Below are 57,671 nucleotides of genomic sequence, written 5' to 3'. Positions count from 1 at the left end.
GATATAAAAAAATAATTATTTCCTATATGTAAATCTTTTAAAAAGTACAATTATACTTCCGTAAAAAAAACTTAGGAACAAGTTGGGTAAAACTGTAATTCTATTACCGAATTATAGATGGCGGTGCATTTAACGGATTAGAGGAAGTAAGCAAATTACACACTGCATATTAATAAACTGAGAAAACAATAGTATAATTGTAAGTACAAGAAATAGTATTTTCATGTATTAATTTTGTGTAGATTAAAAAAAGATTGTTAATCTTATTTATTACAAATCAAACCCTAAATTTAATTGTAGCATCAGTGGGAAAAAACCATGGCGTTCATTTATATCAAAATAGTAAATTGGTCCCATATCAAATAACAAATGAAAGTTTTTACCGTACTTTCGTTGAATTCCCCAAGTAGGGCCTATCGCAACATCTAAACCATCGGTTCCGTTAGAATTTCCAAACAACGATTCTCCCCTGGTTAAAACCCTTGCTGAGATAAAATTCCCTGAGTTATTTGTGATATTTAACCCTTTGCTCTTACGCTTTTCAAAATTATAAAACCATTTGTGTTGGATGTCTAAAAATGGATTGAATGAGGTAATCAATCCAGAACTTCCACCTACACTGGTATGTGGGTAACTTCCACTATAACCGATACCTGTACCTATAGATAAAGTTGATGTATTTCCAGTTGGCATTTCGTATTCTACTCCTGGATTTAAAAAATTAAGCCTCCAAACACTTTCGGTTTGTTCTTCTTGAGAAAGTAGTGTAATCGTACTAAAAATAAGAAATAGAACTGCTATTTTTTTCATAGTTATTGTATTAATTTATACGTTGACTGCTACTATTAATAACAATAAGAACTTGTATTACCCTACTTTTATTTTACTTATTTTAATTAAAATGAATGACTCTACTATTTTTTATTTTTAACCCCCCTTTTTCTTATGATAAAGTTATATGAAAGGAAATTATTGAGAAGTGGCATTATAGTTCTCGATAGCTCTGTTGTGCCTAGCCGAAGTAGTGTTTTTAATTCATTATCGCTCTTAAAAATCAATCGAACTGACAGTACATGGAAATAGTATTCGCAAAAAAGAAAACACCCGAAGCTTTGAGTCAATTATTAAAAAAACTACTTAGAATGATTGATTTTTGTACTAAAAAGAAAATATCAGATAAGAAACTGTCTTACCTGATATTTATATTATTTCTAATCCTGTTAAAACTGTATTAGTTTTTTGGAACAGGTTATTTCAATTGAACTACTGTTGTACTTTAAACGCTTTTTTTTGCGGATAATAAGCTACATCAGCCAATTCTTCTTCAATACGTAACAATTGATTGTATTTTGCCATACGATCAGAACGTGAAGCAGAACCTGTTTTAATTTGTCCGCAGTTTAATGCTACAGCCAAATCAGCAATGGTATTATCTTCCGTTTCTCCAGAACGGTGACTCATTACTGAGGTATATCCAGCATTTTGAGCCATGTTAACGGCTGCAATGGTTTCTGTTAACGTACCTATTTGGTTTACTTTAATTAAAATTGAGTTGGCAATACCATTTTCAATTCCTCTTGATAAGCGTTCAACATTGGTTACGAATAAATCGTCTCCTACTAATTGAACTTTATCTCCAACTTTATCGGTTAATAATTTCCATCCATCCCAATCATTCTCATCCATTCCATCTTCGATAGAGATAATAGGATATTTTTCGCATAACTCTGCTAGGTAAGTTGCTTGCTCTTCAGAAGTTCTCACAGCTCCTTTGTCTCCTTCAAACTTGGCATAGTCGTACTTTCCGTCTACATAAAACTCTGCCGAAGCACAATCTAACGCTATCATTACCTCTTCTCCAAAAGTATACCCTGCATTTTTGGTTGCTAATGCAATGGTTTCAATAGCATCTTCTGTTCCTTCTAAAGTAGGTGCAAATCCACCTTCATCACCTACAGCAGTAGATAAATTACGGTCGTGTAACACCTTCTTTAAGTTGTGAAAAATTTCAGAACCTATTTGCATTGCTTCTGTAAAGTTCTTTGCCTTTACTGGCATTATCATAAATTCTTGAAATGCAATAGGTGCATCAGAGTGAGAACCACCGTTGATAATGTTCATCATAGGAACTGGCAGTGTGTTTGCTGAAACTCCTCCTACATAACGGTATAATGGTAATCCTAGTTCATTTGCAGCTGCCTTTGCTACTGCCAAAGAAACTCCTAAAATTGCATTGGCTCCTAATTTAGATTTGTTAGGTGTTCCATCTAAATCAATCATTAGTTGGTCTATTGCATTTTGTTCAAAAACCGATACTCCTAATAATTCTTGTGCAATTAATGTATTTACATTTTCTATGGCTTTTAATACTCCTTTACCCATGTAGTCATTACCACCATCGCGTAACTCAACTGCTTCATGCTCTCCTGTAGAAGCTCCTGAGGGTACCGCAGCTCTTCCTAAAATACCATTTTCGGTAATTACATCTACCTCTACTGTAGGGTTTCCTCTTGAATCAAAAATTTGACGTGCGTGAATGTTAATTATAATACTCATAGTTGTTTATTTTTAATATATAAATCCGTGGATGATACGCCCACGAGAATCAAATTATTTTCTTTGCTAAATTACTTATTTGTCTTGTTTTTTAGTGATTAAAACAGAATAAGTTACGAAAACGTTTACGCTTCAACCTTCGCTTTTTTAATGTTTTCTATGAATTGATCAAATAGGTATTCTGCATCGTGTGGTCCTGGACTTGCTTCGGGATGATACTGTACAGAAAATACATTTTTAGATTTCATTCTAATACCTGCAACCGTATTATCGTTCAAATGCACGTGTGTAATTTCAACATCTGGATGCGCTTCTGTTTCCTCTCTGTTAATAGCAAATCCATGGTTTTGAGAAGTGATTTCTCCTTTTCCTGTCAATAAGTTTTTTACAGGGTGGTTAATTCCACGATGTCCGTTATGCATTTTATAGGTAGAAATACCATTTGCCAAGGCTATTACCTGATGTCCTAGACAAATTCCGAATAACGGTAAGTTTCTTTTAATAATTTCTTTTGCTGTATTTTGGGCTTCTTCTAGAGGTTCTGGATCTCCAGGTCCGTTAGAAATAAAATATCCGTCTGGATTGAAATCGCTCATTTGCTCAAAACTTGCATTGTATGGGTACACTTTTATATAAGCACCTCTCTTTACTAAATTTCGCAAGATATTTTTCTTGATTCCTATATCTAAAGCTGATATTTTGATTGGGGCATTTTCATCACCCACAAAATAAGGTTCTTTTGTCGATACTTTTGAAGCCAACTCTAAACCTTCCATATTTGGTATATCGGCTAGCTGTTTTTTTAAATCTTCTATCTTATCTACTTCAGTAGAAATAATGGCGTTCATGGCTCCATTATCTCTAATATACGATACTAGAGCACGGGTATCGACATCAGAAATGGCCACCAAATTGTGCTCTTTAAACCAATCGAATAAATTCCCATCAGAGTCTACACGAGAATGTGTAAAGCTAAAGTTACGACAGATTAATCCTGAAATTTTTATTCCGTCTGATTCTACTTCTTCGTCATTTACCCCATAGTTACCAATATGTGCATTGGTGGTTACCATTAACTGACCAAAGTATGATGGGTCGGTAAAAATTTCTTGGTATCCTGTCATACCTGTATTAAAACAAATTTCTCCTGTTGCGGTTCCTTCTATTCCAATTGATTTACCATAGAAAATAGTTCCGTCTGCTAATAGAACTAATGCTTTTTTACGCGTTTGATATTTCATGTGCTTGTTGTATATTGCTTTAAAGCGGTCACATGTAACCTTAGATATTTAAAATAATTGTATTAATGTTATTTGATATGTATTTTAAATATGTCGGTTTCATTTAGTGTGTTGTGTTATTTGTTTGCAAAAATATATAAAAAAAGGGATAAACATTAAATGTTCATCCCTTTGATATAATTTATAAAAATTTTCATTTTTATTCTTCTTCTTGTGAAGTTTGAGTTTCAACAGCTGCTGCTTCAGTTTTCTTCGCTCCACCACGACGGCTACGGCGAGTACTCTTTTTAGCTTTGTTTCCTTTCGGATTGTATAACTCGTTGTAATCAACTAATTCTACCATTGCCATTGGAGCGTTGTCTCCTTGACGGTTTCCTAATTTGATGATACGTACATATCCTCCTGGTCTGTCTGCTACTTTTACAGAAATCTCTTTAAATAATTCTGTAACAGCTTCTTTGCTACGTAAGTAACTAAATACTACACGACGGTTGTGGGTTGTATCGTCTTTAGATTTTGTAATTAAAGGCTCTACAAACTTACGCAAAGCTTTCGCTTTAGCCTCAGTAGTATTAATTCGCTTGTGCTCGATTAAAGAACAAGCCATGTTAGATAACATCGCTTTTCTGTGCGCTGTTTTTCTCCCTAAATGATTAAATTTTTTTCCGTGTCTCATGACATTTGGTTTTAGCTCTCATCTTGCTACTACCCTAGTTTAGGGGAGCAAAATATGAAAGGTTAATCTTTATCTAATTTGTATTTACTTAAATCCATTCCAAAACTTAGTCCTTTGTTAGCCACTAACTCATCTAATTCAGTTAATGATTTTTTACCAAAGTTTCTAAACTTCATTAAATCGCTTTTGTTAAATGATACTAAGTCTCCTAAAGTATCTACTTCTGCAGCTTTTAAACAGTTTAAAGCACGAACTGATAAATCCATATCAACTAATTTCGTCTTTAATAACTGACGCATGTGTAATGATTCTTCATCGTATGTTTCAGTTTGTGCGATTTCATCTGCTTCTAAAGTGATACGCTCGTCAGAGAATAACATAAAGTGGTGGATTAAAATCTTAGCTGCTTCTGTTAAGGCATCTTTTGGGTTGATAGAACCGTCAGTATCGATATCGAAAACTAATTTTTCGTAATCGGTCTTTTGCTCTACACGGAAATTTTCAACAGCGTATTTTACATTCTTTATAGGAGTGTAAATAGAATCTGTAAAAATGGTTCCTAAAGGTGCACCAGCTCTTTTATTTTCTTCTGCTGGTACAAAACCTCTACCTTTTTCAATGGTAATTTCAGCATTCAACTTTACTGATTTATCCATGTTACAAATTACTAAATCTGGATTTAGCACTTGAAAACCTGAGATAAACTTTTGCAAGTCACCAGCTGTTAATTGCTCTTGTCCTGATACTGCTATAGAAACTGTTTCTCTATCAGATTCTTCTATTTGTTTCTTAAAACGTACTTGTTTTAAGTTTAAGATGATTTCTGTTACATCTTCTACAACACCCTCGATTGTTGAAAATTCATGATCAACCCCGTCGATACGTAATGATGTAATTGCAAATCCTTCTAAAGAAGATAATAATACTCTTCGTAAGGCGTTCCCTACGGTTAATCCAAAACCTGGTTCAAGAGGTCTGAATTCGAATCTTCCTGAAAAATCAGTAGATTCAATCATTATTACTTTATCAGGCTTTTGAAAATTTAAAATTGCCATATATTTTTCTTCGTTTTAATTGTTATTCAGTTGCGCGGTTTATAAGTGTGAAGAAATACGAATGAACCCTTTGGCTGAATACCAATATGATTAATTTATTATTTAGAGTATAATTCTACGATTAACTGCTCTTTAATATTCTCAGGAATTTGTAATCTTTCTGGTACTTTTATAAAAGTTCCTGATTTCTGATCTGAATTCCAAGTTAACCACTCGTATACACTGCTGTTTGCAGCTAATGCATTTTCAATAGCTTCTAACGACTTCGACTTTTCTCTTACTGCTACTACATCTCCTTCTCTTAAACTATAAGATGGAATATTTACGATATCTCCATTCACAGTGATGTGACGGTGAGATACTAACTGACGTGCAGCTCTACGTGAATTCGCAATACCTAAACGGTATACTACGTTATCTAAACGAGATTCACATAATTGTAATAAGATTTCACCTGTTACTCCTTGAGAAGCTGATGCTTTTTTGAAAAGGTTACGGAACTGACGCTCTAAAATACCATAAGTGTATTTTGCTTTTTGCTTTTCCATTAACTGAACTGCGTATTCAGATTTTTTACCTCTTCTCTTACCTACTCCGTGTTGTCCTGGAGGGTAATTTCTTTTTTCGAAGTTCTTGTCGTCTCCGAAGATTGCTTCGCCAAACTTACGAGCAATTTTAGTTTTTGGTCCTGTATATCTTGCCATTTCTAATTAAAATTAGTAGGGATTATGAATTAAGGCGTACTCCTTCGATAATCTTTGAATCCTACTGTGTTAAAATACTTATTTTTTTTGCGCACAAAAGTACGCTAAAATAAAGTATAAGTTGAAAATGAATTCAACTTATACTCTTCTTCTTTTAGGTGGACGACATCCGTTGTGAGGAATAGGAGTAACATCAATGATTTCTGTTACCTCAATACCTGAATTGTGGATAGATCTGATTGCAGATTCTCTACCGTTCCCTGGTCCTTTAACATACACTTTTACTTTACGTAAACCTGCTTCTTTAGCAACGTTTGCACAATCTTCTGCTGCTAATTGAGCTGCGTAAGGAGTGTTCTTTTTAGAACCTCTAAAGCCCATTTTTCCTGCAGATGACCAAGAAATTACGTCACCTTTTTTGTTTGTTAAAGAAATAATAATATTGTTGAAAGAGGCAGTTACGTGAGCTTCACCAACTGATTCTATTACAACTTTACGTTTTTTTGTTACTTTAGACTTTGCCATAATTCTTTACTATTAGTAAAAAATAATCAATGATTATTTTTTCTTGTTAGCTACAGTTTTTCTCTTACCTTTTCTTGTACGAGAGTTATTCTTTGTTCTTTGTCCACGTAATGGTAAACCAAGTCTGTGACGAATACCTCTTTGACATCCGATGTCCATTAAACGTTTAATGCTTAATTGAACTTCAGAACGCAACTCACCTTCAATTTTGTAAGTTCCAACTTGCTCACGAATTGCTGCAATTTGATCATCGGTCCAATCTTGAACTTTGATGCTTTCATCTATGTTAGCAGCTTCTAAAATCTCTTTAGCTCTGCTTCTTCCTATACCAAAGATATATGTTAAAGCGATAACACCTCTTTTATTCTTTGGAATATCTATACCTGCGATTCTTGCCATATAATTTAGTTTTTAGCTGTTAGCTTTTAGTTGTTAGAATCCTAAACATTGCTATTTCAGACAGATTCATCTAACTACTAATTACTAATGACTAGTGTCTTTTTATTATCCTTGTCGTTGTTTAAATCTAGGATTTTTCTTATTTATTACGTATAATCTGCCTTTTCTGCGTACTATTTTGCACTCGGCACTTCTTTTCTTAATTGATGCTCTTACTTTCATCTTTTTTAGTTTAAAAGTTTAAAAGTTTAAAGATTAAAAGGAAACTCATTTACAACTTTCTTCTCTATAACTTTACAACTTAGTGTGTTAGTATCTGTAAGTAATTCTTGCCTTTGATAAATCATACGGACTCATTTCTAACTTTACCTTATCTCCTGGTAATAGTTTGATGTAATGCATACGCATTTTTCCTGAAATGTGAGCCGTAACAATATGTCCGTTCTCTAATTCTACTCGAAACATTGCATTTGATAATGCTTCTGTTATAGTTCCGTCTTGTTGAATTGCTGGTTGTTTAGCCATATTATTTTAATGATTTTCTATTACTGTTACCTGTTTTCATCAAACCGTCGTAACGACTATTTAATAAGTACGAATTAATTTGCTGAATGGTATCTATAGCAACTCCTACCATAATAATCAATGATGTTCCTCCATAAAACATTGCCCAGTTTTGAGTTACCCCAAACTTTACAATAATAGCTGGTAAAATAGATAACGCTGCTAAAAATATAGATCCTGGTAGTGTAATTTTTGACAATACTGAATCTAAATAATTGGCTGTTTCTTCACCTGGCTTATATCCTGGAACAAAACCATTACTTCTTTTTAAGTCCTCAGCCATTTTATTCGTTGGAATCGTAATCGCTGTGTAGAAGTAACTAAATACAATGATTAGTAACGCAAATATTACATTGTACCATAAACCGTTCATATCAGTTAAACTATTAAATGCTGGATATTTTTGCCCTAATGCTATTGGTAAAAACATAATAGCTTGTGCAAAGATAATTGGCATTACACCTGCTGCATTCAATTTTAATGGAATGTACTGGCGTGCACCATCAACATCTTTAATGTTTGTAACGGCTGTACGACGTGCATATTGAACAGCAACTTTACGTACTGCGGTAACTAATAATACGGTTAACAAGATTACTACAAACCAAACTATTAATTCGATTAAAATCATCATAATTCCTCCAGCACCAGCAGTTTGCTTAGAAACTAATTCTTGAATAAATGCTGCTGGAAAGTTTGCAATAATACCAACAGTAATTAATAATGATATTCCATTACCAACTCCTTTATCAGTAATACGCTCTCCTAACCACATGGCAAAAATTGTTCCTGCACTTAAAAGAATGATAGATGATATCCAAAATGTTGCTCCTGTTACTAAGAATGCTTCTTGCGGTAAACCCATTTGATTTTGAATTACTCCAATATAGGTTGGTGCTTGAAACAAGGTTATAGCAATCGTAAGCCATCTTGTTATTTGCGTAATCTTCTTACGTCCACTTTCTCCATCTTTTTGTAATTTTTGCAAATAAGGTACCGCAATACCCATTAATTGAACTACAATTGATGCAGAAATATAAGGCATTATACCAAGTGCCATTACCGACGCTCTAGCAAATGCCCCACCTGTAAATGCGTTTAATAAACCTAAAAGCCCACCGTCAGTACTGTCTTTTAATGCCGATAACTGTGTAGGGTCAATTCCTGGTAAAGGAACTGCAGCCATAAAGCGGTATACAGCGATTAAACCTAGGGTTAAAAGTAATTTTTCTTTTAACTCTTCAATCTTCCAAATGTCTTTTAAAGTATTTATAAAATTCATCATTTACAATTCTTATAATGTTACTGCTTCACCTCCAGCTGCTTCAATAGCTGCTTTTGCTGATGCTGTAAATTTGTGTACAGTTATATTTAATTTAGCTTTTAACTCTCCACCACCTAATATTTTTACTAGGTCGTTTTTACGAGCCAATCTGTTTTCTACTAAAACATCTAAATTAACTGTATCTGTTATTTTTCCGTTATCTACTAATGCTTGTAACTTATCTAAATTCACGCCAACATATTCTTTACGATTAATGTTAGTGAAACCGAATTTAGGTACACGTCTTTGAAGTGGCATTTGTCCTCCTTCAAATCCTATTTTACGAGAATAACCAGAACGAGATTTAGCTCCCTTGTGTCCTCTTGTAGAGGTACCTCCGTGACCAGAACCTTCTCCACGAGCGATTCTTTTACCGCTTTTTGTAGATCCTGCTGCTGGTTTTAAGTTATGTAAACTCATCTTTATATTGTCTTATTTAATTTCTTCTACAGAAACTAAGTGTGAAACTTTACTTACCATACCCAAAATTGTAGCTGATGCTTCATGTTCTACAGTTTGGTTCATCTTACGTAAACCTAACGCCTCTAACGTTCTTTTTTGATTTTTAAGGCGACCGATTTGACTTTTTACTTGTGTAACTCTAATTTTACTCATCGTCTTAAATTTTAACCGTTAAAAACTTTCTCTAAAGATATACCTCTTTGCTTAGCAATAGTTGCTGCACTACGTAATTGTAATAACGCATCAAAAGTTGCTTTTACTACGTTGTGAGGATTTGATGATCCTTGAGATTTTGATAATACGTCTTTAATACCAACAGCTTCTAATACTAAACGTACAGCACCCCCGGCAATAACCCCGGTACCGTGTGAAGCTGGCTTGATGAATACTTTCGCTCCACCAAATTTACCTTTTTGTTCGTGTGGTAATGTTCCTTCTAAGATTGGAATACGTACTAAATTTTTCTTTGCGTCTTCTACTGCTTTTGCAATTGCTGAAGAAACATCTTTAGACTTTCCTAATCCGTGACCTACAACACCGTTACCATCTCCAACTACTACGATTGCAGAGAAACCGAATGCTCTACCCCCTTTAGTTACTTTGGTAACACGTTGTACACCTACTAATTTATCTACAAGCTCTAATCCGCTTGGTTTTACTCTTTCTACGTTTTTATATCCTAACATAATATAATTTCTTAAAATTTTAAACCAGCTTCTCTTGCAGCGTCTGCCAATACTTTCACTCTACCGTGGTATAAATACCCGTTACGATCGAAAGCAACAGTATCTACACCTGCTTTAGCTGCTTTTTCAGCAATTGCTTTTCCTACTGCTGTAGCTGCTTCTGCTTTAGAACTTGATGTAATTTCTTTATCTCTTGATGATGCAGCTGCTAATGTTACACCAGCAACGTCATCAATTAACTGAGCATAGATTTCTTTGTTACTTCTAAAAACTGATAATCTTGGTTTTTCAGCTGTACCTGTAACTATTTTTCTAATTCTATGCTTAATTCGTTGTCTTCTTTCAAGCTTTGATAATGCCATAATAATTTCTCTTATTTATTATGCAGATTTACCTGCTTTTCTTCTTAATACTTCTCCTACAAACTTAATTCCTTTTCCTTTGTAAGGTTCTGGCTTACGGAATGAACGAATTTTTGCTGCAACTTGACCTACTAATTGTTTGTCAAATGAAGTTAACTTTACGATTGGATTCTTACCTTTTTCAGATACGGTTTCAACCTTAACTTCTGGAGCTAAATCTAAAATAATGTTATGAGAGAAACCTAAGGCTAAATCTAATTTTTGTCCTTGGTTAGATGCTCTATAACCAACACCTACTAACTCTAACTCTTTAGTAAAACCTTTACTTACACCTTCAACCATGTTATTGATTAAAGCACGATACAAACCGTGTGCAGCTCTATGATCTTTACTTTCTGATGGTCTTTCTAAAGTGATCGTACCATCTTCAACTTTTACAGTAATTCCAGATTTAATTTCTTGAGTTAACTCTCCTAATTTACCTTTTACTGTAACCACATTGTCGTTTACTTTTACTTCAACACCTTGTGGCAATGCGATTGGATTTTTTCCTATTCTACTCATCTTACAAAATGTTTTTAGTAAACGTAACACAATACTTCTCCACCAACGTTCTCTTGTCTTGCTTTTTTGTTTGTCATTACACCTTTCGATGTAGAAACAATTGCAATACCTAATCCGTTTAATACTCTTGGCATTTCTTTAGCGCCAACGTATCTACGTAAACCTGGTGTTGAAATTCTTTGAATTTTTCTGATTACTGATTCTTTCGTATCACGATCGTATTTTAACGCTATCTTAATAGTTCCTTGAACTTTATCTTCATTGAACTGATAACTTAAAATGTAACCTTGATCGAACAAAATCTTCGTCATTTCCTTCTTCAATTTTGAAGCAGGAACTTCAACTACTCTGTGATTTGCTGCAATAGCATTTCTCACTCGAGTAAGAAAATCCGCGATTGGATCTGTATACATAGTTAATTAAATTGCGGTTTTGGTTTTTAGTAATTTCTGTTGTACCTACGGCGAATCCGTAATTACTAAACCTGAAACCAGTTAATACTTATTTTTCTTGTTTTTTACCTGATTATCTTACCCTTACAAATTGGCAGCAAACTTTTTAGCTTTTTACCATTATTTTTTGGGCGTAATTACCCCATAAAAAACAGAGTGCAAATATACATAAACTTTTTAAAAATCAAACGTTTTTAGTGATTATCCTTTTTAGTATCAAAATATTACGTTTTGTTAAGCTTATTTTTGTCTAAAAAAGTGTGTCTATTCACTAATTAACGTTTTTTTGAACAAAAAAAGGCGTATAACTTTGTTTTGTTACACACCTTTGTTTTTGTATTTAAAGAGCTATTTTACCAGCTTGCTTTCTTTACTCCTGGAATTAATCCTTGGTTAGCCATTTCACGGAAAGTAACACGTGAAATTCCGAACTGACGCATATATCCTTTTGGACGTCCAGTTAATTTACAACGATTGTGTAATCTAACTGGTGATGCGTTTTTTGGTAACTTTTGTAATGCTTCATAGTCTCCAGCTTCTTTTAAAGCTTTTCTCTTTTCAGCGTACTTAGCAACCGTTTTAGCTCTTTTGCGCTCACGCGCTTTCATTGATTCTTTAGCCATCTTATTAATTCTTTTTAAATGGTAATCCTAATTCTCCTAATAATGACTTTGCTTCTTTATCAGTGCTAGCAGATGTTACAAATGTAATATCCATACCACTAATTTTTTTCACTTGGTCAATATTAATCTCTGGGTAGATGATTTGTTCGGTAATACCTAAGTTGTAATTACCTCTACCATCAAAACCATTTGCTTTGATTCCGTTAAAGTCTCTTACACGTGGCAAAGAGGCAGTTACCAATCTATCTAAAAATTCGTACATTTTATCTCCTCTTAACGTAACTTTTGCTCCGATTGGCATTCCTTTACGTAATTTGAAGTTTGCAACGTCTTTTTTAGAAATGGTAGATACTGCTTTTTGACCTGTAATTGTTGTTAACTCATCAATTGCATATTCTATTAACTTCTTATCTGCTATAGCTGCGCCTACCCCTTTGCTTACAACGATTTTTTGTAATTTAGGTACTTGCATTACATTGCTATAACCAAACTCATCAGTAAGAGCTTTGATAACTCTGCTCTTGTACTCTTCTTTTAATCTTGGTACGTAACTCATTGTTATATTGCTTTATCTGATTTTTTTGACACTCTTACTTTTTTATCTCCTTCCATTTTATATCCAACTCTTACTGCTTCTCCATTTTCGGTTAAAGCTACGTTTGATATGTGTAATGGTGCTTCTTTCTTTACAATTCCTCCTTGTGGATTTGTAGCGCTTGGTTTAGTGTGTTTAGACACCATGTTTACACCTTCTACTACTACTCTATCCTTATCTTTAAGAATTTGTAACACTTTTCCTTCAGATCCTTTGTGATCTCCTGCTATAACTTTAACAGTATCTCCTGATTTAATTTTAAATTTTTTCATTTTAAAATTTGATTTTATAACACCTCAGGTGCTAATGATACTATTTTCATAAATTGTTTCTCACGTAATTCACGAGCCACAGGTCCGAATACACGAGTTCCTCTCATTTCCTCTGCAGGATTTAAAAGTACACAAGCATTATCATCAAATCTGATATACGATCCGTCTTTACGTCTAACTTCTTTCTTAGTACGAACAACAACTGCACGAGATACTTGACCTTTCTTTACAGTTCCGTTTGGAGTTGCAGATTTTACCGATACTACGATTTTATCTCCAACGCTAGCGTAACGCTTTTTTGTTCCTCCTAAAACTCTTATCACTAAAACTTCTTTTGCTCCAGTGTTATCTGCGACTTTTAATCTTGATTCTGTCTGTAACATATTATTTAGCTCTTTCTAGGATTTCTACTAATCTCCAACGTTTAGATTTACTCATAGGACGCGTTTCCATGATCCTTACAGTATCACCTTCGTTGCAATCGTTATTCTCGTCATGTGCAACGTACTTCTTCGTTTTTAATACGAACTTTCCGTACATTGGGTGTTTTACTCTTTTTACCTCGCTAACTACGATAGATTTCTCCATTTTGTTGCTAGATACTACACCGATTCTCTCTTTTCTAAGATTTCTTTTTTCCATCTTTAAAACTGACTAGAATTATTGTAATTCTCTTTTAGTTAACTCTGTAGCAATTCTTGCCACAGTTTTTCTTAAGCTACGTAACTCTAATGGGTTTTCCAATGGAGTTATGGCGTGAGCCATCTTAAGATCAGTATAATTTTTCTTCAACGCCCCTAGCTTTTCTTGTAAGTCAGCTGTTGATAATTCTTTAATTTCTGATTGTTTCATGATCTAATTAGAATTAAGCGTTATAATCAAAATCTCTTGCTATTACAAACTTCGTTTTTACAGGAAGTTTTTGCGCTGCTAAACGTAGTGCTTCTTTTGCTATGTGCATTGGCACTCCACCAACTTCAAACAAAATTCTACCTGGTTTCACAACAGCAACAAAATGATCGGGTGCCCCTTTACCTTTACCCATACGTACCTCTAATGGTTTCTTAGTGATAGGTTTGTCTGGGAAAATTTTAATCCAAAGTTGCCCTTCTCTTTTCATATAACGAGTTGCCGCAATACGAGCTGCCTCAATTTGACGAGAGGTAAGTAAGTTCTGGTCTAATGATTTGATACCAAACATTCCGTTAGAAAGTTGAGTACCTCTACCAGAATTACCATTCATATTTCCTTTCGCCTTCTGTACCTTACGGTATTTTACTCTTTTTGGCTGTAACATTTTTAATTTCTTTTAAAAATTATTTTCTTCTGCGAGGTTGACGTTTACCATTACCACCACCTTTGTTTCCACTACCTTTTTGCTTCGATAGTCCAACTAATGGAGATAATTCACGTTTTCCATAAACCTCACCTTTCATAATCCATACTTTCACACCGATTCTTCCGTATGTAGTATGTGCTTCAACAAGTGCATAATCGATATCTGCTCTGAAGGTAGAAAGAGGAATTCTTCCTTCTTTGTAATGCTCAGAACGTGCCATTTCAGCTCCGTTTAAACGACCTGATAATTGCACTTTTATTCCTTCTGCATTCATTCTCATTGCAGCAGCGATTGCCATTTTAGTAGCTCGCTTGTAAGAAATTCTGTTTTCGATTTGACGTGCAATACTTGATGCAACTAATCTTGCATCTAATTCTGGACGTTTAATTTCGAAAATATTAATTTGAACTTCTTTACCAGTAATTTTCTTAAGCTCTTCTTTTAACTTGTCTACCTCTTGACCTCCTTTACCAATAATGATACCTGGACGTGCTGTAGTGATAGTAACGGTTACAAGTTTTAAAGTACGCTCAATAATAATTCTTGATACACTTGCCTTTGATAATCTAGCATATAAATACTTTCTTATCTTATCATCTTCAGCAATCTTATCTCCGTAGTCATTTCCACCGTACCAGTTAGATTCCCATCCTCTGATAATTCCTAAACGATTTCCTATTGGATTTGTCTTTTGTCCCATTTCTACTTTGATTAATTACTGTTGTTTTTAGTTCCTAACTCTAAAGTTACGTGATTAGAACGCTTACGAATTCTGTGTGCACGCCCTTGCGGAGCTGGTCTTAACCTTTTTAACATACCTGCGCTATCAACACAAATTGATTTTATGTATAATCCAGCATCTTCGATACTTGCATCTTCATTTTTAGCTTGCCAGTTAGCAATTGCTGATAATAATAACTTTTCTAAGTTACGTGATGCTTCTTTTGGACTGAATTTTAAGATTTGTAAAGCTTTTTCAACTTCTACTCCTCTTACTAAATCTGCTACCAAGCGCATTTTTCTTGGTGATGTAGGACAATTAGTTAATTTAGCGAAAGCTCTCGACTTTCTAGCTTCTTTTAACTGTGTTGCCATGTTATGTTTACGACTTCCCATAATTTCCTACTATTTTTTACCTTTATTTTTTGCACCTGCGTGCCCTCTAAACGAGCGTGTTGGTGAAAATTCGCCTAATTTATGACCTACCATGTTTTCAGTAACGTAAACTGGTACAAACTGACGTCCGTTATGAACTGCAATTGTTTGTCCTACGAAATCAGGAGTAATCATACTTGCTCTAGACCAAGTTTTGATAACTGACTTACTACCTGCTTCTACGTTAGCTAACACTTTTTTCTCTAACTTATAGTGAACGTAAGGTCCTTTTTTTAATGATCTTGCCATGGTTTATTATTTCTTTCTACGTTCTACGATATACTTATTACTAGCTTTGGTCTTTGATCTAGTCTTATATCCTTTCGCAGGAATACCGTTTCTAGATCTTGGATGCCCTCCAGAAGAACGTCCTTCACCACCTCCCATTGGGTGATCAACTGGGTTCATTCTTACTGCATTTGTTCTTGGTCTTCTTCCTAACCATCTACTTCTACCTGCTTTACCTGAAACTAATAATTGGTGGTCTGAGTTAGACACTACTCCAATAGTAGCCATACAAGTTAATAAGATCAATCTTGTTTCTCCAGAAGGTAATTTAACTGTTGCATATTTACCTTCTTTTGCAACTAACTGAGCAAAAGCTCCAGCAGAACGAGCCATCACAGCTCCTTGACCTGGGTGTAATTCAATACAAGAAATTGTAGTACCTAAAGGAATTTGACTTAAGCTCATTGCATTTCCAACTTCTGGACTTGCTTCCTTTCCTGAAATGATTGTTTGCCCTACTTTTAATCCGTTTTGTGCTATCACATAACGCTTTTCACCATCAGCATAACTAACTAAAGCAATAAATGCAGTACGATTTGGATCGTACTCGATAGTTTTTACTGTTGCAGGAACACCTTGCTTATCTCTTTTAAAATCGATAATACGGTATTTTTGTTTATGACCTCCACCAATGTTACGTGTAGTCATTCTACCCTGGTTGTTTCGACCTCCAGATCGTTTTTTCGAAGCTAATAAAGATTTCTCCGGCTTATCAGTAGTAATGGTGTCGAACCCATTTACAACTCTAAAACGCTGACCTGGTGTTATTGGTTTTAATTTTCTAACTGACATTCTGTCTTTTCTTAAAGATTGTTATAAAAATCAATAGTTTCTCCTTCAGCTAACTGAACGATCGCTTTCTTGTATCCACTTGTTAATCCAGTTACTAAACCTTTTTTGGTGTATTTAGTTTTTCTTTGTGCTGGATAATTCATTGTTTTTACAGATTCAATCGCTACACCGTAAGCAGCTTCAACAGCTCCTTTGATCTCTAATTTGTTAGCTTTTTTGTTTACAACAAATGCATAACGGTTGTTTAACTCGCTATCATTTGTAGCTTTTTCTGTAATAATAGGTTTAATTAAAATACTCATCTTGTTCCCTATTTACTTAAATTAGACTCAATTCCTTCTAGAGAGCTTTCAGAAATAACTACTTTGTTAGCATTTAAAACGCTGTATGTGTTAATTCCTGAAGCATCTACTACTTTAGAACCTTTTAAGTTACGAGATGATAAGTAAACATTTTTACTTTCTTCACCTAATACGAATAAAGACTTTTTAGTGTCTAATTCTAAAGCTTTTAATACATTGATAAATTCTTTAGTTTTTGGTGCTTCAAAATTAAAGTCTTCTACCACTACTAAATTATTATCTTTTGCTTGCATACTTAAAGCCGACTTACGTGCTAAACGCTTTAAGTTTTTATTTAACTTAAAAGAATAGTTTCTTGGTCTTGGACCGAACATACGTCCTCCACCTCTAAAAACACCAGACTTGATACTACCTGCACGTGCAGTACCTGTTCCTTTTTGTTTTTTTATCTTTCTTGTACTACCAGCAATCTCAGCTCTTTCTTTCGATTTATGAGTACCTTGTCTTTGATTTGCCAAATACTGCTTTACATCTAAATAAATTGCGTGATCATTTGGCTCAATTCCGAATACCTCGCTAGAAAGTTCAACTTTTCTACCAGTATCTTTTCCTGTAATATCTAATACTGCTACTTTCATTATTTCTCGATAGTTACATAAGAGTTTTTGTGACCAGGAATTGCTCCTTTTACAACGATAAGATTCTTATCGGCAACCACTTTTAAAACTCTTAAATTTTGAACTTTTACTTTGTCTCCACCCATACGACCTGCCATGCGCATTCCTTTGAATACTCTTGCAGGGTATGATGCTGCACCAATTGAACCAGGAGCTCTTAAACGGTTATGTTGACCGTGAGTTGCTTGTCCAACCCCACCAAAACCGTGGCGTTTTACAACACCTTGAAATCCTTTACCTTTAGAAACACCCGATACATCAACGAATTCTCCTTCAGTAAATAATTCAACAGTAATAGAGTCCCCTAATTGGTACTCTCCTTCAAATTCTTGAAATTCAACGACCTTTCTTTTAGCAGAGGTACCAGCTTTTTTAAAGTGACCATCTAAAGCTTTGTTAGAGCTTTTTGCTTTTTTGTCATCGAAACCAAGTTGTAACGCGTTATAGCCGTCAACCTCTTCGGTTCTGACTTGGGTAACAACGCAAGGACCCGCTTCGATTACAGTACAAGGAATGTTCTTCCCGTTCTCATCGAATAAGCTGGTCATTCCTACTTTTCTTCCTATTAACCCAGACATATTTGTTAATTTTCAGACGAATAGATATTTTTTTATCCAGCGCGTCTATTAATAAAATAATTATTTGAAACAAATGTTTCTTAATTCCCTTTAAGTTTCTCAAAAAAAAAGAGCGAAAACGCCTTCACTCTCTGAATTTGTTTTTACCGTTTTTCCTTCGCGAAACCCTCAGGACATGTGATTTCTGAATACTTTTCAGAAATTTCAACACTCCGAAACTAAAATTTCGGTGTGCAAAAGTATAAAAAACTTTCGGCTTAACAAAATTAAACCGAAAGTTATTGATTTACTTATACTTTAATCTCAACTTCAACTCCACTTGGTAACTCCAACTTCATTAAAGCATCAATAGTTTTTGAAGAAGAACTATAGATATCTAATAATCTTTTGTAAGCAGATAATTGAAATTGCTCTCTTGATTTTTTGTTTACGTGTGGTGAACGTAAAACGGTAAAAATCTTTTTATTTGTTGGTAAAGGAATTGGTCCGTTTACTACAGCACCAGTACTCTTTACTGTCTTTACGATTTTCTCAGCAGACTTGTCTACTAAATTATAATCATAAGACTTTAACTTTATTCTAATTTTTTGACTCATCTTAATTAACCTTTAGCGTTTGCGATTACTTCTTCAGCAATGTTACTTGGAGTTTCTGCATAGTGAGAAAATTCCATTGTAGAAGTTGCTCTACCTGAAGACAATGTTCTTAATGCTGTAACATATCCGAACATTTCTGATAATGGAACGATTGCTTTTACTACTTTAGATCCAGCACGGTCGCTCATATCGTTTACTTGACCACGTCTTCTGTTTAAATCTCCAACGATGTCTCCCATATTTTCTTCTGGAGTTAACACCTCTAATTTCATCATTGGTTCCATGATTACAGCTCTTGCAGCTTTTGCAGCAGCTTTGTAACCCATTTTAGCAGCCAATTCGAATGATAACTGATCAGAATCTACAGGGTGGAATGAACCATCCTTTAAAGTAACCTTCATCGCATCCATTTCGTATCCTGCTAATGGGCCATTTTTCATGGCTTCCTTGAATCCTTTTTCTACAGAAGGAACAAATTCCTTAGGAATGTTACCACCTTTAATAATAGACTCAAACTGTAATCCTGTTACACCTTCATCAGCTGGTTCCATAGTAAATACAATGTCAGCAAACTTACCACGTCCACCAGATTGTTTCTTGTAAACCTCTCTGTGATCTGCAGCAGCAGTAATAGCTTCTTTGTACTCTACTTGTGGTTGTCCTTGATTTACTTCAACCTTAAACTCACGCTTTAAACGGTCTACAATAATATCTAAGTGTAACTCACCCATTCCTGAAATTACCGTTTGACCTGAAGCTTCGTCTGTTTTTACAGTAAATGTTGGATCTTCTTCAGCTAATTTTGCTAAAGCCATACCTAACTTATCTACATCGGCCTTCGTTTTAGGCTCTACAGCAATACCGATTACTGGATCTGGGAAATCCATAGATTCTAAAACGATTGGATGCTTTTCATCAGATAAAGTATCTCCTGTTTTAATATCTTTAAATCCTACGGCAGCCCCGATATCACCTGCTTCGATAAAATCAATTGCATTTTGCTTGTTAGAGTGCATTTGGTAGATACGTGAAATACGCTCTTTTTTTCCAGAACGGTTGTTCAACACATAAGAACCTGCATCTAAACGACCAGAATACGCACGGAAGAATGCTAAACGACCTACGAAAGGATCGGTAGCAATTTTAAACGCTAAAGCAGAAAATGGTGCTTTTGCATCTGGCTTACGAGTTTCTTCTTCACCTGTATCAGGATTCGTACCTACGATATTTTCTCTATCCACAGGAGAAGGTAAATAACGACATACAGCATCTAATAAGAACTGTACTCCTTTATTCTTAAATGAAGAACCACATATCATTGGAATGATAGACATATCCATTACAGCAGCTCTTAGCGCAGCATGCACTTCTTCTTCTGTAATTGAATCTTCATCTTCCATATATTTCTCTAATAAGTTTTCGTCATAAGCAGCAACCTCCTCGATTAACTTACCACGTAACTCATGAGCTTCTTCTTTTAATTCTTCTGGAATATCTACAATATCAAATGTTGATCCGTAGTTATCATCATGCCATACAATAGCACGGTTTTTAACTAAATCAACAATTCCTTTAAAGTCTGCTTCCTCACCAATATTGATAACGATTGGCACTGCGTTAGACTTTAACATATCTTTTACTTGCTGACAAACTGCTAAAAAGTTCGCTCCTTGACGGTCCATTTTGTTAACAAAACCGATACGAGGCACTTTATAGTTATCAGCTAAACGCCAGTTAGTTTCAGATTGCGGCTCCACTCCATCAACCGCAGAGAATAAGAACACCAATCCGTCTAATACACGTAACGAACGGTTTACCTCTACAGTAAAGTCAACGTGCCCTGGAGTATCAATAATATTAAAGTGGTACCCTTTCGCATCAGCAGTAGGTTGTCCGTTTTCTGTTGGGAATTGCCATGTACAAGTAGTTGCTGCTGAAGTAATAGTAATACCTCTTTCTGCTTCTTGCTCCATCCAGTCCATTGTAGACGCTCCATCGTGAACTTCTCCAATTTTATGAGATACTCCTGTATAGAAAAGAATACGCTCTGTTGTTGTTGTTTTACCAGCATCAATATGAGCAGCAATACCAATATTTCTTGTATATTTTAAATCTCTTGCCATTTCTTATTAAAATCTAAAGTGTGAGAATGCTTTGTTTGCTTCAGCCATCTTATGAGTATCAACTCTCTTTTTAACAGCAGCTCCTTCTTCTTTAGCAGCAGCTAAAATCTCAGCGGCTAAACGCTGTGCCATTGTCTTTTCATTACGCTTTCGCGCATAAGAAATCATCCATTTAATCGCCATAGACACCTTACGGTCTGGACGAATTTGCATTGGAATTTGGAATGTTGCTCCACCCACACGGCGAGAACGTACTTCTACGTGAGGCATCACGTTAGATAAACCATCTTTCCACACTTCTAAAGCTGACTTTTCTTCGTCAGTTTTCTTTTCATTTACGATATCCATTGCATCGTAAAACACTTTGAACGCTACAGATTTCTTACCGTCCCACATTAAGTTATTCACAAAACGTGTAACTAATTGATCGTTGAATCTTGGATCCGGTAACAAAACTCTTTTTTTAGCTCTTCTTTTCCTCATGTCTTTACATTAAAAAAGTTACTAATTATTTTTTACTTTTTGTCTTTAGGGCGTTTTGCACCGTACTTAGACCTGCGTTGGGTTCTACCCTCAACACCTGCAGTATCTAATGCTCCACGTACCACGTGATATTTAACACCTGGTAAATCTTTTACCCTTCCACCTCTAACTAATACTATCGAGTGCTCTTGCAAGTTGTGCCCCTCACCTGGGATATACGCGTTGATTTCGTTACCATTTGTTAAACGCACCCTTGCTACCTTACGCATTGCTGAGTTAGGTTTTTTAGGTGTAGTGGTATACACACGCGTACAAACACCACGTCTTTGTGGACATGCTTGTAAAGCAGCCGATTTACTCTTCTTAGTTATTTTGGTTCTTCCTTTACGAACTAATTGTTGAATAGTTGGCATACTAAATTATTACTTGTTTTTAATTTGTACTTAAATCTCTAATTTTTAAGAGGCTGCAAATGTACGATAATTTTCCTATTATTCAAATATCAAGGAATTATTTTATAAAACATTCTTCACGCAGCGTTGTGCAAATTTAAACCAATCAACATTTACAGCTAGTGTTCTAATAAGTATTATTAAAACACTACCATAAAACAGATAAAGTATAATTTACTTCTGAGCTTTTTAGAATATTTTAACAAATACCTTGTTTTTTTAAGTTTTATTTATGACTTTTGACTCAATTAATTCAAATAATCACATGATGAAAACAAAGTTTAATGGAATTTTAACGCTATTCCTAGCGTTGATTGTGCAAATATCCTTTGCGCAAGAAAAAACGATTTCAGGTACGGTTTCTGACGAAACAGGACCTTTACCTGGAGTTAATGTATTAAAAAAAGGAACAAATACAGGTACAGAATCAGATTTTGATGGAAAATTTTCTATCAATGCAAAGGCTGGAGATGTTCTTATTTTTAGTTTTGTTGGGATGAAAACCCAAGAAAAAATAGTTGGTGCTTCTAACACAATGAACATCACTATGACTAACGACAACGTTCTTGACGAAGTTGTTGTAACAGCTCTTGGTATTAAGAGAGAGAAAAAGAGTTTAGGTTTTGCTCAACAATCTGTAGACAGCGAACAGCTGACTCAAACGAGAGAAGTTGACATTAACAACTCTATTGCAGGTAGAGTTGCTGGGGTACAATTAATAGGTGCTCCTTCTTCTGGTTTTGGTAATGCCTTGATTCGTTTGAGAGGTGAACAAGATCTACTATATGTTGTTGACGGTATTAAAGTAGAAAGTTCTGCTGACATCAATACCGATGACATAGAAGATTTAAGTGTACTTAAAGGTAGTGCTGCAACAGCATTATATGGTCCTATTGGTAAAAACGGTGTTGTTATTATTACAACTAAGAAAGCTAAGAGCGGAAAAACATCCGTAGTTTTAGACCAATCTGTACAGGTATCTAATGTATACATTCTTCCAGATTACCAAAATCAATACGGTGGTGGATATACACAACAATTTGGTGTTTTAAATGGTCAAAACATTCCTAACTATGCTGCTGATGAGTCTTGGGGACCAAGATTAGATGGTACTTTAGTTAGACACTGGGATAGTTGGATACCAGGATCTTCTGAATATGGAAAGTTAAGACCATGGTCTCCTAGTGAAAATGATGTTGAAGATTTTTTCAACACTGGTCTTTCTACAAATACCTCTTTAACCTTTTCTAAAGGTGGCGAAGACTACAATATTAAAGCTTCTTTAAGAAACTTTGACGTTGATGGTGTTATGCCAAACTCAAGTAGAGATTTAAGACAGGTTGGTTTGAGTGCTAGTTTTGATATTAGTGATAAGTTCGAAGTGTATGCTAATGCGAACTACCAGTACAGAACTACTGTGAACGATCCTATTGGAGGTTATGGAAGTGTAGCATCTAACTTCAACCAATGGTGGCAAAGACAATTAGATTTTAAGCGTTTAAGAAACAGCTACAATCAAAATGGTCAGTTCTATACTTGGAACATAAGAAGTACCAGTAACATTAATCCTCTATATTGGGATTCTCCTTATTTTGAAACAGATCAAAATCTTAAAAATCAAACAAAAAATGCCACTTTTGGTAATATTGGATTAAACTTCGACGCTACTGATGATTTAAAGTTTAACGTTGAATTAAGAAGAACTGTGAATTCATACAGAAGCGATTCGAGAGTTGCTTTTGGCGGTTTAAATCAAACGTCTTATACTGAAAGAGACGAAACCATAAGCACTACAGAGTTTTTTGCCGCTGCTACTTACCAAAAAGATTTAAGTGAAAGTCTTGATTTAACCGCTACTGCAGGTACTGAATTAAGACAATGGCAAAGAAGATATATTGAAGGAGCTACTGTAGGTGGTTTAACGATACCTGGCATTTACACTGTTGCCTCTTCTAAAGACAGACCTGAATATACGAACAGAGAGTGGAACGAGAAAAACAGAGGACTTTTTGCTACGGCATCTCTTGGGTTTAACGATATGTTATACTTAGACGGTTCTGTGAGAAGTGACTGGAACTCTAAAGCTAATCGCGATAATAATAGAAAAATTACGTATGGAGGTTCTGCGAGTTTCCTATTCCATAAGTTAATTGATAGTGAAGCTTTTTCTTTTGGTAAAGTAAGAGTAGGATATGCAGAAGCTCCAGATTTCCCTGGATTAAACAGATTAGATCAAACGTATATTACAGGAGCTTCTTACAACGGAACTGTACCTTTTTACTCTACAGCTAACCAAGCAAATCCATTGATTGAAGGAGGTAAAAGAACAGAACTTGAGGTTGGTACTGAATTACAGTTTTTTGCTAATCGCTTGCGTTTAGATTTCACATACTTTGACAGAAAGGATGAGCAAATACCTATTGATATTCCATTGTCTCCTGCTACAGGTTATACTTCATCAGCAATTAACTCTGGAAAGTTTACTTCTACAGGTTTTGAAGTATCTCTTGGTGCTACCCCTGTTAAGAACGAAAATTTCACATGGGATGTAGGAATTAACTTTGCTACTTTAAAGAGAGTAGTAGACGAATTGTATATTGACCCAGTAACTGGAGAAGAAATTACTTCTCAAACCTTAGCTAACTCATGGAGAGGTTTACAATTACAAGCTAGAAAAGGTGAAGAGTGGGGTGCTTTTTATGGTAGAAAAATTACTAGAGATGACAATGGCAATATGTTATTAGATAGTCAAGGTAGAATTCAGTTCGAACAAAACCAATATTTGGGTAATTTGTTACCTGACTTCACCGGTGGTTTTAACAACTCATTTTCTTACAAGGGCATCAATCTATCTTTCAACATTGATTTCCAAAAAGGAGGTAAATTCTTCTCTGTAACACAAATGTTTGGTCACTACTCAGGATTGTTAACTCCTACTGTTGGAGACAACGCTTTAGGAAACCCCGTTAGAGATGATGTAAGCGGAGTTAATGTTCCTGCTCCTACCCCAGACGATCCAAACGCTACTAACCCTAATGTGATTTATGGAGACAGTACAGCCAATGCAAATACTGGAGGGGTGTTAGTAGAAGGAGTTGATTCAACTAGTGGACAGCCAATTTCATATTATGTAGAATCTCAAACTTATTGGAACAGATTATTCGCACTTCACGAAAGATGGATTTACGATGCTTCTTACGTTAAGTTAAGACAAATTTCACTAGGCTATGACTTACCTGCTAAAATTTTCACAAATACTTTTGTTGAAGGTATTTCTGTAAACGCTTTTGCAAACAATGTTTGGCTAATTTACTCTGACGTAGAGGGTGTTGATCCTTCAGAGATAGAAAACACTAATGGTGGATCTGGTATTGGTCAAGGATATAGATGGGCTGAAGGTGGACAATTACCTAGTAGTAGAACATTTGGTATGAATATCAAGGTTAAATTTTAATTAAAATAGCATTTTAACAATGAAAAAATTAATATTAAAGGGATTTGCAGTTACAGCAATTATTGCGTCGTTAGTCAGCTGTGAATCATATGATTTCGGGTCAACAAGTGATAACTTGAATAACCCTTCAGATCCTTTACCACCATCTTTATTAACTGGTGCACAAGGGTCATTAAGCGGAGCTTTGAGCTTAAATTCGACAGCTACACCTTCTTTATATGTACAACATTTATCGCAAACACAATATACAGAAGAATCGAGATATCAAACAATTAACTTTAATTGGAATATTACTGGAAGTGGTGCTGACCCAACAAAACCTGAAGCCACAGTGAGTTTATATAACAAACCCTTACAGGCATTAAAAACTATTATTGACATCAACTCAGACCCTACTACTAAAGAAGCTATGGCTGCTTATGGTTCTAACAATAACCAAATAGCGGTTGCTAAAATAATGTGGGCTTATTATTTTCAATGGATGACAGATCGTTGGGGTATGTTACCTTACACAGAAGCTTTCGGTGGGGTTCAACAACCTTATCCTAAGTATGATAGTCAGGAATCTATTTACAAAGACTTATTTGATAAAATTGATGAAGCGGTAGCTCAAATGGACGGCGGTAGTGGTCCTGATGGTGATATTATTTTTAACGGAAACATGTCTCAATGGAAAAAGTTTGCCAATACTTTAAAAATGAACATGGCTATTCGTTTAGCAAAAGTGTATCCTAGCCCAACTGGTTATGCAGCAACAAAGTTTAATGAAGCCATGGGTGGTGCAATCTCATCTGTGAGTGAAAATATTATGTATCCATGTATCGATAACGATTCTTTTGACAACCCTTATCAAGACGATTACGTTGATGCAGGTAGAACAGATGAATGCTTAAGTGATGTTCTAGTTGATAAAATGTTAGCTACTAACGACCCACGTCTACCTATGTTTGGTGAACCAGCAGAATCTTCAGGTACTTTTGTAGGTTTGCAATACGGTTGGGCAGATGCCGGTTCTATACCTAACGCCGATGTTTCTTTTATGAATAATGATTTGATTCTTGAAAGTACTACTTCATTACCAATGTTTACCTATGCTCAAATTGCTTTCAATAAAGCTGAAGCTGTTTTGTTAGGATGGATTCCTGGTAATGCTCAAACTTATTACGAAGAAGCTATTCTAGCTTCTATGGAACAATGGGAAGTAGAACCTATCAGAATAGATGAAATTCCTCAACCTGATGGAACGATTCTGGAGGTGGAAGTAGATGTATATGATGAATATTTAAACCGTCCAGAAGTTACCTTCGACGCAGCTAATGCAATGAATCAAATTGCTGAACAAAAGTGGTTAGCTTTGTTTTATCAACCCTACGAAGCATGGGCTGAGTGGAGAAGGTTAGACTATCCTGTTTTAACACCTGCGGTAGATGCATTAACTGGTAATAGCATACCTGTAAGACATGCCTATCCTAGTAATGAACCTACTCAAAACAAAGTAGGTTATGATGCAGCCGTTGCTGCACAAGGTACAGACGACCTTTTCACTAAATTATGGTGGGACAAATAATATAATTAAATTTAGAAAATAACTATCTAAAAGCCTCATGGATTTAAACCCATGAGGCTTTTTTATGTTAAAAAATTGTTTATTTAAGATTTATTTAAGATTTTAGCGGTTAATTAATTCAAATAATTACATAATGAGAACAAAGTTTAATGGAATTTTAACGCTATTCCTAGCGTTGGTTGTGCAAATATCCTTTGCGCAAGAAAAAACGATTTCAGGTACTGTTTCAGATCAATCTGGTCCATTACCGGGGGTTACCATACTAAAAAAAGGTACTACTCAGGGTACTGAAACCGATTTTGATGGAAATTACACTATTCAAGCAAAAACTGGAGATGTCTTAGTTTTTAGTTTTGTTGGAATGAAATCGACTGAAAGAACTGTCGGGTCTTCTAATCAAATGAATGTTGTTTTAGAGACAGATAACTTACTAGAAGAAGTCGTTGTTGTAGGTTATGGTACAACGACTAAAAAGGCTTATGCTGGTACAGCATCTGTGGTTAAAGCTGAAAACATTGAAGCTAAATCATTTTCAAATGTATCTCAAGCTTTAATTGGTGAGGTAGCGGGTGTAAATGTAATAAACACTTCTGGGCAACCTGGTACCGTTGGTACAGTGCGTATTCGTGGTTATGGTTCTGTAAACGGTAACCGTAATCCTTTATATGTTGTAGATGGGGTACCCTATGGTAACAGTTTGAACTCTATCAATCCAGCAGATATTGAGAGTACAACTATCTTAAAAGATGCAACAGCAACTGCTATTTATGGTTCACGTGGAGCCAACGGTGTTGTTTTAATTACAACTAAAAAAGGTAGTAAAAGCAATTCTTACATTGAAGTTGATGTAAAAACTGGGGTTAATGATCAATTAATTCCTCGATATGATGTAATCACTTCTCCAGAAGAGTATATTGGTTATGTTTGGGAAGGTATAAAAAATAAAGCTGCAATTGATGGTAGACCTGACCCTATTGGTTTTGCTAATGACAATCTTTTTACAGGTAACTATGTTGCTCCTGGTTATAACATGTGGAACGTTACTAGTGGTGCAGATTTAATAGACCCACAAACTAGTGAAGTATTACCTGGAGTTACAAGAAAATACACACCTAAAAGATATGCTGACTTAGCTTTTAATCCTGCTATTAGAACTGAGGCTAATGCTCGTTTTGGTGGAGGTAGCGAAAACACTACTTACTTTGCCTCTTTTGGTTATTTAGATGACAATGGTTATGCTCTCAATACAGGTTTTCAAAGATACTCTACACGTTTAAACCTTACTACAGATATTAAACCTTGGTTAAAAGTGAGTTCTAATATTGGTTATAATTTCTCTGAAAGATTAGCAAACGGACAAATTGTAGGTTCAGAAAATGTTTTTGAATTTGCTGATAAAATGGCTCCTATCTTCCCTGTCTTTTTAAGAGATGATAACGGACAGTTAGTTCCAGATCCTTTTTACGGAGGTTATCAGTACGATTATGGTTCTCTTTCAGGATTTAGAGATAGACCAAATGCAAATGGACTAAACCCAATTGGTTCTGCTAATTACGATGTAAACAGAAGAAATGCTCATGCAATCGATGGTAATTTTTCTTTTGAAATTAAATTTACAGATTACTTAAAAGCAGAAGTTAGGTACGGTGCTCAATACACTACAAGACAAAACAAAAACTACACTAATAAGTTTTATGGAGGTGGTCAGTCTACTGGAGGTGACTTATTTGTTACAGATGAAACTTTCTTAACTCAAAATTTTTTACAGCTATTAAGGTTCAATAAAAACTGGAGTAATCATTCATTAGAGGTGTTGGCTGCACATGAATCTACTGAGTACACAGCAACCGATGCTACTCAATGGAAAGGTTTACAAGTTAGTCCTTTTAATTTAGATTTAAACAACTTTCAGAGTGAACTAGCGCTTCCTACTGGTTTTAGAGAAGGATATACTATCGAATCGTACTTTGCACAAGCTAATTATAACTATATGCAAAAATACTTTTTAACTGGTTCTGTAAGAACTGATGGTTCTTCTCGTTTCTTAAAAGATAAGTGGGGAGTATTTGGTTCTGTTGGTGCTGCTTGGATTTTAAGTAACGAAAACTTCTTAAGTAATAATAATTTATTCCGTTTCTTAAAACTTAAAGCTTCCTATGGTGTTACTGGTGATCAAGCTGGTGTTGGGTTTTACTCTGGCGCAGATGACTTTATTTTAGGTAACCTTTCTGGTAATATTTCAATTTCTCCTGATGGTAATGGTAATGCTGATTTGACTTGGGAAACTTCAAGACAATTTCAGGTAGGTACTGAATTTACCTTAGGTAACTTCTTAGATGGTACTGTTGACTATTATCAAAAGAGAACTGATAACTTGATTTTTGATAGAAGGGTTGGTCCTTCGCAAGGTATTGCTATCATCACAGTAAATGATGGAGAACTGCTAAACGCTGGTTTAGAATTTCAATTAACAGGACACTTAATCAAAAAAGAAAGATTTGCACTAGATTTATCTGTTAACGGTGAGGTTGCAAGTAATGAAATCACAAGAATGCCTGTTGACCCTGCCACAGGAGCAGAAAAGTATTTAGATAATTCAAATGGAAATTACGGATATTCTGTTGGTAGGTCTATCTATGATTTTTACATGAGAGAGTGGGCTGGGGTTGACCCTGCCGATGGTGCTCCAATGTGGTATCAATATTATGATGACAAAAATGACAATGGAGTTTTAGATGCTGGAGAGGCTGGTTTTGCTATTCCTGATGATAACGGTAACAACACAAATCAAACAGGTTCAATAGTAGAATATGAGCAAAGAGTACCAGATGCTAATATCAAAAAAGCCGTTACTAAAACATATTCAAACGCAACTGAGGTATACGCTAACAAATCATTAATTCCAGATGTTAGAGGTGCCTTTAGATTAGCTGCTAGATTAGGAGATTTCAACTTATCTTCTCAGTTTACGTATAGTTTAGGTGGTTATGCTTATGATGGACAGTATGCTGAATTAATGGCTGACCGTTTTGGTGCAGTTGGTAATAATTTTCACAAAGACATAGTTAATAGATGGAGAAACCCTGGGGATATTACTGATGTGCCTAGATTGGCTGATGGTACAGACCAAAATTCAACTTCTGGTTCTACAAGATTTTTAACTAGTACAGATTATCTTGCTTTAAATAATATCAGTTTAGGATACACCATTCCTGCTCGATTTATCGAAAACTCAGGTGTTGACATGGTGAATATCTCACTTACTGGAGATAATTTATACATGAATACTGCTCGTGAAGGTTTCTTGCCCAACACAAGAGAATCAGGAAACTCAGGAAGAAGATTATATGCACCTATGTCTACCCTTACTTTAGGTGTTAGAGTTAAATTTTAAAACAATATTTACAATGAGAAATAATATAATAAAATTAAGTTTACTATCTTCCTTACTTTTTTTAGGGTATGGTTGTGGTGATGATTTTTTAGATGATCCTATAAAAGAAGGAACTGAAACTTTATCTTCAGTTCAGCTGGAAGAAGCTATAGCTATTGACCCTGAAGTAACTAATGCTTTGATGACGGGTGTTTATTCTTTAACATTCCAGACAGAAACTGGGGGTACTGGTGGACATGATGATTTTGGTCAAAAAGCATATGATATTTTTGGAGACATGCTATCTGGTGATATGGCTTTGAGTCAAAGTGTATACGGATGGTATAGAGCCAGCATTACTGAATTTCAAGGACCTAGTGATTTCACTTTTCTTGACAATTATCAAGTTTGGAGATACTACTACAGAATAATAAGAGCTTGTAATCAGGTTATCGATGGTTTAGGTGGAATGGACGTTATTCCTGAGAGTGATGAAAATAAATACATCATGGGTCAAGCAAAAACATTGAGAGCTCACTCTTATTTTTACTTAACCCAATTCTTTCAGAAAGAATACAATCCTTCTGAGTTGATATTGCCTATCTATAGAAATTCAACAGAAAAGAATGGTCCAAAAGTAAGTGCTGAAGAAATCTATACTTTAATCGAAGGTGATTTGAAAGATGCTATTACTTTACTTGAAGGTTTTAATAGATCAAACAAAACAGAAATAAATCAAGATATTGCTCACGCTGTATACGCCTATGTGTTGGCAGCTAAAGGAGAATATGGTGATGCATACACACATGCTGCTGCTGTTGTAAATGGAGGAGCCTATACTTTAATGCAAGGTGGAGAATTAACAGGAGGTTTTAATAACTTAGCCACATCAGGGTGGATGTGGGGTGTTGATTTGAATACTGAAATTGGATTAGGTTTAATATCATGGTGGGGACAAATGGACTATTATAGTTATAGCTATCCAGCCTTTGGTGATTTTAAATCTATTGATCAGTCTTTATTTGATGCCATACCTGCTGATGATGTTAGAAAAGGTCAGTTTTTTAATAATACTTCTTTTGGTGAACACTTAATGCCATTGTTTAAGTTTTATGATGAAAACAGACAGAGATATGGAGCTTCACAAACTGTACAAGCAGACTATGTTTACATGCGTGTAGCTGAAATGCACTTATTGGCTGCCGAAGCTGCTGCAAAATCTGGCGCTGAGGGTACTGCTAAAACTATGTTGAAAAACTTTGTAGCAACAAGAGTTCCTGATGCTTCTTATATAGATGCACTGGGTGGTCAGTCTTTATTAGATGAAATTTACTTACAAACTCGTATAGAATTATGGGGAGAAGGTAAGAGCTACTTAGCTATGAAGCGTAATAAAGCTACAATTACCAGAGGTTCTAATCACCTTTCTTTTGTAGGTGTACCGATACAGTATAATGATGAGAGATTGACTTTTGAAATTCCAGAATCTGAAATTCAAAACAATCCTTTTGTCTCAGATCAAAACCAATAAAGATATTAGAAACACTATTTCTAATTATCAGAAATAGTGTTTTTTCTACTTTGATTAATAACTAACATAAAGTTAATAATTATGAAAAATATAAAATTATTATTTCTAGCTATCGTTGCTAGTTTTTCTTTAAGTAGCTGTGATGATGAAGTTGAACCTTTAAATACAAATTATGTAACGTTCGGTAAGCCATCTTACTCTACTAGTGTAGATGTTGGTGCTACTACTACCTATGATATTACTGTATATACGGCAAACATTACAAGTTCTGATAGAACTTTTGGAGTTTCTGTAGATATGGATGCAACTAATGCCGATGCTGGTTCCTATAGTGTACCTAGCTCTGTAACAATTCCTGCAAATCAAAATGAAGGAACTTTGTCTGTTCAGCTATCTGATGTTAATTTAGGCATTAGTGTAAACAAATTAGTTTTAAATTTTGATGGTGAAGAGGGACTTTCTAATGGTGGATCTACCACTATTGGTTATATTCAAAATTGTAATGAAGTATCAGGAACATTAGATATTGTTTTTGATGGATATGGTAGTGAAACTAGCTGGGAAATATTAGACTCTGAAGGTGGTGTTGTAGCCTCTGCTGATGTAGAAACCTATAGCGATGGTCAGGCTACTGCTTCTGTACCTATAACTTTGTGTGCTGGTAGAACATTTACCTTTACCATTAAAGATAGTTATGGAGACGGTTTAAGTTATCCTGCAAACGGAACTTACACTCTTACTATTGGCGGTTCAGTTAAAGCTTCTGGAGGAGGAGACTTTGGCTCTTCAGAATCAACAGATTTTGACACAAATTAATACTAAAATTGTTTAAAAGTAAAACTTATACCACCTCTTCACGAGGTGGTTTTTTTATCTCATAAAATCAACTACATTTGCAGCATGGAACAAAACACAAACATTTTTGGTATTAGAGCAATTATTGAAGCTATAGAAAGTGGTGCATCAATTAACAAAGTATATCTTCAAAAAGGCTTACGAGGAGAGCTGTTTTTTCAATTGGATAAACTTCTTAAGAAAAATAAAATATCAACCAGTGTCGTTCCTACTGAGAAATTAGATCGCTTGTCTAAACATAACAACCATCAAGGTGCTGTTGCTAAGATCTCTCCTATTGAGTTTTATGATTTAGAAAGCTTAATTGAAGAAGCATTAGAATCAGACAGTACTCCTTTATTCCTATTACTTGATCAAATATCAGACGTAAGAAACTTTGGTGCTATTATACGAACTGCCGAATGTACAGGTGTAAATGGAATTATCATTCAAAAAAGTGGTAGTGCTCCTGTAAATGCTGAAACGATTAAAACATCTGCTGGTGCTGCCTTTAAAGTACCTATTTGCAAAGTAGACCATATTAAAGATGCTATTTTTCAACTGAAAGCTGCTGACATTAAATTAGCTGCGGCTACTGAAAAAACCGAAGATTCTGTTTTCGATGTTGATTTTAATCAACCTATTGCTATTGTAATGGGTTCTGAACACAAAGGAGTAAGTAACTCAGTACTAAAAATGGCAGATTACAAAGCTAAACTGCCATTGTTAGGTGAAATTGAATCACTGAATGTTTCTGTAGCTTGCGGTGCATTTTTGTATGAAACTGTTAGACAACGTTTACTGTAGAAAGCAAAAAACTTTTTATTCTTCTTCTTTATAAATGTAATTGTATTTGATTTCTTGTAACTCGATCTCTTCTTCTAATACAGGTGGAATATAGTTTCCTTCGTCATCAAACATAGTGTCGAACGCTGTTTGAGAGAACTCAAACTTTTCTTGTACGATTCCTTTTTTTCGATAAAAGAGTGCTAAAGCAAAACCCGTTAGTAATCCAGACAAATGCCCTTCCCATGACATGCCTTCTTTAATTGGAAATACATACCATATCATACTTCCATATAAAAAAATAGTGATAAAAGAAACTGCCACCAATCGGTAATTTTTCTTTATAATTCCACTAAAAAGTACAAAGCTAAAAAGTAAATACACAATTCCGCTTGCACCGATATGATAGGATTCACGAGCAATTATCCAAGTTAATAATCCGGTTATAATACCTCCATAAATTAAAACTTTGAATGACATTTCTTTATAAAAGTAAAAAAGACACGCTGATAATACAAATAAGGGAACTGAATTATTAAAAAGATGCTTGGTATCACTATGAATAAAAGGAGAGAAAAAAACACCTTTTAAACCACTAAAATTTCTTGGAAAGACTCCAAATTTGTTAAAATTCCATCCAAATTTAATCTCCAACCAATATATAAACCATATTGCAAAAACAAATAGCAAGGGTAGCGTGAAAATAGAGGGAGAAAATTTTAAGTGTTGATCTGTATTCATAATTTTTTAAACTAACAAAAATAAATCCAAAATGATATTTCTGAAGTTCTGTCATAAATCTTTACTACTTTTACCATATGAATCAACCTTTGGCAGAAAGAATTCGCCCAAAAAACTTAAGCGATTATATTAGTCAGCAACATTTAGTAGGCGAAAATGGAATTTTAACCAATCATATAAAACAAGGAATTATTCCTTCCTTAATTTTATGGGGACCTCCAGGAATTGGTAAAACCACTTTAGCAACTATTATTGCGAACGAGTCTGGTCGCCCATTTTACACCTTAAGTGCCATTAGTTCTGGGGTAAAAGATGTTCGTGAAGTAATTGAAAAGGCAAAGAAAAGTGGTGGATTATTTACACAGAAAAATCCTATTTTATTTATTGATGAAATTCATCGTTTTAGCAAGTCACAACAAGACTCTTTATTAGGTGCTGTAGAGAAAGGATGGGTTACTTTAATAGGTGCTACCACAGAAAACCCTAGTTTTGAAGTAATCCCTGCCCTACTCTCTCGCTGCCAAGTATACATTTTAAATTCTTTTGATAAAAACGATCTAATTGCATTATTACATCGTGCTATAGAAAAAGATGAAATCATTTCTCAGAAAAAAATTAATTTAAAAGAAACAGATGCGTTACTTCAAGTATCTGGTGGCGACGCACGAAAACTTTTAAATATTTTTGAATTGTTAGTCGCTGCAGAGGATGAAGTAGAAATTACAAATGAATTGGTATTAGCTAAAATTCAGAAAAACACGGTTCGGTATGACAAAACTGGTGAACAGCATTACGACATTATTTCTGCTTTTATAAAATCTATCAGAGGTAGCGACCCAAACGGGGCGGTATATTGGTTGGCGAGAATGATTGAAGGTGGCGAAGATGTTAAGTTTATTGCTCGTAGAATGTTAATTGCTGCTTCAGAAGATATTGGTAATGCAAACCCTACAGCATTGATTTTAGCCAACAATACCTTTCAAGCAGTTTCGGTAATTGGCTACCCAGAATCTAGGATTATTTTAAGTCAGTGTGCGGTATATTTAGCAAATTCTCCTAAGAGCAATGCCTCTTATATGGCTATTGGAGAGGCACAAAATTTAGTAAAAAAAACAGGAGATTTATCAGTTCCTTTGCACTTGAGGAATGCGCCTACAAAATTGATGAAAGATTTAGATTATGGAAAAGAGTACCTCTATTCTCATAACTACGCTGGTAATTTTGTAAATCAAGAGTTTTTACCCGATGAAATCAAAAACACCAAACTTTACGAACCTGGTAATAACGCTAGAGAAAACCAATTTAGAGAATTACTAAAACAGCGTTGGAAAGATAAATACAAGTATTAAAAAGAGAGCCTACTTAGCTCTCCTTTTCAATTCTCATTTTAAAATTTCACTTGATATTCTTTAGTAATTTTACTGTCATTCTCATAATACTCAGCAAACCAAGAAGTGCCATTTTGATATAAAATCCCATTTTTATTTTTAAGAATAAAAACATTTTTTACACTCGTTTTTAGTACAACAAAAACAACTACTGGTTTCATATTAACCAACTGAAATCCATTAGGTATCGACTGTGCATATAAGACGTTTAATTTATCTTCTTTTTCAACAATCTCTACAGGCCCATTTTTAATAATCGCTGTTGTAGGCACCTCAACCACTTTCACTGGAGTTGCTGTAACTATAGTTGTCTCTTCTGCTTTTGGAATGTATTTATAACCTAGCCCTTGCACCGACTTAAAAGCATTCCGAATAGCTTCGTGATATGCCTTTTTATACTCTTTTTCTTTGCTCTTTCCTACTTGCGATGTATACACTACATTATTATGGCAATCTCTCAATTCAATGATACTCTTCGTGGTGAACATATTAGAATTATCTTTTACTGTTCCTGTTAAAGCTAAACATCTGTTATTTGCTAATTCATCAGGAAGTTCTTCCTCATCTAAAAAAGCGGTAAACCCGTATTTGTTAAATAAAAATTTTGTTAATGAACTTGTTAAGTATTTATTCTTTTCTTTAACAAAATCAAATTTAATCGGAACAATTACATATTTATAATTATTGATATTTTTTTGCGCAAAACTTGCAGTAGTTACGAAGAACACTATTAAAAGTACTTTTTTCATTTTTATATCTTGATTCTATATGATTTCCTTTTTATAAACTTATAAATATTTTTTTAAATCGGTTAAGTGAGCTATGCTTAGCACTTCATTATTCTGTATTTCATTAGTAAAATGTATCGCATTTAACCCAGAATTGAGTGCTCCTACGATATCTGCCTCATAACTATCTCCTACCATAACAGACTCGTGGGCTTGGGCATCTGCTACTTTTAGAGCATATTCAAAGACCAAACGATTAGGTTTTTTTACTCCCACAGATTCAGAGGTTATAATTTGCTTAAAAAACTGACGAATACCTGATTTTTTCAGCTTCAAATTTTGAACTTCTTCAAAACCATTGGTAATAATGTGCAACTGATATTTACCTTCTAAATAATTCAAAACCTCTAAAGCATCCTTAAATAAATAATTAAAATTAGGTAAGTAATCTATATAATCTGTTGATATTTTATCGATTAAATCATCAGAAATAGTATAATTTAAACAATCAAAAGTTTCTTTAAGTCTGCTATAACGCAACGCATTTTTTTCAATTTTATCTTCTCTATACAACCTCCAGTACTTTAAGTTTACAGGAAGATAAACTTCTAAAAAATCATCTATTACAATAGGTATATTTTGTTCGTCAAATATTCGTTTAAACGTTAATTTAGAGTTTCTATCAAAATCCCACAGCGTGTGATCTAAATCAAAAAATATATGTTTTACTGCTGTATTATCTCTAATCATTTGCTACTATTTTAAGCATTGAATTATACACTCTATTCCACCCTCTCCATCTCAAATAGTTACTCAAACTTTCATTATGAAATACGGTTATAAAAGTTCCGTTTACTGCCTTTACCTCGTTCTTTAAATCGCGAATCTTTCCTAAAGATTGCTTGGGTGTTAACTTCATATAATCTCTTAATGATGAATCCATTAAAGCAAATGGAAAAATTTTTAACGGTGTTTGAATTTCAAAATCCAAATCGTAAAAATAAAAAGGAGTACACGTACTTGCCCTAAAGCCCGCATGACTTGCATAGCCCATTGAGTAATCTTCTTCTATTTCTAAATCTATTAGTTGTTGATACGTTTCTGGTATAGAAACCCTTAAATAATGTTGTCTCGAACGTGTAATTGGCATATTAGTTATTGCCTCTAAGCGTTCTTTTTCCTTTTTTAGCATTGTAGCATCATTCATGGTGTAATATGAAGGGTGCAAACCAACACGTGCATAATCAACCATATCTTTTATAAGTAATTTAAACTTCGTTTTTGAAGCAGATACGTTGGTATCAAAAGTGGTATAATCACCAATTAAAAAAAGAAAATAGTTTTTATTTTGTATGCTTTTTGTAACTCTATTGCTTTTTGAAATGTATCAAAAGGATCTTTTTTAAAGTTGAACAACACCGCAAAACGATCCCACATCGTAAAAATTTTAAATTGAGAGGCATCTTTTAAAAAACCTCCAATAGTTCTTACAAAACTTTTGTACTTATAAGCATAAGCGTTATCTACATCTATGGTAGATATGTATTGATAGTTCCGCTGTGGGCAATCAAAATCAGGAAACTTTTGTTGTAAAGTTTCTAAAAACTTAAATGCCCAAACATCTACTAAGGGTTTTTCTAAAAATCCATTTTGATATGCAATACTGTTGGTAGCAGCAAACCTACCGTGTTTGTCTTTTATATGAGGCATGTATTCTTCATACCTTGAGATTAAGAAAAAACTAGCCGCAAAAATATCAAATGGAATTTCAGAGGCTTCTATAGTTGCAAAAAAACAGGGAACTCCATCCCACTTTTGAATGGTTATTTCTACGTCTTTAACTCCTTGTTGAAAAAGCAACTCATTACTTTGAATAAAAAATTCTTTTCCCAACGGCACATTGGTATATGAAAACTTAGGCCCGTTATACGCTACAAACTCTTCTATTTTACTAGTAAAATTAATAGTAATCTGTAATATTCGAGTAAAAATATGTTTAAAAATATAACGTACTCTAGGAGTAACTTTATGGGTGTAAATAAGTATCATAAAACAGTTTATACTAGTCGAGCTTAAAACGACTATAAAATTCCTTCATCTGCAAAGCTAAAATACGCTTTTTCAGTAATTATTAAATGATCTAGCAGTTTTATATCTAAGGTGATTGCTGCTTGTTTAATTTTCTTAGTAAGTTCTATGTCAGATGTGCTTGCCAATAATTTTCCTGAAGGATGATTATGACAAACGACAACACCTATTGCCGATAGTTCTAATGCCCTTTTAAACAAGAGTCTTACATCTACTAGTGTTGCCGTAAAACCTCCTTTACTTAATTGGTATTTTGCCAATACTTTATTTGAATTATTAAGATACAATGCCCAAAACTCTTCATGCGCTAAATCACCTATAAGTGGTTGCATAATTTTTGCGACATCGGTAGAACTTCTAATTTTAGAAATACTCATTCGCTCTTCAAACTGCCTTCTTTTACCAAATTCTAAAGCTGTGATAATGGCTATTGCCTTAGCCTCTCCGATGCCTTTAAATCTCATTAATTCTTCTACCGATAGTTTGGCTAGCGTATTCAAATCGTTATTTACCGATAATAAAATACGCTTCGCTAAGGCTACAGCACTTTCTTGTCTGTTTCCTGAACCGATTAAAATTGCCACCAGTTCTGCATCAGACAACGCAGTTTTACCTTTAAAAAGTAGTTTTTCTCTAGGCCTATCATCTAATGCCCACGATTTTATAGGAATTTTTTTCATAGCTTTTTTTTAATTTATAAATATAAAGCATTTTTTGCACAAACAAAAGAAGCACAGTATCTTTGCATCCTATCTTTTTTAATTTTTAATATGAAGATTATTATAGCCGGGGCTGGAGACGTTGGTTTTCATTTGGCTAAACTCCTTTCTTACGAATCACAAGATACCTATGTGATTGACGTTGATGGCGAAAAATTAGAATATCTACACAACCATTTAGATGTTATAACTAAGAAAGGTGATGCTACCTCAATAAAGCTCTTGAAAGAAATAGGCATCAGTTCAGCAGATTTATTACTTGCCGTAACCGAGAGTCCAAATACAAATTTTACGGTATCTGTTATTGGAAAAGCCTTAGGAGTTAAGAAAACCATTGCGCGAATTAGCAATCCTGAATTTTTAGACAATCCCTGTATCAATTTTAAAGATTACGGAGTAGATTTTATGATTTCTCCAGAAGAGTTAGCTGCTGAAGAAATTAAATCGTTACTCAACCAATCTTCTTTTAACGATACCGTTGCCTTTGAAAATGGTATTTTTAACGTTATGGGAACCACACTCGGATATAAATCTCCCATTCTCGATCTAACCGTTAGAGAAGCAAAGGAAAAATACTCTTTGGTTGATTTTATTACCATAGCTATAAAACGTGAAGGAACCTCGCAAACGATTATTCCGAGAGGAGAAACCGAATATAAAATTAACGATCAGGTATATTTTTCAGTACCAAAATACAGTATCGATAAATTGTACCCAATTATAGGGAAAGAGTATGTAGACATCACTAACGTAATGATTTTAGGAGGAAGTCGTGTTGGAAGAAAAACTGCTAGAAAACTTTGTAAAGATAATTTTAAAGTAAAACTTATTGAAAAAGATAAAGACAAAGCCTTACAACTTGCCGAAGACCTTCGAAATACATTGGTTATTTATGGTGACGGAAGAGATTTAGAACTTCTCGAAGAAGAAAATATTCGAGAAATGGATGCTTTCGTAGCTGTTACTGGTGATTCTGAAACCAATATCATGTCTTGCTTGGTAGCAAAATCGAAAGGAGTAAAGAAAACAGTAGCTCTGGTTGAGAATATGGACTATATCAATATTTCTCAAACCATTGGTATCGATACGCTTATCAATAAAAAATTAATTGCTGCAAGCAATATTTTTAAACATATTAGAAAAGGTGAAATCGTTGCCTTGGCTAATTTACATAATGTAGATGCTGAAGTATATGAATTTGAAGTAAACCCAGGAGCCAAAGTAACCCGAAAAATAATCAGGGAATTACGCTTTCCTAGAGAAGCAATTATTGGCGGGGTAATTAGAGATGGAGAAGCACTAATGTCTTATGGCGACTTTCAGTTACAAAGTGGCGATAAGGCTATTGTATTTTGTTTACCCGAAGCCATTAATACCGTAGAAGATTTATTCAAATAATGGAAAATCTTAATAGTAAGTTAGTATATCGTTTTTTAGGAATAACAGCCATTCTAAATGGCTTATTCATGTGGCTTGCCTTACCTTTTAGCTTTTATTATGACGAATCTGCGAAGTTAGGAATTTTAAATGCTGGAATTATTACCATAGCCATTGGTACTTTACTGTACTTTTTTAACAAGCCTGTACATAAAAATATTTATAAAAAAGAAGGATATCTTATAGTTACCCTCGGCTGGCTTACTTTGTCTTTTACTGGGATGCTCCCCTATTTACTTACAGGATCTATCCCAAATATTACCAATGCCTTTTTTGAAACCATTTCTGGCTACTCAACCACAGGATCTTCCATTTTAACCGATATTGAATCTATGCCGAAGGGAATCTTATTCTGGCGTAGCTGTACACACTGGATTGGCGGTATGGGAATTATTGTACTTACCATTGCTATTTTACCTTTGCTAGGTATCGGAGGAATGCAGCTTTTTATGGCCGAAGCACCAGGGCCTTCAGCAGATAAATTACACCCAAGAATTACCGACACGGCAAAACGCTTGTGGCTAATTTACGTACTGTTAACAGCCGTTGAGTTCTTACTGCTAAAAGTAGCGGGTATGACTTGGTTCGATGCCATTAACCATGCTATGGCGACTGTAAGCACAGGTGGTTTTTCTACAAAAAATGCCAGTGTTGCACATTGGAACGGATCTCCGTTAATTCAGTACATCATTATATTTTTTATGTTCATCGCAGGAACCAATTTTGTACTTACTTACTTTGCCCTAAAAGGAAAAGTTAGAAAAGTAATGCAAAGCGAAGAATTTAAGTATTATTTCTTCGGAATTATTGGAATTTCTGCCATAGTTGCTCTGATGATTATCTTCTTTCAAGACCCTAATTTACAAAGCAGCATAAACCATCCAGAAGTTTGGGGAAAAGTAGAAAGTGCTATAAGACATTCTTTATTTTCTGTAATATCTGTAATTACAACTACTGGATTTGTAACTGCCGATTTTACGATGTGGAGCTTTTTTGTAACCGCTATTTTCTTTTCTTTATTTTTCTTAGGGGGTTCGGCAGGATCGACTTCTGGTGGAGTAAAAATAGTACGCCATATTATCATGCTAAAAAATAGCTTTTTAGAATTTAAAAAAACGCTACATCCCAATGCTATTATTCCCGTTAGGTATGACGGCAAAGCAGTAAGTCAAACCATTGTTTTTAATATCTTATCTTTCTTCATACTATACATGTTTATTTTTATTTTGGGTTCAGTAGTTTTAGGTCTTTTAGGTTTAGATATACAATCTGCTTTAGGCGCCTGTGCCTCTTCGCTAGGTAATATTGGACCCGCTATAGGCAGTGTGAGTCCTGTAGACAATTTTAATCATTTATCAATAGGAGCAAAATGGTTTTGTTCTTTTTTAATGCTTATTGGTCGTTTAGAATTGTTTACAGTATTAATTCTATTAACTCCTTTCTTTTGGAGAAAAAATTAAAAAGTATACGTAACTTCTATACACCTTTTCTGTTTTTTAAAATTGTAGTAGTATCTATTCACATAAAACTCACAATTCACAATTCACAATTCATAATTCATAATTCATAATTCATAATTTAAAATTCATAATTCATAATTCATAATTCATAATTTAAAACTTAAAACTCTATAAAATGTTTAAGTAACTCTTTATACCTAAAAAAAAAACGCTCAAGTCTTTTTAAAGCGCACTCACACCTATTTAAGTTAAAATGCAACTCTTTTTCGTTACATTTGAAAATAAGAAAACAATTAATTTTCAACACAAAGAGTATCTAAAGCAATAATTTTAACATCATTTTAACATCATTTTGTCATATTGTTTTTTTTACTACCTTGTTGAAGTCAAATATTAACTACTAAAACTTTTTATTTATGGATCCATTTGTAGGTCAAATTACGTTATTCGGAGGGAATTTTGCTCCAAGAGGTTGGGCATTTTGCGACGGACAATTATTAGCCATTTCTCAAAATACTGCACTATTTTCAATTTTAGGAACTACCTATGGTGGAGACGGAAGAACTACTTTTGCTTTACCCGACTTACGTGGTAGAGCTCCTATAGGACCTAGAAGGGGCCCTGGTTTAAGTCTTTATCGTTTAGGACAAAGAGGTGGGCAAGAAACGCACATCTTGAATATTAATGAGATGCCTAGTCATAATCACTCTGTACAAGCTAGCTCAAGCCATTTAACACTTAGTACTGATAATGCAGTTAACGAAACTCCTGCGGCAGGCGATGTACCCGCTGTATCTAATTATCCTTCTGGAATAACATCTCAAAAGGTTAAAAGTTTTGGTCCTCCCAACAATACTGTAAATGGTCAAAGTATACCCTCCAACACCAATGTATTAAACAACGGTGGTAATTTAGCTCATAATAACATGCAACCCTATTTAGCGGTTAATTATATTATTGCTTTGTTTGGTGTTTTTCCTTCAAGGGATTAAATAAAAGAATAAGGCAGTTCAAAATTGGACTGTCTTATTAAATTTTAGAGGGTATTCATTGTAAGCAATGAATGTTGTTCTTTTACATTTTTACTGTCTCTAAGTTACATAAACAATAATTAAACTTTAATCATATTCTATTATGAAAAAAATTACTTTTTTATTGAGTGGATTATTTCTTCTTTTTTCTGCTCAACAGTTAAGTTCCCAAACAATTTTTGATTGGGAAACAGCAACTGATAATGGTGCTAATATTACTCAAGTTGTTAATGGTATAACTGCAACGGTTACTAATTCATCAGGAAACATTGATATAATAGCCGTTGGAGGTTTTGCTGGTTCTTCAGGTATTATTGTTTTTAATCCTACTGCAAACGAAGACTCTTCAATGACGGTATCTTTTTCCCAAGCTGTAAATTTAGAAAGTGTATTTGGGTTCGATGCTGATGGCGCTGGTGGATCCACATGGACTTTCACACCAACAGGAGGAAGTAATTCTCCTGTGTCAGAGCCAATTTCAGCAAGTACTGGAAAGACAGTTAATTTAAATTGGACCAATGTCACTTCTTTGACAATCACTAGTACTCTATCAGTTGAATCGTTTGCGCTAGATAATATTACTCTTGCTGCTCCAAACACAGCTCCTGTAATAGCCGCAACAACTGCTGGTCAAACGGTAAATGATAACAGTACCATTACTCCTTTTTCAAACATTACTACCACAGATGCTGATGCAGATAATTTATCTGCAATCATTACGTTAGACGATAATACAAAAGGAGTACTCACAGGTACGGGTCTTTCGGGTACTGGTCCTTATACAATTGCAAGCACTACTCCTGCCAATTTACAAACAACGCTAAGAGCTTTATCTTTTAATCCTACTAATAACAGATCAGCTACTTCAGAAACCACTACGTTTACAGTAGAGGTAAGTGATGGTACCGATACGGCTACAGACAACACCACTACTGTAATTTCAAATGCTGTTGCACCAGTAAGTAGTAATATGAGTGCTCCCGCTAATGGGACCTATGTGGCAGGACAAAATTTAGATTTCACGGTTGAATATAACGAAAATATAACTGTAAATACCACAGGCGGAACGCCTATAATAGCCATCACTATTGGAAGTACTATACGTTTAGCAGATTACTTTAGTGGAAGCGAAACCAATGCTTTAGTTTTTAGATATACCGTACAAGCTGGCGATTCAGATACCGACGGTATTGACGTTATTGCATTAAGTACCGAAGGAGGTACTATAAAAGATGCTGGAGGAAAAGATGCCAACCTAACTTTGAACAGTATAGCTTCTACAGCTGCTGTTTTAGTAGACGCTGTTGCGCCTACTGTAACAAGTGTTAACGTACCCGCCAACGGTAATTACCTTACAGGTCAAAACTTAGATTTTACCGTTAGCTTTGACGAAAATATAACTGTGAATACCACAGGTGGAACGCCTAAAATAGATATTGGTATTGGAACTACTCCGCGTCAAGCATTATACCAAAGTGGCAGTGGAACCAGTACGTTACTTTTTAGTTATACCGTACAAACTGGTGACTCAGACACCAACGGTATCGAAGTTGCTTTGTTAGGTTTAAATGGCGGTACTTTAAAAGATGCTGCTTTAAACGATGCGAACCTAACATTAAACAACGTGGGTAATACTAGCAATGTTTTAGTGGGTATACAAACCGTTACTTGGTTAGGGGCTGCTAACAACGATTGGCATACGGCTTCTAACTGGAACCCGAATATCGTTCCACCAACCAATGCAGATATTGTTATTCCTGCTGGGTTAATGAATTATCCAACGGCTACATCAGCAGTAACTTTTAATACACTAACACTAAATAGTGGGGCTTCTTTTGTACCACAAAGCACCGTAACAGGTACCGTAACTTATAAACGAAATTTACCTACAACCAACTGGTATTTAGTTTCTTCTCCTGTTTCGGGTGAAACCCTACAAGATATTATTGCCAACCATACCCTAGCTACTGGAGTTGGAGGTAATTTAGGACTCGCTCCTTATAGTAATATTACTGGTCCTGCATGGTTGTATGTACAAAGTAGTAGTACTGGAATTTTAGCTGAAGGAGGAGGATATTCGGTTAAATTAGCAACTCCTGGAGAGCTTTCATTTACTGGTACGGCAAATACTAGTAATGTTAATAAAGCAATCAGTACAGGTAGTAGAACAAATTATAATTTAGTTGGTAATCCTTATACAGCCTATATCAACTCTGCTAGTTTTACCTCAGCTAATACATCACTACTTACGAGTGAAACTATTTGGTTATGGGACGGTACGCAATACATTACCAAAAATGCGGCAGACCCTATAGAAATTGCACCAGGACAAGCATTCTTTGTAGAAGCTGCTGCAAACAATAACGTTACATTCTCTTCTGCTAATCAAAGTCATCAAAATGCTGACACGTTCATGCGACAAGAACCCAATCCTTCAATTGAATTATTGGTTGATAATAACGATATAAAAAGAGCTACCAAAGTTTTTTATATTTCAGGAAAAACTACGGGATACGATAGAAGTTATGATTCGAAAATGTTTGGAGAAGACTCTTCTAAATTAGCTGTATTTACAGAATTACTAACCGATAATAAAGGAGAGCAATTAGCTATTCAAACCTTACCAAATACCAATTTTGAAAGTATGGTTATTCCTGTAGGAATAAAGGCAAAAAGTGGTGAAGAAGTAACTTTTTCTGTACATACTAAAAATTTACCCGAAAACTTACAGGTGTATTTAGAAGATAGAAGCAACAACGTGTTTACAAACTTATCAGAAGAAACTTATACGGTTACTCCTACAAGCAACACAGGTAACTTAGGACAATTTTACTTACACACCAGTGCTAAACAACCTACAGGCAACGTAGCTCCTTCTTTAGAAAATATTAGTATGTACAGTACGACGACTAATGAAATTACTATTGTAGGACTACAAGGAAATGCGAAGGTTGGCATCTACTCTGTTTTAGGTAAAGAAGTTTTACATACCACAGTAAACTCAAACGGTGTAAGCACAATTAGCTTACCAAAGGTAGCTACTGGAGTGTATATTGTTAAGTTAAATTCTGAGCTAGGAGAGATTTCTAAAAAAGTGATTTTAAAATAAGTACCTAAAAACTGATAAGTCATGAAAAAAAATATAAAAAACACAGACGGAAGTACCAACGATATTACTCGTAAAGAAGCGCTTAAAAAAATAGGTAGCTACGGTAAATATGCCGCATTAACTGCCTTAGGTACATACATGATTCTAAATCCTAAAAAAGCACAAGCACAAAGCCCTGAAACCCCAGGTAAAGACTTTTAGGCATAAATTATTTTATTAACAAAAAGCACTGTTTCTTTAAAACAGTGCTTTTTTATTGTTTCAGAAAATAACTTCTAAAAAAAATGATCTCCCATTTTACTTTTCAAGGCACTTGCTTTTATCTAATACCATTTACGAATCATTTTTTTCGTTTACTGTCAATTCGAGATAACAGACAAAAAATGTCAAGCAAATGCAAAAACAGCTATAGAATTATTTTTGAAAGGCAAAATTAATTTTGATTAACTAGATTACTAAAAAGCACCTCGTCGTATGCAGACAAGCCAAAAATAACACCACAAGAACCGTTAAAATTCAAATCTATTTGAGCGATAGAGAGCTATTTTAATTTAGGTTCGAGGATGATTATTTTTGAGTGTAGGTTGGTTAAGACTAGATTTTTTGTCTTGTTTTATTCTGAGCGTAGTTGAAAAGTTTTCATGAATGGAAAAAGAAAAAAAGAGTATTCTATGTAAAATATAAGTCGTTGAGAAAAGATATCAATGATAGTGATTTTTAAGAATGATAATCAATTAAAGATTGTACTTCTACTAGGCTCAGCAGAGCTATCGAGAACCATGCTATCACCTCTTGATACAAAATTATTTCTATTTCATTCAACTAATTTTACTCGAAGAGACAATGTATATAAATGCGAAATAATAAAACATAAATCGTACTACATAACATTAATGCAATATAAAAACTTTAAATCAAGCACTTTTTTTTGTATTTTGTACACCAAAAAAATTCAAAATGAAAAATGACTACTATTCAATAGTGCTTTTGATGGTGCTTTTCACTGCGAAAGGACTCTTCGCTCAAGAAATTTACAATGCTGACTTTTCAAACAATGGAGATGGATTTGCCGACCATACGACGTCAAATCCTCCTGCTGCGGGTCCTATAAGCATTGGACCTTTCGGGGCAACCACAAACCAATGGTTTGTATCATATAGCACTACACCTGCTACAGATGGTACAACGAACTCTTTTAAAGTAAATGATGGTGCTCTAATATCTGATGACTGGGGTGGACAGGGTATATTTACGAGTCAATCTATTGACATTTCTGCTATTTCGGTAATTAGTATTTCTGCTATTGGAACAAACATCGGAGCCAACGATGATTCTTTTACGTATTTTTACATTCTCGATGGAGGAACGAGAGTTGAAACAACAGTTGAATCGACTGTTAATGGCGACCCCGTCAATTATAACATCTATAACCTAGATGTTGCTACCAATAACACGATACAAGTAGGTTTTGAGTTTAATGAAAATGGTGACGGAAATGGCTATAGTATTGCCTCTTTTACTGTTTCTGAAACTGCAAATCCCTCAGTTGGATTTGACGCTGCTTCGAGTTCAGAAAATGAAACAAATACTACTTTTAATAAATTAATTCCTATAACTTTTTCTAATTATTCTTCCGATGTAACCATAGGTATTTCTGTAAATGGTTCGAGTACAGCCGAGACAAACGATTATACATTAAACACCTCTTCTTTAACTTTTACTGGTAATGGCACTCAAAATGTCTCTTTAGCCATTCATAGCGATACAGATTTTGAAAGTGAAACGATTGTTTTAGATATAACAGTAACTTCGGGTACTGCTAATATTACCATTCAGCAGCATAGCATTACAATTTACGATGATGATATACCGATTGTTATTAATGAAATAAATGCAGACCCTGATGCTAATAATGGAGATGCCAATGGAGATGGAACTGTTAATACCTCTCAAGATGAATTTGTTGAAATATATAATAGCAGTGGTATTGACATCGACCTATCTAACTGGGTATTGGCAGATGCTGTTAGTGATAGACATCGTTTCGCTAACGGAACCATTTTACCTGCTAATGAAGCGATTGTTGTTTTTGGAGGAGGTAACCCCATAACTATACCTGGTTTAGTTCAAGTAGCTTCCTCAGGGCTGTTAGGACTTAACAATGGTGGTGATGCTGTTATTATTAAAAATAACTCTGGTAGCATCATTTTAACAGAAACATACAGCTCATCTGCTGGAAATAATCAATCCATTGCGAGAAATGACGACCTTACGGGTTCTTTTGTACAACATTCAACAATAACATCAAATCCTGTATTATTTTCCCCTGGTAGAGATAATACCAACAACACTCCTTTTTCATCAACAGTAAAATGGACTGGAATTACAGATAGTAACTGGGAAACGGCTACCAACTGGATAGACAATACATTGCCCTTAACAACAAGTGATATTGTTATTCCAAACAATGTGACAAATTACCCTACTGCTTCATCAGCAATAACGTTCAACTCCTTAACCATTCATAGTGGGGCTTCCTTTTTACCACAAAGTACAGTTACTGGTACTGTTACCTATAAACGTAATTTACCTACAACCAACTGGTATTTAGTTTCTTCTCCTGCTTCGGGTGAAACCATGGAAGATATGATTACCAACCATACCCTAGCTTCTGGAGCTGGAGGTAATTTAGGACTTGCTCCTTATAGTAATATTACTGGTCCTGCGTGGTTGTATGTACAAAGTGGTAGTACTGGAATTTTAGATAAAGGAAGAGGATATTCGGTTAAATTTGCTACTCCTGGAGAGCTTTCATTTACAGGTACGGCAAATACTACTAATGTTAGTATAGCTGTCAACACAGGTGATAGAACGAATTATAATTTACTTGGTAATCCTTATACAGCCTATATCAACTCTGCTAGTTTTACCTCAGCTAATACATCACTACTTACGAGTGAAACTATATGGTTATGGGACGGTACACAATACATTACCAAAAATGCAGCAGACCCTATAGAAATTGCACCAGGACAAGCATTCTTTGTAGAAGCTGCTGCAAGCAATAGCGTTACATTCTCTTCTGCTAATCAAAGTCATCAAAATGCTGACACGTTCATGCGACAAGAACCCAATCCTTCAATTGAATTATTTGTTGATAATAACGATATAAAAAGAGCTACCAAAGTTTTTTATATTTCAGGAAAAACTACGGGATACGATAAAAGTTATGATTCGAAAATGTTTGGAGAAGACTCTTCTAAATTAGCTGTATTTACAGAATTACTAACCGATAATAAAGGAGAGCAATTAGCTATTCAAACCTTACCAAATACCAATTTTGAAAGTATGGTTATTCCTGTAGGAATAAAGGCAAAAAGTGGTGAAGAAGTAACTTTTTCTGTACATACTAAAAATTTACCCGAAAACTTACAGGTGTATTTAGAAGATAGAAGCAACAACGTGTTTACAAACTTATCAGAAGAAACTTATACGGTTACTCCTACAAACAACACAGGTAACTTAGGACAATTTTACTTACACACTAGTGCTAAACAACCTACAGGCAACGTAGCTCCTTCTTTACAAAATATTAGTATGTACAGTACGACGACTAATGAAATTACTATTGTAGGACTACAAGTAAATGCGAAGGTTCGCATTTACTCTGTTTTAGGTAAAGAAGTTTTACATACCACAGTAAACTCAAACGGTGTAAGCACAATTAGCTTACCAAAACTAGCTACTGGAGTGTATATCGTTAAATTAAACTCTATTTTAGGAGAAGTTTCTAAAAAAGTTATCTTAAAATAAGTAACTAAGAAAGCCAAAAAACAAACTTCTAAAATTAAAAACTAAATTTTAAAAATTGTTGAATATTTCTACTAAAAAAACTCAATAATTCTATCGAGGTTTTTTAACTTTAAAGTCTTATGAAGACTAAAATTATCAGACGAGATATTGAAGGCAAAAGTATTGTTTGGTTTGAAGACACTAATCAATACATTATTGTTGAACCATTGGTAGCAGAAATCCTTTTGCTATTACATAATAAGACAAACAAACAAGAAATAATTACACATTTATTTAATCAAGTTAACATTCCTTATCAACAAGCTGCTAATCTTGTTACTGATATTGAAACCTTACTGATATCATCTAACAACCGATCAATCTCTGAATCAACTTCAATAGACAAACCCAATAATTTTGAAATTATTAAATATTACGTTGTTAATAACATCGTATTCAAAGTGAGTTATGCTACAGGCAAAGAAGCTTTTTTAATACATCCAAAATTTGCACATTTAGAAGTTGAAAAAAGCACTAAAACACACCATCATTTTGAAGTATATAGTAATGCTAATGCTATTTCTTTTACGGTTGATGGAGTAATAATCGGAACGTGGAATTTGAAAGAAACACATTATTTTCAAGGAAAGTTTTCTATGGAATTAGTGCAAAAAATACATCATAAAAGTGAAGATGAATGGATGGGAGTTTTCCATGCCTCGGCAGTGAGTAATGGTACCAATGCTATTTTATGTTTGGGTGATTCTGGTAACGGGAAAAGTACTTCTTTGGCACTATTACAAGCCAATGGTTTTACCTGTTTGGCTGATGATTTTGTTCCTATTGATGCTACAAATAAAAAGATATATAGCTTTCCTGCCGCTATTTCTATTAAGAAAAACAGCATTAAAACCTTGCTCCCCTTTTACCCTAACCTTGAAACAGCCAAAGAATACAATTTTAAAAACCTGAATAAAATTGTTCGATTCTTACCTCCAAACACCAACAACTTTTCACAGCAAAATCCGTGTAAAGCGTTGCTATTTATAAAGTATGAACCCGATTCCGATTTAAAAATTGATAAAATATCAAAGCTCCATGCCTTCCAACAATTGGTACCCGATTCTTGGTTATCACCTAGCCGAGAAAATGCCGAAATTTTCTTAGATTGGTTCGATAAGCTACCCTGTTATCAGCTGACCTATTCTGATAATGAAAAAATGATTACAACGGTAAAAAAATCTTCACAGATGAATTATAAAGAGACCCTGCTATTTGTTGGAAAATGTTTAACAATTACTCACGAAATACACAATCGCGTATTGGTTGAAGAAAAAATAAAAGCTAATTTAGTAGATTGGGATGCGGTTGTAAAACTTAGTACCGCTCATTATGTTTTTCCTGCTCTGTACTGCAACTTCAAACGTGTGAATTTTTTAGCCTATCTGCCTACAGATTTAGTTGAGTATATGAAACATATTACCGATTTAAACAGAGAACGCAATCAACAGATTATTGAGCAAGCCAAAGAAATTAATGAACTATTGCGCTCTAACAACATCACTCCTGTTTTTCTAAAAGGAACTGGTAATTTATTAGAAGGACTCTATGAGGATATTGCCGAACGTATGGTAGGTGATATCGATTTTATTGTTTCTCAAGAAGAATACCAGCCTACAATTCAAATTTTAAATGATAATAACTATGTAAAAGTTATTGAATCTGAATATGATTTTCCTTCTTTCAAGCACCATCCTAGACTTCAAAAGAAAGAAAAAATAGCTGCTGTAGAAATACACAAAGAACTTTTGATCGAAAAATATGCAGACGAGTTTAATTATGAGTTTGTATCAAAAGATTCAATTCACAGCGATTCTATTAATTTTTTAAGTTACCAAAATCAACTTAGTTTATCTATCATTGCTAAGCAAATAAATGATGATGGACAGTTCTATAATAACATATCTCTGAGAAATGCTTATGATGTTTTTTTACTTTCAAAAAAAGTGAATCCCTTAGAAGCTATTAGCAATTACAATAAACTATTTATTCCTTTAAATAATTTTTTAGCCATCACAAGATTTACTTTAAACTCTGAAACTGTTACATTCAAAACTGATAGACATAGTTCAAAAGCTATTACTTTGTTTAATAAAGGACTGATAAAACCATCTAAAAAAACAATTACTAGAAAGAAGCTTTTTTTACAAAAAAGAATCAACATCATTTCTAAAGCTTTCTCAAACAAAGAAATAAGAACTTGGTTATTCAAAAGAATATCAGATAGAGAATGGATACGTCAAAAATTAATTCAACTTGGTTTAAAAAAACTTAAATTAACCCTTTAACCTCATCAAAATCTAAGCCTCCATAATTACCAGAGCTCATCAGTAATAAAACCGTATTTTCAAGGTGTTGACTAAATAAAAACTCTTTGAATTCTTGCGGATTGGTGTAAATAATCAAATCATCATGTTCAAATGCCTCGGCTATTTGTGCTTTTGAGACGGCTTCTAATTGCTTTATTTTTACCGCATGCGGAGAATAAAACACCACCGCTATATCTGCTTTGTCTAAAGCTCCTTTGTATTCTGATAAAAAATCAGCATTTAAACTCGAATAGGTATGTAACTCTAAACATGTTAGTAACCTTCTATTTGAATACTGATTTTTAACCGCTACCGTCGTCGCAGCTACTTTTGAAGGTGAATGCGCAAAATCTTTAAACACTACTGATGACGAATTTTCAGCTATCTTTTCTAAACGTTTGCTAGCTCCTTTAAAACTAGCTATTGCCTCATAAAAGGCATCTTCATCAACCCCCATGTGCTGGCAAATCCATTTAGCTCCTGCTAAGTTTTGCAAATTATGTTCTCCAAAAATTTCCAATGGTAAATCACCTTCAGGAGTTTCTAAGTAAGTAATTCCATTATCAATAAAATAAGTAGGTGTTTTGTAGGGATACTTCTTTATCGGGTGATTTGATTTTTCCACAATCTCTTTCAGTACCTTATCTTCTTCATTATATACCATAATACCCCCATTTGTCAAAGAATCAGTAAAAATTGAAAACTGCTCAACATAATTTTCAAACGTTGGAAACACATTGATATGATCCCAAGCAATTCCACTCAATAAGGCAATATTGGGTTGATACAAATGAAACTTCGGACGCATATCTATCGGAGAACTCAAATACTCGTCTCCTTCTAAAACCATAAATTCATTGTCATTAGTAAGATGCACCATCGTATCAAAACCTTCTAGCTGTGCTCCTACCATATAATCTACCTGCATATCGTGGTAATTCAGCACATGTAAAATCATAGACGTAATGGTTGTTTTTCCATGAGAACCCCCTATAACCACACGAGTTTTGTCTTTAGACTGTTTGTACAAAAATTCAGGATATGAATAAATTGTAACACCTAACTCTTGTGCTTTTAACAATTCAGGATTGTCTTTTTTAGCATGCATTCCTAAAATTACAGCATCTAAATCGGTTGTTATTTTTTCTGGAAACCAACCAAAGGCATCGGGCAACAAGTTTTTATTCGCTAATCGAGTTTTAGACGGATCGTGAATCGTGTCATCACTTCCTGTTACTTGGTATCCTTTTTGTTGTAATGCGATTGCTAAGTTATGCATTGCGCTACCGCCGATGGCTATAAAGTGAATTTTCATTGTGCTGTTATCTGAGATATAGGCATCAAAAATACAAAACCAAGCGAGAATTTTAAGTATCTTTAAATCGAAACTCTTTTAAATGGTCTTGTTCACTCATTCAAATAGCGACTTTACGATATTTAGCTTGTAAAAAACAACTATTTTTTAGTGCTTCGTATGAATAAATAACTAAAATTATGAAAAAAACAACCCCGATTCTATTAATGATTTTATTTTCGTCACTGACGTATGCTCAAGAAAACTATAACAATTTATGGGAAAAAGTTCGTCAGTTAGAGTCAGAAAACTTGACCAAATCAGCCTTACAAGTGGTCAACACTATTTATACCAAGGCCGAAAAAAGCAACAATGCTCCTCAAATTATAAAATCGTTATTGTACAAGAGTAAATATTCTTTAATTTTAGAAGAAGATGCTCAGTTACAAATTATACATAATTTTAAACAGCATATTAACAAAAGTGATTTTCCTTCAAAAAACATACTAGAAAGTATGTTAGCCAACCTTTACTGGCAATACTTTAATCAAAACAGATGGAAGTTTTACGATCGTACAAAAACACAACAGAAAGTTGCTGTAGATGATTTTAGAACTTGGGATTTAAACACCCTTTTTACTGAAATTCATAAGCATTATCAGCAATCTCTAGAGAACGAATTACAACTAAAAGCAACTAACGTTCGCACTTTTAAAGACATTATTTATACTGAAGTAGACTCTGAAAAGTACCGCCCTACCTTATTTGACTTTTTAGCGCATAATGCCTTAGAATTTTATGAAACTCCCGAAACCAACATTACTAAGCCTAATTATCAATTTAAAATTAACGACACTTCCTACCTAACTAGCGCTAAGAACTTTTCTACCTTAAACCTTAACACTAAAGATGAGACATCCTTACAGTTTAATGCACTAAAAATCTACCAAAAACTAATCAGTTTTCATATAAAAAACAACCATCTTAAGGCACTTACCGATGTAGATATTCAACGATTACAATTTGTAAATAAACACGCAACTTTTAATAACAAAGAAGAGGTATTGTTACAAACACTAAAAACATCGGTTAGTAATTTAAAAAACAACGAAGTTAGCGGATTGTACCGTTATGAAATAGCGAGCGTTTATCTTAAACAAGCCAATTTATATACAGCTGAAAAAAATGAAGACTTTCGTTTTAAAAACAAAGAAGCCCTTGCTATTTGTAATAAAATAATGGAGCAGTTTCCTAAAAGTTTTGCTGCCGAAAAAGCGAACATTTTACAACAACAAATTACAGCTACATCGCTGAGTATTGTTTCTGAAAAAATTGTTCCTATTCAAGCGCATTCTAGGCTATTAATTACCTATAACAATATTGATAAATTATACTTCTCAGCTTATAAAATTGACCATAAACAATTAGAAGAGCTTCAAAATATGTATCGAGAAGTAAACCGTTTTAACTTTATAAAAAAACTTACAAAAGTTACTTCATGGAATAGCAGCTTACGAAACGAAAACGATTATTTACCACATACTACTGAGGTGGTAGTTCCAAAACTTCCACAAGGAAATTATATACTTGTAGCACATCAAAACCCTACGTTTAATAGCACCTCTTTATATGGCACAACCAGTGTACAAGTAACCAATTTAACCTTAATTGAAAATGATAGCAAAGGGGTAAAAACCTATCAAGTACTCGATAGAAACACAGGAGAGCCTATTAAAAATGCTGAATTGTTGTTACAAAATAAGAAACACAGGTATGGACAATCGATTCGCAAAAAATTAACAACCGACGAAAACGGATTTGCTTATTTTAAAAGTAACACCAGTTACAGCAATGTATACGTTACCGTTACCACCAAAAATGATGCCGCTGTATTTGGCAATTATTACCTAAACAAATATCAAAAACCAGCTACCAAAACCGCAAACAACGAATATACAAGCATAAAACCTTTTGTTTTTACAGATAGAAGTATTTACAGACCTGGGCAAACGGTATATTTTAAAACTATTTTTATTCAAAAACAAGGAGAAAAAACCATTCCTTTTACCAATGAACCTGTACAAATAACCTTACACGACGTAAATGGTGAAGCTGTAAAAACACTCGATATACAACTAAACGAATACGGCTCTGGATCTGGAGAAATTATAATTCCAAATACAGGATTGACGGGTGAATATTGGTTCTCTATTGATGAAAGTGAAACACAGGAAAGTAAATTTTACGACTCTGTAGATTTTGATTTTGAAAGAGAAGAGTATATCGCTCGCATTTCGGTAGAAGAATACAAACGCCCTAAGTTTAAAACTGAATTCAACCCCATTACAAAAACGTATAAATTAAACGATAGTATTACCATAAACGGATTAGCAAAAGCCTATGCTGGGTCAACAATTACAAATGCCAAAGTAGTGTATCGCGTATACCGTAAAGTAAAGTATCCGATTTGGTGGTACTGGCGTAGACCTCAATTTACTTCAGAAGCGCAAGAAATTACGCATGGTGAGTTATTCACTGATACGCAAGGCAACTTTTCAATCACGTTCAAAGCCTTACCCGATGAAAGTGTAAACAGAGAAAACTTACCTGTTTTTGAATATGAAGTTTCTGCCGATGTAACCGATGTGAATGGAGAGACCCGTTCGGCAACCACCGTTGTAAAAGTAGGTTATCACGCCCTACTTGCCAACATACAAATTCCATCAACCATTCAAAAATCAGAAAAGGAAACTACCATTAAAATTTCAAGCAACAACTTAAACGGTGAGTTTGTTGGGGCAAAAGGAGTTGTTAAAATTCACAAACTACAAGCACCTAAAAATCCGCTACGTAAAAGACCTTGGGAAACTCCAGACTATCAAGATATTTCAGAAACAGAATTTAGAAAACTATTTCCTCATGACGCCTATACTTCTGAAGAAGAAAATACAGAAAATTGGAAAAAAGGAGCCTTGGTTTTTGAGCAACACTTTGATACTCAAAAGTCGAAAGAAATTGTACTCGACAACTATAAAAAATGGATTTCTGGAAAGTATCTAATCACTTTAGAATCAGAAGATCAATTCGGACAAAAAGTAACCGACAAAGCACTTTTTACAGTAAGTGATATTACCGAGAAAAAAGTAGTAGATAAACAACTGTTTTCTTATAAAACGAACAAAACAAGTTACAAACCTAATGATATTGTAGAATTGCATGTTGGTTCTGCTTCAAAAGACATGACTATAGTCCTTCAAGTAGAAAAAAACTATACCATTCTAAACACCAAACTCATTCATGTAAGCAACAACCTGAAAACAATTAAAATCCCCGTTACAAAAGAGGATGTTGGTGGATTCGTTGTAAAATACTACTTTGTAAAGTACAATAGTTTTGTAAGTGGTACCATTCCTATTTCGGTTGCAAACGAACAAGAAACCATTGCTATTGAAACTCATACATTTAGAGATAAATTACAACCTGGAACTCAAGAAACATGGAGTTTTACCATTAAAAACGACCATAGCAATAAGGTTACTGCCGAAGTACTCGCAAGTATGTACGACGTTTCTCTAGATGAATTCAAACCAAATCATTGGGAGTTTACCCCTATTGAAACCCTAACATATTCTCCATACGGAAGTAGCGCTAACGCATACCAAAGTTTTGGAAACGAACATTTTAGAATTTCAAATACTGCACACCCCTCTTCATTTAGAACACAACGATATGACCAATTAAATTGGTTTGGATTCTACTTCGGAAGAAATAGAAATATGTATCCAAAAGCTTTAGCAATGAGCACTAGAATAGCTCCTTCTCCAGAAAGAGAAATCGCCGTTGAAGAAGAAGCTACTCTAGGTGCTCCAGCAAATTTATTAGATGAAATGGTTGTAACTGCTTATGGTGTTCAAAAAGCAGAAGAAGAAAAAGAAGAAAAAGTTTCTTTAGACGGAGTACAAATTCGTAAAAACCTACAAGAAACAGCATTCTTCTATCCACACTTACAAACAGATGAAAACGGAAATGTAACCTTTAGTTTTACGACTCCAGAAGCCTTAACACGTTGGAAATTACAATTACTAGCACACACCAAAGAATTGCAATCGGCAAGCAAAACACTCA

The 57,671-nt window shown here is 34.4% G+C and carries 57 protein-coding genes (1 of these 57 running past the window's edge); 15 read left to right on the top strand and 42 right to left on the bottom strand.

The features are described 5' to 3' along the window. Window positions 1-270: 270 nt before the first annotated feature. From P8625_RS15515 to rpsL, 35 genes are all read right to left on the bottom strand, one after another. Window positions 271-810: a hypothetical protein gene (locus P8625_RS15515; protein WP_279651331.1), complete on the bottom strand. Its 540-nt coding sequence runs from the start codon at window positions 808-810 to the stop codon at window positions 271-273. A gap of 453 nt (window positions 811-1,263) precedes the next feature. Continuing rightward, window positions 1,264-2,556 (bottom strand): phosphopyruvate hydratase, encoded by a 1,293-nt coding sequence (gene eno, locus P8625_RS15510; protein ID WP_279651330.1) that lies wholly within the window; start codon window positions 2,554-2,556, stop codon window positions 1,264-1,266. 125 nt (window positions 2,557-2,681) lie between these two features. Further along, window positions 2,682-3,797: a glutamine-hydrolyzing carbamoyl-phosphate synthase small subunit gene (gene carA / locus P8625_RS15505; protein WP_279651329.1), complete on the bottom strand. Its 1,116-nt coding sequence runs from the start codon at window positions 3,795-3,797 to the stop codon at window positions 2,682-2,684. Between the two features lie 199 nt (window positions 3,798-3,996). After that, the gene (gene rplQ, locus P8625_RS15500; RefSeq protein ID WP_047789815.1) at window positions 3,997-4,473 is read right to left on the bottom strand and encodes a 50S ribosomal protein L17; all 477 of its coding nucleotides are present in this window, start codon (window positions 4,471-4,473) and stop codon (window positions 3,997-3,999) included. A 62-nt stretch (window positions 4,474-4,535) separates the two neighbouring features. After that, on the bottom strand, window positions 4,536-5,528 hold the full coding sequence (locus tag P8625_RS15495; protein ID WP_279651328.1) for a DNA-directed RNA polymerase subunit alpha: 993 nt from the start codon (window positions 5,526-5,528) through the stop codon (window positions 4,536-4,538). A 98-nt stretch (window positions 5,529-5,626) separates the two neighbouring features. Next, window positions 5,627-6,232 (bottom strand): 30S ribosomal protein S4, encoded by a 606-nt coding sequence (gene rpsD / locus P8625_RS15490; protein ID WP_279651327.1) that lies wholly within the window; start codon window positions 6,230-6,232, stop codon window positions 5,627-5,629. Between the two features lie 138 nt (window positions 6,233-6,370). Beyond that, entirely contained in the window at window positions 6,371-6,757 is a 387-nt protein-coding gene (gene rpsK / locus P8625_RS15485) for a 30S ribosomal protein S11 (RefSeq protein WP_047789818.1), read from the bottom strand. 33 nt (window positions 6,758-6,790) lie between these two features. Then, on the bottom strand, window positions 6,791-7,156 hold the full coding sequence (rpsM, locus tag P8625_RS15480; RefSeq protein WP_279651326.1) for a 30S ribosomal protein S13: 366 nt from the start codon (window positions 7,154-7,156) through the stop codon (window positions 6,791-6,793). A 105-nt stretch (window positions 7,157-7,261) separates the two neighbouring features. Continuing rightward, window positions 7,262-7,378: a type B 50S ribosomal protein L36 gene (ykgO, locus tag P8625_RS15475; protein WP_013621733.1), complete on the bottom strand. Its 117-nt coding sequence runs from the start codon at window positions 7,376-7,378 to the stop codon at window positions 7,262-7,264. Window positions 7,379-7,465: 87 nt separating this feature from the next. After that, window positions 7,466-7,681 (bottom strand): translation initiation factor IF-1, encoded by a 216-nt coding sequence (gene infA / locus P8625_RS15470; protein WP_024740627.1) that lies wholly within the window; start codon window positions 7,679-7,681, stop codon window positions 7,466-7,468. A 1-nt stretch (window position 7,682) separates the two neighbouring features. Then, the gene (secY, locus tag P8625_RS15465) at window positions 7,683-9,002 is read right to left on the bottom strand and encodes a preprotein translocase subunit SecY (protein WP_279652975.1); all 1,320 of its coding nucleotides are present in this window, start codon (window positions 9,000-9,002) and stop codon (window positions 7,683-7,685) included. Between the two features lie 12 nt (window positions 9,003-9,014). Further along, window positions 9,015-9,464 carry a 50S ribosomal protein L15 gene (rplO, locus tag P8625_RS15460; RefSeq protein ID WP_279651325.1) on the bottom strand — a complete coding sequence of 150 codons (450 nt, stop codon included), beginning with the start codon at window positions 9,462-9,464 and terminating at the stop codon, window positions 9,015-9,017. Between the two features lie 12 nt (window positions 9,465-9,476). Continuing rightward, window positions 9,477-9,659, bottom strand: coding sequence for a 50S ribosomal protein L30 (gene rpmD, locus P8625_RS15455; RefSeq protein ID WP_047789822.1), 183 nt, complete (start codon window positions 9,657-9,659; stop codon window positions 9,477-9,479). Window positions 9,660-9,670: 11 nt separating this feature from the next. Further along, window positions 9,671-10,195, bottom strand: coding sequence for a 30S ribosomal protein S5 (gene rpsE, locus P8625_RS15450; protein ID WP_099215310.1), 525 nt, complete (start codon window positions 10,193-10,195; stop codon window positions 9,671-9,673). An 8-nt stretch (window positions 10,196-10,203) separates the two neighbouring features. After that, on the bottom strand, window positions 10,204-10,554 hold the full coding sequence (gene rplR, locus P8625_RS15445; protein WP_279651324.1) for a 50S ribosomal protein L18: 351 nt from the start codon (window positions 10,552-10,554) through the stop codon (window positions 10,204-10,206). Between the two features lie 18 nt (window positions 10,555-10,572). Then, complete coding sequence (rplF, locus tag P8625_RS15440) at window positions 10,573-11,118, bottom strand: 50S ribosomal protein L6 (RefSeq protein ID WP_279651323.1); 546 nt, start codon at window positions 11,116-11,118, stop codon at window positions 10,573-10,575. Window positions 11,119-11,132: 14 nt separating this feature from the next. After that, a complete protein-coding gene (gene rpsH / locus P8625_RS15435) occupies window positions 11,133-11,531 on the bottom strand; it encodes a 30S ribosomal protein S8 (protein ID WP_099215307.1) in 399 nt (132 codons plus the stop codon). A 392-nt stretch (window positions 11,532-11,923) separates the two neighbouring features. Beyond that, window positions 11,924-12,193 carry a 30S ribosomal protein S14 gene (gene rpsN / locus P8625_RS15430; RefSeq protein ID WP_279651322.1) on the bottom strand — a complete coding sequence of 90 codons (270 nt, stop codon included), beginning with the start codon at window positions 12,191-12,193 and terminating at the stop codon, window positions 11,924-11,926. A 4-nt stretch (window positions 12,194-12,197) separates the two neighbouring features. Then, window positions 12,198-12,749 carry a 50S ribosomal protein L5 gene (gene rplE, locus P8625_RS15425; RefSeq protein WP_279651321.1) on the bottom strand — a complete coding sequence of 184 codons (552 nt, stop codon included), beginning with the start codon at window positions 12,747-12,749 and terminating at the stop codon, window positions 12,198-12,200. A gap of 2 nt (window positions 12,750-12,751) precedes the next feature. Next, on the bottom strand, window positions 12,752-13,060 hold the full coding sequence (rplX, locus tag P8625_RS15420; protein WP_279651320.1) for a 50S ribosomal protein L24: 309 nt from the start codon (window positions 13,058-13,060) through the stop codon (window positions 12,752-12,754). A gap of 14 nt (window positions 13,061-13,074) precedes the next feature. Continuing rightward, entirely contained in the window at window positions 13,075-13,443 is a 369-nt protein-coding gene (gene rplN, locus P8625_RS15415) for a 50S ribosomal protein L14 (RefSeq protein WP_279651319.1), read from the bottom strand. 1 nt (window position 13,444) lies between these two features. Beyond that, window positions 13,445-13,702 (bottom strand): 30S ribosomal protein S17, encoded by a 258-nt coding sequence (rpsQ, locus tag P8625_RS15410; RefSeq protein WP_028890734.1) that lies wholly within the window; start codon window positions 13,700-13,702, stop codon window positions 13,445-13,447. 18 nt (window positions 13,703-13,720) lie between these two features. After that, the gene (gene rpmC, locus P8625_RS15405) at window positions 13,721-13,912 is read right to left on the bottom strand and encodes a 50S ribosomal protein L29 (RefSeq protein ID WP_028890733.1); all 192 of its coding nucleotides are present in this window, start codon (window positions 13,910-13,912) and stop codon (window positions 13,721-13,723) included. Window positions 13,913-13,925: 13 nt separating this feature from the next. Next, the gene (gene rplP, locus P8625_RS15400; RefSeq protein ID WP_279651318.1) at window positions 13,926-14,357 is read right to left on the bottom strand and encodes a 50S ribosomal protein L16; all 432 of its coding nucleotides are present in this window, start codon (window positions 14,355-14,357) and stop codon (window positions 13,926-13,928) included. A gap of 19 nt (window positions 14,358-14,376) precedes the next feature. Further along, window positions 14,377-15,099, bottom strand: a complete 723-nt coding sequence (gene rpsC / locus P8625_RS15395; protein WP_279651317.1) for a 30S ribosomal protein S3 — start codon at window positions 15,097-15,099, stop codon at window positions 14,377-14,379. An 11-nt stretch (window positions 15,100-15,110) separates the two neighbouring features. Further along, window positions 15,111-15,515, bottom strand: a complete 405-nt coding sequence (gene rplV, locus P8625_RS15390; RefSeq protein WP_279651316.1) for a 50S ribosomal protein L22 — start codon at window positions 15,513-15,515, stop codon at window positions 15,111-15,113. A 9-nt stretch (window positions 15,516-15,524) separates the two neighbouring features. Next, entirely contained in the window at window positions 15,525-15,803 is a 279-nt protein-coding gene (rpsS, locus tag P8625_RS15385) for a 30S ribosomal protein S19 (RefSeq protein WP_028890729.1), read from the bottom strand. 6 nt (window positions 15,804-15,809) lie between these two features. Continuing rightward, window positions 15,810-16,634, bottom strand: coding sequence for a 50S ribosomal protein L2 (gene rplB, locus P8625_RS15380; RefSeq protein WP_279651315.1), 825 nt, complete (start codon window positions 16,632-16,634; stop codon window positions 15,810-15,812). Between the two features lie 11 nt (window positions 16,635-16,645). After that, entirely contained in the window at window positions 16,646-16,936 is a 291-nt protein-coding gene (rplW, locus tag P8625_RS15375) for a 50S ribosomal protein L23 (RefSeq protein WP_279651314.1), read from the bottom strand. Window positions 16,937-16,944: 8 nt separating this feature from the next. Continuing rightward, window positions 16,945-17,574, bottom strand: coding sequence for a 50S ribosomal protein L4 (gene rplD / locus P8625_RS15370; protein ID WP_279651313.1), 630 nt, complete (start codon window positions 17,572-17,574; stop codon window positions 16,945-16,947). After that, on the bottom strand, window positions 17,574-18,191 hold the full coding sequence (rplC, locus tag P8625_RS15365) for a 50S ribosomal protein L3 (protein ID WP_279651312.1): 618 nt from the start codon (window positions 18,189-18,191) through the stop codon (window positions 17,574-17,576). The genes rplD and rplC overlap by 1 nt, the downstream gene beginning before the upstream one ends. Before the next feature lie 290 nt (window positions 18,192-18,481). Continuing rightward, a complete protein-coding gene (rpsJ, locus tag P8625_RS15360) occupies window positions 18,482-18,787 on the bottom strand; it encodes a 30S ribosomal protein S10 (protein ID WP_024740605.1) in 306 nt (101 codons plus the stop codon). Between the two features lie 5 nt (window positions 18,788-18,792). Continuing rightward, the gene (fusA, locus tag P8625_RS15355; RefSeq protein WP_279651311.1) at window positions 18,793-20,910 is read right to left on the bottom strand and encodes an elongation factor G; all 2,118 of its coding nucleotides are present in this window, start codon (window positions 20,908-20,910) and stop codon (window positions 18,793-18,795) included. Window positions 20,911-20,916: 6 nt separating this feature from the next. Further along, window positions 20,917-21,393 carry a 30S ribosomal protein S7 gene (gene rpsG / locus P8625_RS15350; RefSeq protein WP_028890723.1) on the bottom strand — a complete coding sequence of 159 codons (477 nt, stop codon included), beginning with the start codon at window positions 21,391-21,393 and terminating at the stop codon, window positions 20,917-20,919. Window positions 21,394-21,425: 32 nt separating this feature from the next. Continuing rightward, complete coding sequence (rpsL, locus tag P8625_RS15345; protein WP_279651310.1) at window positions 21,426-21,806, bottom strand: 30S ribosomal protein S12; 381 nt, start codon at window positions 21,804-21,806, stop codon at window positions 21,426-21,428. 304 nt (window positions 21,807-22,110) lie between these two features. Between rpsL and P8625_RS15340 the strand changes: the two genes are divergently transcribed. The 6 genes from P8625_RS15340 (at window position 22,111) to rlmB (ending at window position 33,411) form a co-directional block, all read left to right on the top strand. Then, the gene (locus P8625_RS15340; protein WP_279651309.1) at window positions 22,111-25,299 is read left to right on the top strand and encodes a SusC/RagA family TonB-linked outer membrane protein; all 3,189 of its coding nucleotides are present in this window, start codon (window positions 22,111-22,113) and stop codon (window positions 25,297-25,299) included. 19 nt (window positions 25,300-25,318) lie between these two features. Next, window positions 25,319-26,866: a SusD/RagB family nutrient-binding outer membrane lipoprotein gene (locus P8625_RS15335; RefSeq protein WP_279651308.1), complete on the top strand. Its 1,548-nt coding sequence runs from the start codon at window positions 25,319-25,321 to the stop codon at window positions 26,864-26,866. 133 nt (window positions 26,867-26,999) lie between these two features. After that, window positions 27,000-30,260 (top strand): SusC/RagA family TonB-linked outer membrane protein, encoded by a 3,261-nt coding sequence (locus tag P8625_RS15330; RefSeq protein ID WP_279651307.1) that lies wholly within the window; start codon window positions 27,000-27,002, stop codon window positions 30,258-30,260. A 13-nt stretch (window positions 30,261-30,273) separates the two neighbouring features. Then, complete coding sequence (locus P8625_RS15325; protein WP_279651306.1) at window positions 30,274-31,770, top strand: RagB/SusD family nutrient uptake outer membrane protein; 1,497 nt, start codon at window positions 30,274-30,276, stop codon at window positions 31,768-31,770. 81 nt (window positions 31,771-31,851) lie between these two features. Further along, on the top strand, window positions 31,852-32,586 hold the full coding sequence (locus tag P8625_RS15320; RefSeq protein ID WP_279651305.1) for a hypothetical protein: 735 nt from the start codon (window positions 31,852-31,854) through the stop codon (window positions 32,584-32,586). 84 nt (window positions 32,587-32,670) lie between these two features. Next, complete coding sequence (gene rlmB, locus P8625_RS15315; protein ID WP_279651304.1) at window positions 32,671-33,411, top strand: 23S rRNA (guanosine(2251)-2'-O)-methyltransferase RlmB; 741 nt, start codon at window positions 32,671-32,673, stop codon at window positions 33,409-33,411. A 15-nt stretch (window positions 33,412-33,426) separates the two neighbouring features. On the opposite strand, the gene P8625_RS15310 is transcribed toward rlmB, so the two are convergent. Further along, entirely contained in the window at window positions 33,427-34,131 is a 705-nt protein-coding gene (locus P8625_RS15310) for a rhomboid family intramembrane serine protease (RefSeq protein WP_279651303.1), read from the bottom strand. A gap of 77 nt (window positions 34,132-34,208) precedes the next feature. On the opposite strand from P8625_RS15310, the gene P8625_RS15305 reads away from it, so the two are divergent. After that, the gene (locus P8625_RS15305; RefSeq protein WP_279651302.1) at window positions 34,209-35,480 is read left to right on the top strand and encodes a replication-associated recombination protein A; all 1,272 of its coding nucleotides are present in this window, start codon (window positions 34,209-34,211) and stop codon (window positions 35,478-35,480) included. A gap of 38 nt (window positions 35,481-35,518) precedes the next feature. Here P8625_RS15305 and P8625_RS15300 read toward each other — a convergent pair whose 3' ends face one another. The 5 genes from P8625_RS15300 to radC form a co-directional block, all read right to left on the bottom strand. Continuing rightward, window positions 35,519-36,268, bottom strand: a complete 750-nt coding sequence (locus P8625_RS15300; protein ID WP_279651301.1) for a hypothetical protein — start codon at window positions 36,266-36,268, stop codon at window positions 35,519-35,521. A gap of 39 nt (window positions 36,269-36,307) precedes the next feature. Next, window positions 36,308-36,997: a YjjG family noncanonical pyrimidine nucleotidase gene (locus P8625_RS15295; RefSeq protein ID WP_279651300.1), complete on the bottom strand. Its 690-nt coding sequence runs from the start codon at window positions 36,995-36,997 to the stop codon at window positions 36,308-36,310. Then, window positions 36,990-37,499: a polysaccharide deacetylase family protein gene (locus P8625_RS15290; protein WP_279651299.1), complete on the bottom strand. Its 510-nt coding sequence runs from the start codon at window positions 37,497-37,499 to the stop codon at window positions 36,990-36,992. The genes P8625_RS15295 and P8625_RS15290 overlap by 8 nt, the downstream gene beginning before the upstream one ends. A 71-nt stretch (window positions 37,500-37,570) precedes the next feature. Further along, complete coding sequence (locus P8625_RS15285; RefSeq protein ID WP_279651298.1) at window positions 37,571-38,296, bottom strand: DUF7033 domain-containing protein; 726 nt, start codon at window positions 38,294-38,296, stop codon at window positions 37,571-37,573. Between the two features lie 32 nt (window positions 38,297-38,328). Beyond that, window positions 38,329-39,015, bottom strand: coding sequence for a RadC family protein (radC, locus tag P8625_RS15280; RefSeq protein WP_279651297.1), 687 nt, complete (start codon window positions 39,013-39,015; stop codon window positions 38,329-38,331). 90 nt (window positions 39,016-39,105) lie between these two features. On the opposite strand from radC, the gene trkA reads away from it, so the two are divergent. From trkA to P8625_RS15245, 7 genes are all read left to right on the top strand, one after another. Then, a complete protein-coding gene (gene trkA, locus P8625_RS15275) occupies window positions 39,106-40,452 on the top strand; it encodes a Trk system potassium transporter TrkA (protein ID WP_279651296.1) in 1,347 nt (448 codons plus the stop codon). After that, window positions 40,452-41,951, top strand: coding sequence for a TrkH family potassium uptake protein (locus P8625_RS15270; protein ID WP_279651295.1), 1,500 nt, complete (start codon window positions 40,452-40,454; stop codon window positions 41,949-41,951). The genes trkA and P8625_RS15270 overlap by 1 nt, the downstream gene beginning before the upstream one ends. Before the next feature lie 416 nt (window positions 41,952-42,367). After that, window positions 42,368-42,943 (top strand): phage tail protein, encoded by a 576-nt coding sequence (locus P8625_RS15265; protein ID WP_279651294.1) that lies wholly within the window; start codon window positions 42,368-42,370, stop codon window positions 42,941-42,943. Between the two features lie 142 nt (window positions 42,944-43,085). Further along, complete coding sequence (locus P8625_RS15260; RefSeq protein ID WP_279651293.1) at window positions 43,086-46,091, top strand: T9SS type A sorting domain-containing protein; 3,006 nt, start codon at window positions 43,086-43,088, stop codon at window positions 46,089-46,091. A gap of 21 nt (window positions 46,092-46,112) precedes the next feature. Continuing rightward, window positions 46,113-46,292 carry a hypothetical protein gene (locus P8625_RS15255; protein ID WP_279651292.1) on the top strand — a complete coding sequence of 60 codons (180 nt, stop codon included), beginning with the start codon at window positions 46,113-46,115 and terminating at the stop codon, window positions 46,290-46,292. Window positions 46,293-47,048: 756 nt separating this feature from the next. Then, window positions 47,049-49,904, top strand: a complete 2,856-nt coding sequence (locus P8625_RS15250) for a lamin tail domain-containing protein (RefSeq protein ID WP_279651291.1) — start codon at window positions 47,049-47,051, stop codon at window positions 49,902-49,904. A 119-nt stretch (window positions 49,905-50,023) separates the two neighbouring features. Then, window positions 50,024-52,231, top strand: a complete 2,208-nt coding sequence (locus P8625_RS15245; RefSeq protein WP_279651290.1) for a nucleotidyltransferase family protein — start codon at window positions 50,024-50,026, stop codon at window positions 52,229-52,231. Here the strand turns inward: P8625_RS15245 and P8625_RS15240 are convergent. Further along, window positions 52,215-53,567, bottom strand: coding sequence for a UDP-N-acetylmuramate--L-alanine ligase (locus tag P8625_RS15240; protein WP_279651289.1), 1,353 nt, complete (start codon window positions 53,565-53,567; stop codon window positions 52,215-52,217). The genes P8625_RS15245 and P8625_RS15240 overlap by 17 nt on opposite strands. Before the next feature lie 179 nt (window positions 53,568-53,746). Here P8625_RS15240 and P8625_RS15235 point away from each other — a divergent pair, with 179 nt between their 5' ends. Continuing rightward, on the top strand, window positions 53,747-57,671 hold the 5' portion of the coding sequence (locus P8625_RS15235) for an alpha-2-macroglobulin family protein (protein WP_322790494.1). 1,913 nt of this gene lie beyond the right edge of the window; 3,925 of the gene's 5,838 nt are visible here — the first part of the coding sequence; it begins with the start codon at window positions 53,747-53,749; its stop codon lies beyond the right edge, outside the window.

It is taken from the genome of Tenacibaculum tangerinum (assembly GCF_029853675.1).
In the GTDB taxonomy this organism is placed as follows: domain Bacteria; phylum Bacteroidota; class Bacteroidia; order Flavobacteriales; family Flavobacteriaceae; genus Polaribacter; species Polaribacter tangerinum_A.
The sequence above is the reverse complement of the archived record's forward strand: the minus strand, read 5'-3'. Positions and strand labels throughout refer to the sequence as shown.

Coding starts and splice junctions, on each gene's coding strand:
- rpsL (WP_279651310.1), bottom strand. CDS start 21,806: ATGCCAACTATTCAACAATTAGTTCGTAAAGGAAGAACCAAAATAACT.
- rpsS (WP_028890729.1), bottom strand. CDS start 15,803: ATGGCAAGATCATTAAAAAAAGGACCTTACGTTCACTATAAGTTAGAG.
- rplN (WP_279651319.1), bottom strand. CDS start 13,443: ATGTTACAGACAGAATCAAGATTAAAAGTCGCAGATAACACTGGAGCA.
- P8625_RS15295 (WP_279651300.1), bottom strand. CDS start 36,997: ATGATTAGAGATAATACAGCAGTAAAACATATATTTTTTGATTTAGAT.
- rplR (WP_279651324.1), bottom strand. CDS start 10,554: ATGGCATTATCAAAGCTTGAAAGAAGACAACGAATTAAGCATAGAATT.
- rpsG (WP_028890723.1), bottom strand. CDS start 21,393: ATGAGGAAAAGAAGAGCTAAAAAAAGAGTTTTGTTACCGGATCCAAGA.
- P8625_RS15300 (WP_279651301.1), bottom strand. CDS start 36,268: ATGAAAAAAGTACTTTTAATAGTGTTCTTCGTAACTACTGCAAGTTTT.
- P8625_RS15310 (WP_279651303.1), bottom strand. CDS start 34,131: ATGAATACAGATCAACACTTAAAATTTTCTCCCTCTATTTTCACGCTA.
- P8625_RS15515 (WP_279651331.1), bottom strand. CDS start 810: ATGAAAAAAATAGCAGTTCTATTTCTTATTTTTAGTACGATTACACTA.
- rpsH (WP_099215307.1), bottom strand. CDS start 11,531: ATGTATACAGATCCAATCGCGGATTTTCTTACTCGAGTGAGAAATGCT.
- P8625_RS15325 (WP_279651306.1), top strand. CDS start 30,274: ATGAGAAATAATATAATAAAATTAAGTTTACTATCTTCCTTACTTTTT.
- eno (WP_279651330.1), bottom strand. CDS start 2,556: ATGAGTATTATAATTAACATTCACGCACGTCAAATTTTTGATTCAAGA.
- carA (WP_279651329.1), bottom strand. CDS start 3,797: ATGAAATATCAAACGCGTAAAAAAGCATTAGTTCTATTAGCAGACGGA.
- P8625_RS15290 (WP_279651299.1), bottom strand. CDS start 37,499: ATGGTTGATTATGCACGTGTTGGTTTGCACCCTTCATATTACACCATG.
- secY (WP_279652975.1), bottom strand. CDS start 9,002: ATGAATTTTATAAATACTTTAAAAGACATTTGGAAGATTGAAGAGTTA.
- rplD (WP_279651313.1), bottom strand. CDS start 17,574: ATGAAAGTAGCAGTATTAGATATTACAGGAAAAGATACTGGTAGAAAA.
- rplC (WP_279651312.1), bottom strand. CDS start 18,191: ATGTCTGGGTTAATAGGAAGAAAAGTAGGAATGACCAGCTTATTCGAT.
- radC (WP_279651297.1), bottom strand. CDS start 39,015: ATGAAAAAAATTCCTATAAAATCGTGGGCATTAGATGATAGGCCTAGA.
- rpsM (WP_279651326.1), bottom strand. CDS start 7,156: ATGGCAAGAATCGCAGGTATAGATATTCCAAAGAATAAAAGAGGTGTT.
- P8625_RS15320 (WP_279651305.1), top strand. CDS start 31,852: ATGAAAAATATAAAATTATTATTTCTAGCTATCGTTGCTAGTTTTTCT.
- P8625_RS15305 (WP_279651302.1), top strand. CDS start 34,209: ATGAATCAACCTTTGGCAGAAAGAATTCGCCCAAAAAACTTAAGCGAT.
- P8625_RS15255 (WP_279651292.1), top strand. CDS start 46,113: ATGAAAAAAAATATAAAAAACACAGACGGAAGTACCAACGATATTACT.
- P8625_RS15250 (WP_279651291.1), top strand. CDS start 47,049: ATGAAAAATGACTACTATTCAATAGTGCTTTTGATGGTGCTTTTCACT.
- rplX (WP_279651320.1), bottom strand. CDS start 13,060: ATGAAAAAATTTAAAATTAAATCAGGAGATACTGTTAAAGTTATAGCA.
- P8625_RS15330 (WP_279651307.1), top strand. CDS start 27,000: ATGAGAACAAAGTTTAATGGAATTTTAACGCTATTCCTAGCGTTGGTT.
- P8625_RS15260 (WP_279651293.1), top strand. CDS start 43,086: ATGAAAAAAATTACTTTTTTATTGAGTGGATTATTTCTTCTTTTTTCT.
- rpmC (WP_028890733.1), bottom strand. CDS start 13,912: ATGAAACAATCAGAAATTAAAGAATTATCAACAGCTGACTTACAAGAA.
- rpsC (WP_279651317.1), bottom strand. CDS start 15,099: ATGGGACAAAAGACAAATCCAATAGGAAATCGTTTAGGAATTATCAGA.
- fusA (WP_279651311.1), bottom strand. CDS start 20,910: ATGGCAAGAGATTTAAAATATACAAGAAATATTGGTATTGCTGCTCAT.
- trkA (WP_279651296.1), top strand. CDS start 39,106: ATGAAGATTATTATAGCCGGGGCTGGAGACGTTGGTTTTCATTTGGCT.
- rlmB (WP_279651304.1), top strand. CDS start 32,671: ATGGAACAAAACACAAACATTTTTGGTATTAGAGCAATTATTGAAGCT.
- rplV (WP_279651316.1), bottom strand. CDS start 15,515: ATGGGAAGTCGTAAACATAACATGGCAACACAGTTAAAAGAAGCTAGA.
- P8625_RS15285 (WP_279651298.1), bottom strand. CDS start 38,296: ATGATACTTATTTACACCCATAAAGTTACTCCTAGAGTACGTTATATT.
- P8625_RS15495 (WP_279651328.1), bottom strand. CDS start 5,528: ATGGCAATTTTAAATTTTCAAAAGCCTGATAAAGTAATAATGATTGAA.
- rplP (WP_279651318.1), bottom strand. CDS start 14,357: ATGTTACAGCCAAAAAGAGTAAAATACCGTAAGGTACAGAAGGCGAAA.
- P8625_RS15335 (WP_279651308.1), top strand. CDS start 25,319: ATGAAAAAATTAATATTAAAGGGATTTGCAGTTACAGCAATTATTGCG.
- rplB (WP_279651315.1), bottom strand. CDS start 16,634: ATGTCAGTTAGAAAATTAAAACCAATAACACCAGGTCAGCGTTTTAGA.
- P8625_RS15340 (WP_279651309.1), top strand. CDS start 22,111: ATGATGAAAACAAAGTTTAATGGAATTTTAACGCTATTCCTAGCGTTG.
- rplW (WP_279651314.1), bottom strand. CDS start 16,936: ATGAGTATTTTAATTAAACCTATTATTACAGAAAAAGCTACAAATGAT.
- P8625_RS15265 (WP_279651294.1), top strand. CDS start 42,368: ATGGATCCATTTGTAGGTCAAATTACGTTATTCGGAGGGAATTTTGCT.
- rpsN (WP_279651322.1), bottom strand. CDS start 12,193: ATGGCTAAAGAATCAATGAAAGCGCGTGAGCGCAAAAGAGCTAAAACG.
- P8625_RS15240 (WP_279651289.1), bottom strand. CDS start 53,567: ATGAAAATTCACTTTATAGCCATCGGCGGTAGCGCAATGCATAACTTA.
- rplE (WP_279651321.1), bottom strand. CDS start 12,749: ATGAGTTACGTACCAAGATTAAAAGAAGAGTACAAGAGCAGAGTTATC.
- rplQ (WP_047789815.1), bottom strand. CDS start 4,473: ATGAGACACGGAAAAAAATTTAATCATTTAGGGAGAAAAACAGCGCAC.
- rpmD (WP_047789822.1), bottom strand. CDS start 9,659: ATGAGTAAAATTAGAGTTACACAAGTAAAAAGTCAAATCGGTCGCCTT.
- rpsD (WP_279651327.1), bottom strand. CDS start 6,232: ATGGCAAGATATACAGGACCAAAAACTAAAATTGCTCGTAAGTTTGGC.
- infA (WP_024740627.1), bottom strand. CDS start 7,681: ATGGCTAAACAACCAGCAATTCAACAAGACGGAACTATAACAGAAGCA.
- rpsK (WP_047789818.1), bottom strand. CDS start 6,757: ATGGCAAAGTCTAAAGTAACAAAAAAACGTAAAGTTGTAATAGAATCA.
- rpsQ (WP_028890734.1), bottom strand. CDS start 13,702: ATGGAAAAAAGAAATCTTAGAAAAGAGAGAATCGGTGTAGTATCTAGC.
- rplO (WP_279651325.1), bottom strand. CDS start 9,464: ATGAGTTTACATAACTTAAAACCAGCAGCAGGATCTACAAAAAGCGGT.
- rplF (WP_279651323.1), bottom strand. CDS start 11,118: ATGAGTAGAATAGGAAAAAATCCAATCGCATTGCCACAAGGTGTTGAA.
- P8625_RS15245 (WP_279651290.1), top strand. CDS start 50,024: ATGAAGACTAAAATTATCAGACGAGATATTGAAGGCAAAAGTATTGTT.
- rpsJ (WP_024740605.1), bottom strand. CDS start 18,787: ATGAGTCAAAAAATTAGAATAAAGTTAAAGTCTTATGATTATAATTTA.
- P8625_RS15270 (WP_279651295.1), top strand. CDS start 40,452: ATGGAAAATCTTAATAGTAAGTTAGTATATCGTTTTTTAGGAATAACA.
- ykgO (WP_013621733.1), bottom strand. CDS start 7,378: ATGAAAGTAAGAGCATCAATTAAGAAAAGAAGTGCCGAGTGCAAAATA.